We start from the raw sequence: 57,671 nt of genomic DNA, 5'->3' as shown, positions 1-57,671 counted from the left end.
GGCGCCTATCGGCCAGCGCACCGCGTGTCGGCCGCGCGCCGCCACGTGCGCGCCGAGCTGGCGGTGCGCGAGGCGCTGGTCCGCACGCGCACGCGGTGCATCGCGCTCGCCAAGGCGCTCGTGCGCCGCGACGGCCTGCGCGTGCCGAGCAGCACGGCCGCGAACTTCGTCGAGCGACTCACGGCGCTCCCCCTCGGGTCGACGCTGGCGGCCGAGCTCGCGCCGTTGATCGCGGTCCTCGGCCCGCTGAACGTCCAGATCGAGGCCGCGGACGCGCGCATCGCGGCACTGGGGCGCACGGACCCGATCGTGGCGCTGCTGCAGACGGCCCCCTCCATCGGGCCGGTGACCTCGAGCGGCCTCGTCGCGATTGCGGATGACGTCGGCCGGTTCCCGTCGGCGCACCAGTTCGAGGCCTTCCTCGGGCTGGTGCCCGGGGAGCGGAGCTCAGGCGAGAAGCGCCGGGTCGGGCACATCACGAAGGCGGGCAACCGCCGCGCGCGCTATCTCCTGGTCGAGGCGGCGTGGCGCATCCTCCGCTCGAAGGCGGCCGACACCGCGGTGCTGCGCGCGTGGGCGCAGCGCATCCTGCATCGGCGGGGCAAGAAGATCGCGGCGGTCGCGCTGGCGCGGCGGCTCGCGGGCATCCTGTATGCGATGTGGCGGGATCAGCGGGCGTATGACGCGGGCCAGCTGCGGATGCCGCCGAGCGAGCCGGTGCACGCCGCGTAAGCACCGCGGGCATGCAGGACCTGCGTAGGATCGAGATGACTGAATCGGGCGTGGTGAGCGCGACGCATTTTATGGCCGCTGGTGAGAGCCGACCCATAGTTGGCGCCACCACTCCTTCGCAGACCCCAATGCGCCGAGGCCGCGGGCCTCACGAGTGAGCGCGAACAGAAGGATGAGCAGCACCTCGAGCCGCGCGGGCACAATCGAGAGTTGCAACAGCGTCAGCACATCTGGGGCTTGACGCGGGCCGCCGCTTCACAGAAAAATGCGGTTGTGGGGCCCCAGCAGACCTTCCAAAAGATGAGGCTGGGGCCCAACAACCGCTACACTAGCTGCGCTCGTCGGCAGCAAGCGTCGTTATACCGCGTCTATAGATTGGCGCGCCGCTTTCGAGATACTCGACGAGTTCGCGATGCTCCGCTGGCATCCCGACGACCGCGAGAACGATCGCATCGGTGCCTTCCTCGAAGACGCCCGCAGGGTACGCGGCGTTAAGGGCGAACCAGGCGGCTTCGCGGAGCGAGTCGCGCTCGTGCGCCGTAGTCACGACCACACTCACGCCATCGTTGCGCGTGACCTCCGTCTCGCGGTCGATGGCCGCGAGGTCAAACGCGGTTTCGAGGCGACCACAACCCGGTCCCCAGCAGCAAGCATAGGCGACGCCACGATCGAGCGCGCGCCCAGCCCAGGCCGCAAGCGCCGCATCAGACTGCGCCGACACATCCGCCGCGACGAAGAGGACGAAGCGAGGGGAGGGCGGACGCAGTTCCTCGACCAGCGCGTCGAGGCTGGTCGCGATCGTGCTATAGGCCGGGAATGTGCTTCGAGCTGCGGGATGATGCGTCAGCATTCTATGGCCAAGGGCAACGTCGGTATAACGTGTGCTTCTGCTGCAGCCACTCCATAAGATGCGCCCGCGCAGCGGGCGCTTCAATAGCGTGGCTGACAGCAGCAAGCCTCGTTATGCTGCGCGCTACCGGGCCCGCCGGTCGATGAGGATTGATGCGTCCGCCGACGCTCGGGCGATCGCGACGACGGATCCCGAGTCCGCAATGACACAATGCAGGGTCGCGCGCGACCTCGGGTCGAACGCACAGTTTGCGTTGGCGCTCCGCCAGACGATGGCGGGAACGGAACCGCCGCGCGTGCTCTCTATCCGCGCCACATACCGGCCCGGGCCGAGCGCCCATTGCCGGTACTCTCCTTCTGCCAGCTGCACGTTCTCGCGCACGACCGGAGCCACAACCTCGATCGAAGTCCACGTATCGATGCCGCCGAAATCGAGCCGCACCCGCGCGGAACCGACGCCTCGCGGGACTGCCAGACCTGCGCGGACAGCGACGACCGACGTGTCCTCGCTCGTCGCGCTGAATCGGAGCTCAGTGACCCGTTGGCCACTCGAGTCATACGCAACTGGGTTGAGGGGGATTGGCGCTCCGCCGAGCACCATGTAGTCGGTCTGCAGCGGCGGGCCAAAGCTCAGAATCGGGCGACACTGTACGGAGAAGGCTGCGCGGAGAGCGCCGGCCCGGACGTCAACGCGCGCGTCCCCAGCGCGCAGGCATTGCAGGCGCTGATCTGCGACCTCGACAACCGCCGGACGGTCGCTGGTCGCCTGAAGCGCGATTGCGACCGGCGAGCCCTCGCTCGTCAGCGCCAGGACCGGAAGCCCGATCGCCGCAGTCCCGTTGTAGACGAACGGATCCGACAGTGGCACGAGGCGTGCCGGCGAGGAGTCGGCGCACGCGAGCGCGCCAGTTATCGCGAACGCAAAGACTGTTCGGATGCGCGATGGCGTCGGAGTCAGCATAACGTGTGCTTCTGCTGCGGACACTCCAATAGAACGCGCGGGCGCAGCCCGCGCCATCCACATCGTGGCCGTCAGCAGCAAGCTGCGTTATGGCGCCGCGCGCTCAAGCCACGTGTCGGGATGGCGATGCCCGTGAATGACACCGACCACACTGATCGAGCGCGGATAGAGCTTGTAGTACACGGCATACGGGAAGCCGACCAGCAGTAGGCGACGCAGGCGCCCGCGGACGACCGGAAAACGCTCCGGTGCTTCGGCGATGAGCGTCAGTGCTTGGTCGACGGCGTCGAGGAAGTCGCTGGCCGCCCCGGGAGAGCGGGCGCGGTACCACTCGAACGCCTCATCGATTTCGGTCCGTGCCCGGACCCGGACGATGAGAGCCGGCACCTAGCGGAGCCGGGCGCGGAGCTCGTCGCGGAGCGCGGTCCAGGGGATGCCGGCGTCCGGGTCCGCGTCGGCCTCGGCTTCACGGCGATCCAGCTCGGCAGCGAGGGCGGGGGACAGCGGGGCGGCAGCGGCCGGGTCGAGGCTGTCCCAGAGACGGCCGATGAGCGCGATACGCTCCTGCGCCGTCAGCGATTCGAGGGTTTGGGACCGGTCAACCATAGTCAAAGAATGGCGAAACTGTTCGAATGTTGCAACGCCGGCTCTGGTCGGATGAATTCAAGCAATCAATGCAACAGCTTCGTCGAAGACTTCTGCCGGGGTGCGGAAGTCGAGCGTCTTGCGGGGCCGTCCATTGAGCTGAGCCGCGACGGCATCGAGCTGCCGCTGCGTAACGTTGGCGAGGCTCGTGCCCGTGGGGAAGTACTGCCGCAGGAGGCCGTTCGTGTTCTCGTTGGTGCCGCGCTGCCACGGACTGTACGGATCGCAGAAGTAGACCTGCACGCCGGTGGCGACGGTGAAGCGCTGGTGGTGCGCGAGTTCCTTGCCGCGGTCCCAGGTGAGCGAGCGCGCGACGTGCGCCGGCAGCCGCCGGATCTGGCGGATGAGCGCGGGCACGACGCGGCCCGGCTCCTTGCTCTCGACCTTCACGAGGATCGTGAAGCGCGACGTGCGCTCCACGAGCGTGGCGATGTGCGTGTTGCCGCCGCCGGCGAGGAGGTCGCCCTCCCAGTGGCCGGGCACGGCGCGGTCCTCGACCTCGGCCGGGCGCGCGCTGATGGGAATGGCATCGACGATCTGCCCGCGCCCCTGGCCCTTGCGCGTCGAGGCGCGGGCGCGCCGCACCACGCGTCCCGTGCGCAGGTGCCTCAGCAGTTCCTTCTTGAGCACGCCGCGCGCCTGGACGTACAGCGAGCGGTAGATCGTCTCGTGCGACACGTGCAACTCCGGCTCGTGCGGGTAGGTGCGGCGGAGCCACGCGCTGATCTGCTCCGGTGACCAGCGCAGCTTCAGCTTCGCTGCAATGAGATAGCGCAGGCGCGGCCGGGACGCGAGGCGGCAGGCCTTCGGCCGACGCGCGGACTTCCACGCGACCGCGTCGGCGCGGACGGCCCGATACTTCGTCGGGCCCCCATGACGTGCGACCTCACGACTGATGGTCGATGCGGCACGGCCCAGGGCGCGGCCGATCGCTCGGTAGGATTCGCCGGCGGCGAGCCCGCGCGAGATGCGCTCCCGTTCGTCGAGCGACAGCGCCAACGCCGATCGTGCACGCAGGCGCGGCGAGATGCCCCCTTGCTTGCGAATCACGCCGTGAAGTGCGCCGGGATCCTTGGCGAGGTCGCGGGCGATCTCGCGGACCGAGTCACCGGCGCGATAGCGCGCCCAGAGTTCAGCGCGCTGCTGCCACGTGTAGCCGTGCGGGCTGGGGATGAACATCGCGACAACCTCCATATAGAAGGAACTATGGAAGGTGTTGCATCGACCCTCTGAATCCAGTCGCCATAACGTGTGCTTCTGCTGTGAACGCTTCAATAGAATGCGGGGGTGGGGCGGTCGCTAGACCGTGCCGTCCCCGCTCGCACAAGAGCGACCGCCCCAGCCCCGCTACCGCACCGCGTTCATCGGCAGCAAGCGTCGTTATAGCGCGACGCGTCGGAGGCACGCGGTCGGTGTGAGCACCCGGCCCGTGGGCTAACGCGGCGATCGCTTGTCGAGCGTCCCGTCGAGTGTCCGTCGCCGCTGGCGCCAGATTCCAAACCACGCACCCATGACGAGGAGGCTGACGCCCAACCCGCGCCAAGCGCCGGCGGTAGGCTCGAGCGCCACGTTCGCGAGCGCGAGCAGGCAAAGCACCACCATCGCAATCCACATCACGAGCGCCGTGCGCTCGGAGAGTCGCGTGACCATCGGGACCTCCTGTCGAACGGGTGGTCGCTATAACGTGTGCTTCTGCTGTGAACGCTTCAATAAGAAGGGTTTGGCGGGGCCGCCGCAACCAGCCTCGGACATCACGGCGGCCCCGCCAAACCCACTCCACATCGCGTTCATCGGCAGCAAGCGTCGTTAGCCCGCCGCGCGATGAAGCGTGGGCTCGTACCCGCTCAGCGCACGACGAGATGCATTCACCGCTTACGCCGCGCTCGACGGTCAACTGCCCAGTCTCCTCGGCGTGTGCGCGTGCTGCAACCGCTCTCACACGGACACTTGCCCGCGGGAAGCGTCGGGGGACGCATGCAAGCCTTTGACGCGGAAATCTGCGACTATCAGATTGCTACGGTGTCGCGGGCCACGGGATGATGGTGGGTTCGCTTCGCGGAGGGTCCTCGACGTCGATGGATCCTTGACCCCAGCAGGCCAGTCGGTCATCCGTCGTCAGGCCGCAACGCCATGACTCGCCGAGGCCGATCACAATCTCTTGAAACCGCAGGTCCGTGCGAACGGGCCTCGGTCCCCTCACGCAGCCGCTTCCCGGCGCGCGTACTCGGCACAAGGTGTCGGCAGGGATTCCGAGTAACCCGGAGCTTCCGGTAAAGCCCCAGCAGTACGCCTGTCCCGCGGTACTGACGGCGCAAGAAGAAATTGGACCCACGGAAACGCTCGCGATGGGTTCGGGAAATGAGAGGATGAACGGAACCTCTTGCCGCGCGTCCAGTCTCACGGCCCCACCGGCACCGATGACTCCGTATCGGTTCTCGCCTTGGCAGTAGACGGTCTGGCTCACCGTGAGGGCGCAGAGATGCGAATCCGAGATGGCGAGTTGTCGCAGCGGTTCCAGCGCCGGCAACGGCGTCGGCGTCTCGGAGCGCAGCGCTGGGGTGGCCCCCCAACAGTGATACGCGCCGCCCGCCGTGACTCCACAGGCTCCCGATGGGCTTGCCACGAGGTCGACGAAGGCGCTATCGACGAGTGCGATGGTCGGTGCGGAACGGGGAAGCGTGTCGCCAGTCGCCAACTGACGGTAGTGATTACGACCCCAGCACCACACGCGCCCCTCGGTATCAAGCGCGCAGCTGTGGCTGCGCCCCGCGACGAGCCGCTGGACCGCTCCGAGCCCGATGATCTGCTTCGGCGCTGGACTTGAATCGACGAGTACTCGACTGCCGAGTTGCCCTTCCCATGCCCTGCCCCAGCACCACACGTCGTCTGACGTGCTCACGGCGCAACCGTGATGCTCACCAGTGGCGACCGCGCGAAAACGCAAGCCCGCCGGAGCATCGAGTACGAGCGGCTCCTGCGACGAGTACGATGGACCGACTCGCGACGGAGCCCTCCCAGGCACCGCTCCCCAACACAGGATGCTGCCCGTCTGCGGAACGATGGAGCATCCGAAGCCGTCGCTCACGCTGAGTCGGCCTGACGCGACCACCCGGGCCAACCCGGCCGCCACTTCGGGGTCTCGCACCCTCACCGACTCTGGCGCTGACTCGGACTGGCGCTCGCTGCAGGCGAGTGCGAAGAGAAATAGCAGCGCCGAGTGCCTCACGGAACGATAAACACCAGATTGTCCGCGTCGGAGAGCACGCGACTGTTTCCGATTCCGTCCGCGCGCAGCTTCAACACGTTGCGCCCCGGGCCGAGGGGAATCTCCACCATCTCAGATGATCCGGCGACCGGAGTGAACAGGGCAGTGACGTCGCTGCCGTTCAACTCGGCAAGAAAGCTTCCCGGTACGGTACCGGGCGCGTAGAAGATGAGCAAGCGGTATTGCGCGCTGCCTGGCACCAGCGTCGTTTGACGCTGGCCAGGACGGGCATACGTCAGGATGGCATCGGCCTGCGCACTTTGCCCGCCGCCCGAGAATCCACCTGACCCCGCGCCCGTTGATCCCGGCATCCCGACGGCATCAGGATTGTATGCGAAGGCGTACCGGTGTCTCTCACCAGCCGCGATGGGAATATCCCTGTAGCTGATGCTCGCGCTCCGGTTGCCGTTCCCGAGAAGTGAAGTCGCGAGTTCGTACGTTCCATTCCCGGTTCCCTCGACGACCACGGTGTAGACACCCGTGACGGCCTCGGTCAGTTCGATCTGCTTCGGCTGTTCCGCATCGTCTGGACCGAAGGTGTCGTCATCGAGCACGTTTGAGAGGCCGGCTGTGGAGTCGTAGCTGCTGCCAGGAACCTCGGCGAAGAGGCGTCCAGCCGAAGGATCAAAGCCTACCCGTCGCCCAAGTGGATCGGTTAGCAATAGGTGAGCGGGCGAGAAGACCGTCACGACAAGCCCAGTCCCAAGCGTGTCGAATGCACCTGTGGTGCGACGTAGTTGTCTCACCGACTCGAACCCGCCATACCTCGCACGCAGCAGCGGCACATCGGACCTGCTGCCCGGATCATCAATTCGGACATCATTTCCATTGGGCGCTATGCCAGTGGCCAAGACGAAGTGCGTCGAGCCGTCCTGTCGTGTGTTGACTTTCACGACTTGCGGACCATAGCGGCAAATGAGATCACGCAGCCCTCCAATCGTGTTCACCGGGACGGGCCCCGCCGTAAACTGAACGCCTGACTCCGCGGCGCGATTGGCTATCCTCCAATATCTGAGCACTCCCGGACCCTCATAGCCCGCGTTTCGATTCAGCCATGCGTTGAGCGAATCAGGGCGCGTCTCCACTTGGAAGTAACTCAACGCCATCGCGGCCGCCGTGAGCAAGCAGCCCTTCTGTGCGATCGTCTTCCTCACTTCACCTTCCACACCCCTGCACCGAATGCTCCCGTCAGCGCCTGCACATGCGCTGTCATACGGAGTGATGAAGTCAGCTTGGTTGTAAGTGGTGTAGGTCCCCGGAGGAATCATCGGAATCAGCTGAAACTCGCCGATCCCAGCTGGTTCAGGCGCTCCATTCACGAAGGGTTCCAGTCGATACAGCCCGTCAGGCGCACACTGGACGTTGACATCTAGGAACAGGAAAATTTGCGTGCCTCCACAGAGCGACCCTAAGCCGAACACGAAGCAGTCACTCTGCCCGTTAAACGTCGATCGGAATGTCAGCGTCCCGCCCTGATCACGCGAGCCGTCTGGATACACAAGGTCCAGACGAAAGGTCTGGCCGTCGGCTGTGGCGGTAATTGTGTGCGTCGTCGAGACTGCGACATCCCGGAAGTACGCCGTATCGCCGCTCGCGAGCGGTACTGGCGAGTTGGTCTCCGCAGGCAATCGAACGATTGACTCGAGGGAAAAAGCCGTGCTCAAGAGTGCATTGCCGGCCTGTTCGCTCAGCATACTCGAACGTGGTGTCCAGCGCGACAGCCTGTACGCACTAAGGCGCGACTGCCTCCCGGCAGCATCGTCAGCGACTGCCGCGACCGGAACAGACTCTGAGCATCCGGTGAGACCTACAAGCAGAAGAAAGCGCCGCACGCTCCTCAAACGATTCATAGCCACACCCCTCAGAATACAGACGCGGAACACCTGAATCAGTGAACTGCAAACGCTCGAGGCGGGACCACGCGGATACCGTGATGTACATCACAATCGCTAAATCGGGATTGCGGGGCGCGCGGCAGGCCACTGCCGGTAGTTGCGGAGCGAGAAAAGGCCACGATACCAGAGCAGGACGACCGGAGTTTCGCACGGGCCCGTCCGAGTCGGGCTAACGTCTGCTTCTGCTGTGAACGCTTCAATAGAACGCGGGGGTGGGGCGGTCGCCAGACCGCGCCGTCCCCGCTTGCCCTAGGGCGACCGCCCCAGCCCCGCGACCGCAGCGCGTTCATCGGCAGCAAGCGGCGTTAGCTCGCGGCGAGACCGAATTCATCGAGCAAGTCGCGGGCGACACGAGGCGGAGGGGACGGGAGGTGCGGGACCTGCCGCGCGAGCTCGACGGCGACGAGATGCCGCAGCCGGCGGGTCTGCGCGTGCGCGAGCATGCGATCGAGCCATCCCAGCACTTCACGCCAGTCCTCGCCCCAGGCGAGTGGCCCTTCGACGATCTCGGCACCGACGAGCTGGCGTTGCATGGACCAGCAGCGTTCGCAGAGCGGCGCGGCATGAGGCGCGTCATCAACGAAATGCGTCAGGACGCGGGTAGCGGGCGCATGGCATCGTTCGCATGAGCGGGAGTCGTTGGGCAACCCGTGTGTCACGCAAGGCTCCGGCGCGTCGAGCTAACGTTTGCTTCTGCTGCGAGGGCTTCCATGAGATGCGGTTGCGGGGCCTCGGCAGACCTTCTCAACAAGAAGAGGCCGAGGCCCCGCAACCGCTACACTAGCTGCCCTCGTCGGCAGCAAGCGTCGTTAGCCGACCGCGCGCCGGGGTACAAACCGGGGACATAGGTAACACTCGAAACCGGGGACATAGGTAACACTGCTAACGTGGCACGCAACCGGGGAGGTTGCGATGCCGTGGCGGGAGACGAGACCTATGGACCAGCGGAAAGAGTTCGTGCGCGAGTATCGGCGCGGCCTGTACACGATGACGGAGATGGCCGAGCGCTACGAGATCAGCCGGAAGACCGGCTACGCGCTGGTGCGGCGCGTCGACGAGCTCGGCATGGCGGGCCTGCAGCCGCAGAGCCGGCGGCCGCACACGAGCCCGAACCGGACGCCGGCCCACATCGCGGCGCTGCTCATCGACGCGAAGCGGAAGCATCCGCACTGGGGCCCGGCGATGCTGCTCGACTGGCTCGCGCCGCGGCACGGGGAGATCCGCGACTGGCCGGCCGTGAGCACCGCGGGCGCGATCTTGAAGCGCGAGGGCTTGGTGCAGCCGCGCCGCAAGCGATCCCCCCGCACGCATCCTGGCGTGGTCGATCCGGTGACCGCGGTACCGAACGATCTGTGGACGGCCGACTTCAAGGGGCAGTTCCGCACGCAGGACCACGTGTACTGCTATCCGCTCACGATCGCCGACCAGCACACGCGCTTCCTGCTGACATGCCACGGCCTCAAGTCCGTGAAGGGGAAGGACGCCCGGCCGATCTTCGAGCGCACGTTCCGGGAGTATGGGCTGCCGCGCGCCATCCGCACCGACAACGGCGCGCCGTTCGTGACGCGCTCGATCTGCGGGCTCTCGCACCTGAACGTCTGGTGGATGCGGCTCGGCATCCAGCACCAGCGCATCCGGCCCGCGTCGCCGCAGGAGAACGGGGCGCACGAGCGGATGCATCGCACCCTGAAGCGCGAGGCCATCCGGCCGCCCCGGGCCACGATGCGGTCCCAGCAGCGCGCATTCGATGCCTTCCGCACGGAATACAATGAAGAGCGGCCGCACACGCATCACGGCGGGAAGCCGCCAGGCTCGCAGTACGATGCCTCGCCGCGCGAGTATCCGTCACGGCTCCCGGCCCTCGAGTACCCCGGGCACTACATCGTAAAGCGCGTCACGACGGTGGGGACCTTCCGATTCAACACCAAGGTGATCTTCATCGCGAACGCGCTCCGCGGCTATCATCTCGGCTTCACCGAAGAGGCGGACGGGATCTGGTCGATCTACTTCGGCGAGATCCTGCTGGCGAAGATGGACGAACGGAACTACATCATCCGGGAATGACCGGGCACCCTCACCAAGTGTTACCCATGTCCCCGGTTTGAAGTGTTACCTATCTCCCCGGCTGTTCACGGCTCCTTCACCATTCGCGCCGGCTCAGGATGGAGAACCCGTCATCGTCGGTGCGCACGAGATACACGTGGCGGACGCCGAATGCCATCACTCGCTCCCCCTGCGAGAGCCGCACCTGCGCGATGCGTCGTCCGTTCGCGTCGAGGATATCAATGCGCTTCTGTGGCGCAGCGGCCGATGGCTGCCGCAGCACCGCCAGCCGATTGCCGGGGACGCGGAAGAGCGCATCCGCCGGGAAGGATGGCACGAGGTCTGGCCAACCACCGAATTCTGCTTCCGTCGGGAGCGGCGGCGGCACGAACGACCACTCGCGTGCGATCGCGGCCTGTCGTTCACGGGAGGAGGCGAGGATGCGCACCGAGTCGATCACCGGGCCGAGGCGCCGACGGCCGTCTCGAGCGATAAACTCGATGCGGAACGGGTGCTGACGGGCGACTGCCACGGTGCCGTCCTCCAGCATAATTGCCTGTTCCGGCGCCGCCAGCGGATTCCTTGCCGAATACGTCATCTGCTCACGGCCGCGTCCCCGGGTGAAGGTGGCGACCCCTCCCCACGGCCGGCCGCGAAGCCCGGTCAGGGTATCAATCCTCCGGCTGTCTCGCTTGAGCCGAAGCACCAGAAGCGAGTCCGCGTACGCGGGGTTGCGGCTGTAGATCGCGCGCTCGCCGGAGCCGGTCCACGGGATGGCTGCCGTGACAATCGCGTGCCCGTCGGCGTCGCCGCCGAACACGGGCGAGAAGAACTGCGTGAGAAACAGCGACTGCTCTTGCGGAAGCGTCGCAAGGATGCTGTCGCGATGGAGGAGAAGCCAACGACGAGTGAAGCCGTCCACAAGGACCGTCGAGTCGCCAGGCAACGGGACCAACTGAGTCGCGTTCTGGTACTCGCCGGGTCCGTCTCCTCGGCGCCCGATGTCTCGCACACGTCCCGTCGTCCAGTCCAGCACCAGCAGGCGTTTCTCGAGACCGTCAAATGCGAGTGTGCGGCCGTCGCTGAGTTCACGTACGGCGTCAATGCGACTGAAGCCTTCCGGGAACGTCTGGGCCGGCGCCGCCCACGGCAGCAGGAAGGTCGCGAGGAAAAGCGACGGCCACACCGTGCGAAATGTCCTGAGGCGCATTGAGTGCCTGCCAGTTCGGCTAACGTGTGCTTCTGCTGCGAGCGCTTCCATGAGATGCGGTTGTGGGGCCTCGCCAGACCCTAGAGAAGATGAAGGCGAGGCCCCACAACCGCTACCGTACCTGCGCTCGTCGGCAGCAAGCGTCGTTATACCGCACGCGCTCCGTCGGGCATCCGTGCCCGGCAACGTCCCGCGGCCCAGCTAAATGTGGCCGCCGTGAGCTCGTACTATTCGCAGCGACTCCCCACTAACGAACCTCCTGTCGCTGTACTGCTCGCCCCACCCCAGTGCCGTGACGTCGTGGTACTCGCGAAGTGGTCCGCCTCCATGCCCATCTTCGCGGCGGGCCTTCAAGGACGCCCGCACGTTCGGGTCGGCACCGCGACTGAGGAGGAGTTTGGTGAATCGTGCTTCGTCCGGCTGACCCTTGCCATGGTTGACCCAGAAGTTTCGTTGAGAGACGAGTGTAGAGAACAACGCTGTGTATCCTCCGAATCCGTCGGGGTCGACAGCCGAACGCGCATCGGGATCCATCCCGCGATCGAGCAACCACTCAGCGACGGCGAGTTCGTCGAAATACGCGGCAATGTGCAGGAGCGTCGTCCCGTGTAGCGGTGTCCCTTGTGCGGTATACGGTTCCCGGCCGCATGCCGGGGCGAGTGGAAATATGTCGGACTTGTCGAACGTTCTTGTAACGAGTGCCGGATCGCGTGAGAGATGCGCCTCGAGGAGGTCGACGCGCCCGCGATGAAGCGCCATGATGGGCGAATCTGGTGGATCGAAGCCGTGCTGGATCCACAGTTCGAGAATGCGGTGCTTCGCCAGGGGATCGCGGCTGTCGGTGCCGAGGAGGTGCTCGACGGCATTGGTATCCAAGCCATTGGGGCCATACAGACGGGCGCCAAGAGCCAGGAGGGTTGCCGTTCCCTCCACGCTGAGGGTGTACGCGGGACCGGCGAGCGACAACGATTCGAACGACGGACTTCCCGCGAGGCCATAGAGCAAACGCACCGTCTCGGACTTTCCCTGGAGCGCAGCACGCCCTGCGGCGGATTCGAGATCCCGGGCGCCGAGCGCGAAGAGCAGGCGAACAATGGCGTCGCGTCCGAGGTTGGCGGCGTAGGTCATCGGAGGCCCCCAATTGCTGTCGGGTCGGAAGAGGACGTCCTCGCGAATAAGCGCCGGATTGCCCGTGACGATTGTACGAACGGCCGGAAGATCATCTCGCCAGATGGCATCGGCGAGTTGCACCGCCTGGACGAGTCGCATCCAACTGGGTGCGCCGTAACTGCGCGCGATCACGAGTTGCGCATGCGCGAGTTGAGCATCCGCCGGAGCCGGAGGCGAGGGATGGTGCTGGCGCAGTTCCAGGACGGCGTCGGCTGCACCGCCGCGGATAGCGCGCAACAGCTCCTTTGCCTGGCGCCTCAGCTGCACCAGATCTGGACGCACGGGAAGTCGACGGTGTGCCACGGTTAGCGACCCGCGGGAGGGACATGTCCCAAGAGTCTGAGATACGTGACGAGGTTGCCGTAGTGCAAACTCGCGTGGCCATAGTTCGCGACGAGCATTTCCAGGGTGCCCGATCCTGCGGCGGCGTTGCACTGCGCGGCAACGTCATTCAGCTTCGCGATCAGCACCTGCTTGTCCAAAGAGACTTGTGCATTCGCATCCGTCCACTGCACCGAGTGCCCCGTGGCGCGTCCGCAGAAGTAGAGGGAGGCGTCGACGATGTGACCCAGTAGCTCAGCCACCGACCGCACGGTGCCGACTGGTCGCCAACGGAATCGCTGTGCCGGCACGATCGCGGCGGCTCTGGTGATGTTGCTCATGAGTTCTTCGACTGCAGACCGAAGCACATCTCGGCTGATGGTCGCGAGGTTCGCTTGCGGCGCGCTCAGTGACGTTCCATCGAGTGTGAGCACGAACGTCCCGGTGCCCTGCGCGCTCAAGACGCGACCGGTCGCAAGGCCGTGCACGACAACACCGTCGAAGACGAGCGACGCAGACGACTCGCCGACGCGCCGAACTTCGAGATGTAGCGTGCTCGACGCGGTGTCGTAGGCGCCGATGCTAACCTCTCCGTTCCCGTCAGCGGTTGATACGGTCCCGCTAACGGACGTCCCATCGAGTTTCAGGCTGAGACTGACGGGATAACTTGGAACGGCGGAGCGGCCAAGGCGACCGGACCAAGCCCCGGTGATCGGGTCGCTCGCTGTTTGCGCGAAGCTGAGCACTGGCGCGGTGAGGACGATGCACGCAGTGGCGCATGTCAACGAGACGCAGTGCGGCGCGCGCCAGAGGGCGCGAAGGTTGCCTGCACGCGACGGTGCGACGAACATGACGAGCCTCCGAAGCGCCCGTGGTCCGCTGTCGTCGGGCAGGAGGTTCGTTCAGATGCGAACCCCAATGACTCCAGGTGGACTCAGTCCTTCCCGCGGACGGGGGGCGCCCTGCACACCCGCGGCAATGATAGCCTCGTTCGGGAGGAAACGTCAACACCGCGCCACGCTTGGGGGCGTCGGTGTGCGGTATAACGTATGCTTCTGCTGCGAGCGCTTCCATAAAATGCGGTTGTGGGGCCCCAGCAGACCTTCCAAAAGATGAGGCTGGGGCCCAACAACCGCTACACTAGCTGCGCTCGTCGGCAGCAAGCGTCGTTATACCGCGTCTATAGATTGGCGCGCCGCTTTCGAGATACTCGACGAGTTCGCGATGCTCCGCTGGCATCCCGACGACCGCGAGAACGATCGCATCGGTGCCTTCCTCGAAGACGCCCGCAGGGTACGCGGCGTTAAGGGCGAACCAGGCGGCTTCGCGGAGCGAGTCGCGCTCGTGCGCCGTAGTCACGACCACACTCACGCCATCGTTGCGCGTGACCTCCGTCTCGCGGTCGATGGCCGCGAGGTCAAACGCGGTTTCGAGGCGACCACAACCCGGTCCCCAGCAGCAAGCATAGGCGACGCCACGATCGAGCGCGCGCCCAGCCCAGGCCGCAAGCGCCGCATCAGACTGCGCCGACACATCCGCCGCGACGAAGAGGACGAAGCGAGGGGAGGGCGGACGCAGTTCCTCGACCAGCGCGTCGAGGCTGGTCGCGATCGTGCTATAGGCCGGGAATGTGCTTCGAGCTGCGGGATGATGCGTCAGCATTCTATGGCCAAGGGCAACGTCGGTATAACGTGTGCTTCTGCTGCAGCTGCCTCAATAAGACGCAGTTGTGGGGCGGCCGCTAGGTGTTGTTAGTGAGGACGTTGTTCACAGGGCCGCAGCGAGATGCAGCATGGGGGGGAGGTAGTTGAGGGCTGAGTGTCCGCGCGCCTCATTGTACGTCCGCAGGTAGCGCGCGAGCCACTCCGTGCGCACCCGCGAGGAGGGGTAGGGGCGCGCGTACGCCCATTCCCGCAGGAGCGTCTGGATCAGCCGCTCGACCTTGCCGTTCGTGCGCGGCGTGTAGGGCATGGTGCGCTTGTGCGTGATGCCGTCGCAGCGGAGGAGCGTGCGCACCGCGTGGCTGCGATAGCAGCTCCCGTTGTCGGTGAGCACGGCGCGCACCCGCACGCCGAGCGCCGCGTACCACGCGATCGCCCGTGCGAGGAAGGCCGCCGTGGTCGCCGCGCGCTCATCGGGCAGGACCTCGGCGTAGGCCACGCGCGAGTAGGCGTCCACCGCGACGTGCACCGCCTCCCAGCCGATCCCGCGCACGCGGGTCCGGCGGTCGCCGTGGATGCGGTGCCCCACGCGGCCGATGCGCCCGAGCTTCTTCGTGTCGACGTGCAGCAGCTCGCCCGGTGCCCGCATCTCGTAGCGGCGCACCGCGCGCGGCGGCTCGAGCCGAGGGAGCCGCTGCAGGCCGTGGCGGCGCAGGAAGTGGATCACCGTTGAGAGCGGGATGCCCGTCTCCTGGGCGATGCGCGTCGAGCTCCAGCGCCGCCGGGTGCGGCCCCGAAGGATCGCGCGGCGCTGCGGCCGCGGGAGCTGGGTGAGGCGATGCGGGCGCGACGAGCGGTCCGCGAGCGCCGCCGCGCCGCCGGTGCGGAAGCGGGCGACCCACTTCCAGACGGTGCGGACGGAACAGGCCGCGCCCCGGGCGACGGCGGCGGGATCCTGCCCGCCCAGAACGGCGGTCGCGACGGCGAGTCGCCCCGCGACGGTCAGACGTGCATTCTTGTGGATGTTCACAGGAGCCTCTGGCGGGGTGCCGGTTGAGCGTCTCAGCAACCCCAGCTTGCATCCGCTACGCTCCTGTGAACAACCTCCTCACCAACAACAGCTAGGCCGTCCCACGCCCCACAGGGCGGCCGCCCCACAACTGCTTCCGCAGCCGCAGCTGTCGGCAGCAAGCGTCGTTATCGCGCGCGGCGTCGGCGCGCGCGGCGGAGCGCGCAAACAGCGCGGGAGGCGTAGGCGATGCCCGTCGAGCGGCCTGGGTCGTCCGCCGGGATCCGTCCGCAGGTCGCGGAGTCTCGCGGGACACTCACACGCAGAACCGTTCGGCGCGGACCCCCAACGCACTGGCGACGAACTTGCGAATCACGACGCACTTCCCGCGACGCGAATGCGGCGGATCGCCTGTCCCCCGGCACAAGTCGCGATAACGTGAGCTTCTGCTGCAGCTGCTCCAATAAGATGCAGTTGTGGGGCGGCCGCTAGGCCGTCCCACGCCCCACAGGGCGGCCGCCCCACAACTGCTACCCTAGCCGCAGCTGTCGGCAGCAAGCGTCGTTATCGCGCGCGGCGTCGGCGCGCGCGGCGGAGCGCGCAAACAGCGCGGGCTGCATAGGCGATGCCCGTCGAGCGGCCTGGGTCGTCCGCCAGGCTCCGTCCGCAGGTCGCGGCAGCTGGCGGGACACTCACACGCAGAACCATTCGGCGCGGACCCCCAAAGCACTGGCGACGAACTTGCGGATCACGACGCACTTCCCGCGACGCGAATGCGGCGGATCGCCTGTCCCCCGGCACAAGTCGCGATAACGTCTGCTTCTGCTGTGAACGCTTCAATAGAACGCGGGGGTGGGGCGGTCGCCAGACCGCGCCGTCCCCGCTTGCCCTAGGGCGACCGCCCCAGCCCCGCGACCGCAGCGCGTTCATCGGCAGCAAGCGGCGTTAGCTCGCGGCGAGACCGAATTCATCGAGCAAGTCGCGGGCGACACGAGGCGGAGGGGACGGGAGGTGCGGGACCTGCCGCGCGAGCTCGACGGCGACGAGATGCCGCAGCCGGCGGGTCTGCGCGTGCGCGAGCATGCGATCGAGCCATCCCAGCACTTCACGCCAGTCCTCGCCCCAGGCGAGTGGCCCTTCGACGATCTCGGCACCGACGAGCTGGCGTTGCATGGACCAGCAGCGTTCGCAGAGCGGCGCGGCATGAGGCGCGTCATCAACGAAATGCGTCAGGACGCGGGTAGCGGGCGCATGGCATCGTTCGCATGAGCGGGAGTCGTTGGGCAACCCGTGTGTCACGCAAGGCTCCGGCGCGTCGAGCTAACGTGAGCTTCTGCTGCGGACACTCCAATAGAACGCGCGGGCGCAGCCCGCGCTACCGAAAAGTGGCCGTCGGCAGCAAGCGTCGTTATACCGGCCCCGTCGGTGCCGAGAGCCGTTTGTGCCAGTAGTCGGGCTCGCGCCGGCCGTGCGCGACGGCCACGATGAACAAGGTGTCGTCCACTACGAGATAGGCGAGGGCGTACGGGAACGTGCGGGGGAAGAGCCGACGAACCCCTGGCACGGAGTAGGGCGATCCCATCTGGGGGAACGCGCGCGCGAGCTCGACCAGCTCGCGCACCTCTCGGGCCATCGCGCGCCCCAGCCCGTCGCGCTCTGCCTCGTACTCAGCGACCGCGGCGCGGAACTCGATTCGGGCTTCGGGATGGAAAACGACCGACCGCAGCACGGCCGGGCTTATCGGTCGAGTACTTCCGCGAATACTTGCTCCGCGGGGATGCCGGCCACGGTCCCGCTGCGCAACTCGTCCACGCGGCGCGCGATCTCTGCTTCCCAAGCGGCCTCGACCTCGGCAGGCGAGGCCGCGGCCTCTTCCGCGTGGAGGCTCGCGAGCAGCACCTGTGCCAGCCGCGCACGGTCGGCCTTCGGCAGGTGCAGGAGTTCGCGTTCTAGGGTATCGGGGGAGCGCACCATAGGTCTCGTCCGGTGTCGAGGCGTCGAATCAAGATAGCCCAATAGCTGTCCGCTTGCACGGCTCGGTATAACGTGAGCTTCTGCTGCAGCTGCTTCAATAAGATGCAGTTGTGGGGCGGCCGCTAGGCCGTCCCATGCTGTATAGGGCGGCCGCCCCACAACTGCTTCCGCAGCCGCAGCTGTCGGCAGCAAGCGTCGTTATGGCGCGCGCACGCGGGCCGCGACGCGCTTACCGGAGGACGACGGCGCGGGGGCGCCAATTGTTCGGATCGTTCCAGAGCCCCGGCCCCATGAACTCCAACCAGTCGGGCGTGATCTCGAGCATGACGAAGTCCCGCGGATAGTCGGGCCAGAAGAAGCGAATGGTCGCCGAGTCGAGGAACTCCTGGAGGCGCGGCAGCTGCGGATCCCGATGGATGATGGCGTGGCCCATCACGGTCGCATAGCTCGTCCGCTCGTCTTCGTCGAAGTACAGCGTGACGGCGGGGTTACGCGCCAACTGTTCGACCTTGCGCGTATTGGTGCGGGTCAGGACGAACACCGTGAAGCGGTCGCGCGCGGTGGCGGGGCGCGCGAGACGGAAGGCCCCGACCGTCCGCACGCGCGGGCGACCATCCTCGTCAACGGTGGCGAGGCCGACGGATTGCTGTCGTGCGATGAGCGCATCGGCGCTGTCCAAGAACACGGCAGTGTCGAGGGCGAGACTCAGCTCCGCCTCGGGCACCGCCGCACTGCTATCGCTGCGAGCATCAGGTGCACTCGAGCACGCCACGGCGATTGCAGCAGCAAGCACGACGGGCATTGCAAGAGATCTCATCGCATCCTCGAGGCCGGCTGAGTCGCCATAACGTATGCTTCTGCTGCAGCCGCTCCAATAAGAAGGGTTGGGCGGGGCGTCCGCAACCAACCTAGGCCATCACGGACGCCCCGCCCAACCCAATCCGCACCTGCGGCTGTCGGCAGCAAGCGTCGTTATCCGGAGGCTGTCGGTTACTAGCGTCTTGCTCGCTCAACGCCTGCCTTCAGCCCCTCGCGATATGGCGTGCTTCCGAGCGGAGTGATTGGTGCGATGGGGCAAATCGGAACGATGCTTAGATCGCCCTTGATTGTCTTCCAGCCCACCGCAAAACCGTCACAAAACTCCTGTTGTTCATTGCCGCCTGAACTTCCGCCGATGGATGTCCTTGAGCGCCCCGAGCGGTCAGCCGCAGCCATGCCAGAACGGATTCCTTCGCGGTAGGGCGTGCTGCCAACTGGAGTAATGGGCGCGATGGGACAGATAGGAACGAGGCTTCCGTCGCCAAGCCGGGCCTTCCAACCCTCCTCAAATCCCTCGCAGAACTCATCGGATTGGGATCGACCGCGCGGTGCCGGCGCCGAGTATCCGTCTGACGCGCGCCCTCGGCGAACGCCTGCCAGGTATCCCTCTCTGTAGGGTGTGCTACCAAGTGGGGTAATCGGTTCGAGAGGGCAGAGCGGAACCAAGGCGTAGGCGCCCTTCTCTGACTTGAAGCCGTCCTCGAAACCGGCGCAGTAGCGTGAACTCTGCGCGTGCAGCGCTCCCAGCGGGCAGGCGAGGATGATGCCCAGAAACGCGAGAAACATTGCAGTTCTCTTACGCATGCGCACCTTCCGGATAACGTGAGCTTCTGCTGCAGCTGCTCCAATAAGATGCAGTTGTGGGGCGGCCGCTAGGCCGTCCCACGCCCCACAGGGCGGCCGCCCCACAACTGCTACCCTAGCCGCAGCTGTCGGCAGCAAGCGTCGTTATCGCGCGCGGCGTCGGCGCGCGCGGCGGAGCGCGCAAACAGCGCGGGCTGCATAGGCGATGCCCGTCGAGCGGCCTGGGTCGTCCGCCAGGCTCCGTCCGCAGGTCGCGGCAGCTGGCGGGACACTCACACGCAGAACCATTCGGCGCGGACCCCCAAAGCACTGGCGACGAACTTGCGGATCACGACGCACTTCCCGCGACGCGAATGCGGCGGATCGCCTGTCCCCCGGCACAAGTCGCGATAACGTGTGCTTCTGCTGTGAACGCTCCAATAAGACGCAGTTGCGGGGCGGCCGCTAGGCCGGTCCGTGCTCTACAGCGCGGCCGCCCCGCAACTGCATCCGCACCGCGTTCATCGGCAGCAAGCGTCGTTATGCCGCGGCCTCAGCGGACAACGACCCGACGTTCCAAGGGCACCCCGCCGCGCCGCTCAATGCGAATAGTCGCCACGCCCGTGCGGAGAAAGGTGATTGCGGTCTCGTGCTGAACATCGGTCACGGCCAAGCCGCAGGGCATCGCGGTGCCGATGAAGTCGTGGGGACGGACCGTGGCGACGAGGTCGCTCACACGGAGTTCCGTGCCAGCGGTGCGCACGCATGCGTCCGAGTGCGTCGTCGTTACGCGCACCGTCATGGGTACGCCGACGCGCGCGGAGTCGGGAATCTCGACGTCACGATCTTGCCAGATGGAGAGCACGGAATCCCAACGCGGAGTTGGAAGCGAATCGTCGAGCGTTTGATCCCGTTCGCGCTTCGACGCGCCGCGAACCGCGAAGACCGCGCTTGCGGCACTAGCAAGAATCAGGAGAACCACTCGACCGTTGCGTAGTTGCATGGGGCACGCGCTCCGTCGGCATAACGTGTGCTTCTGCTGCAGCTGCTTCAATAAGATGCAGTTGTGGGGCGGCCGCTAGGCCGTCCCACGCCCCACAGGGCGGCCGCCCCACAACTGCTACCCTAGCCGCAGCTGTCGGCAGCAAGCGTCGTTATCGCGCGCGTCGTCGGCGCGCGCGGCGGAGCGCACTAACCGCGCGGGACGCGTAGGCGATGCCCGTCGAGCGGCCTGGGCCGTCCGCCAGGATCAGACCGTAGGTCGCGGAGTCTCGCGGGACACTCACACGCAGAACCGTTCGGCGCGGACCCCCAAAGCACTGGCGACGAACTTGCGGATCACGACGCACTTCCCGCGACGCGAATGCGGCGGATCGCCTGTCCCCCGGCACAAGTCGCGATAACGTATGCTTCTGCTGCAAGCGCTCCCATAAGATGCGGTTGTGGGGCCTCAGCAGACCTTGTTCAAGATGAGGCTGAGGCCCCACAACCGCTACCGCACCTGCGCTTGTCGGCAGCAAGCGTCGTTATACGCTCGCGCGCCGACGTTGGCGAGCCGGCTTCCGTTCCTGCGCGATGCGCTCGGCGAGATAAACCTTGAGGAGGCTCTGGTACGGCACATCCTTCTCGTTCGCGAGCACGCGCAGCTCCTCGAGCATCGCCTGCGGGAGCCGCAGCGAGATCGTCGCGGTCGACGGGCGCAGCTTGGCGAAGCGCACGGGCTGCGCCTTGCTCAGGTCGAGGTACTCGGCCGCGTCGTGAGACATCCAGAACGCGCCTGCCTCCACGTCGGAGCGGAACTTGGGGACGGCCTTGAGCTTCTTAGCGGGCTTCGACATAGCGGCGACGCTCCAGGCGACTCATGTCGCGGACGGAGATGATGCGGATGAGCTTGCGGCGGACGGTGAAGGCGGCGGTGAGGAGGCGCCCCGATCCCGTTGGACCGAAGATGAGGAACCGCCGCTCACTGGCGGAGTGTTTCTCGTCCTCGAGCAGGACCAGCGGGGCGACGAAGAACATCTCTTCGGCCTCGCCCTGCGAGACACCGTGGCCGAGGACGTTCTTCTCGGTGTTCCCGGCGTCCCACTCGAAGCCTTCGACGTTGGCAAGGAGCGCGGCGAGGTCCAGCATAGTCTAAGTATATGCCGAACATATACAGACCGCAAGCACACGCGCGACCGTCCCGGATGCGTATAACGTGTGCTTCTGCTGCAGCTGCTTCAATAAGATGCAGTTGTGGGGCGGCCGCTAGGCCGTCCCATGCCCTACAGGGTGGCCGCCCCACAACTGCTTCCCTAGCCGCAGCTGTCGGCAGCAAGCGTCGTTATCGCGCGCGTCGTCGGCGCGCGCGGCGGAGCGCACAAACCGCGCGGGATGCGTAAGCCATGCCCGTCGAGCGGCCTGGGTCGTCCGCCAGGCTCCGTCCGCAGGTTGCGGCATCTGGCGGGACACACGCGCGCAGAACCGTTCGGCGTGGACCCCCAAAGCACTGGCGACGAACTTGCGGATCACGACGCACGTCCCGCGACGCGAATGCGGCGGATCGCCTGTCCCCCGGCACAAGTCGCGATAACGTGTGCTTCTGCTGTGGACGCTTCAATAGAATGCGGGGGTGGGGCGGTCGCCAGACCGCACCGTCCCCGCTCGCCCCGGGGCGACCGCCCCAGCCCCGCTACCGCACCCGCGACCATCAGCAGCAAGCGACGTTACTGCGCAGACGCCGGCTGAAACGCACGGTCGGTATTGGCATCGCGGCTCCCCGCTCGATCCTAAGGGAACGTCGAGCGTCCCCTATTGTCCGCGGCGTCCCGACTTCGCGCTCGTGGCCTGCGGCTTCACCGCTTGCCGATCGAGCGGGCGGGAGCGCGCCAGCGGTCCGGTGCCAGCGGGCGGGGTAGGGCCACCGCGCGCGGCGCTTCCGAACTTCGGAACAACGGTCCGTCGTTTCTTTGCCATTAGGTAGTCGCAGTAACGTGAGCTTCTGCTGTGAACGCTCCAATAAGAAGGGTTTGGCGGGGCCGCCGCAACCAGCCTAGGGCATCTCGGCGGCCCCGCCAAACCCACTCCGCACCGCGTTCATCGGCAGCAAGCGTCGTTATGTGGCCCCGCGCCGTCCGTCCGCGCACGACGGATTGGCGGACGCGGTGCCCGGCTGCGGCACGAGCCGGACCGTGGCGTAGGAGCGGCCCCGCTTGCCGGGATAGAAGATGAGCGACGTCTCCTCAAAGCCCGGCGCGACGACGCGCACGTGGGTGTTGGTTTGGCGCAGGTTGTGCATGCGGATCGCGCCGGTCTCGTCGGTGACGGCCGTGAGCGGCTGCGGCGAGTCGATGCACACGAGCGCGCGCACGGGGGCCGAAGTTGTCACATGCACGACGCGCAGCTGCACGGTGGACGAATCGAGGGCGACAGGCGGCGCCTCGAAGCGGACGCGCTGGTTGTACGGCACGTCCTGGGCGGTGGCACTCGAGCCAGCGGCGCTCAGCAGGAGCACGGTGGCGGCGCACGGGACCAGCAGCTGGAGCATCGGAGCCTCGTAGAAGGAGATGTCCAGACTATGCGAGGCGGGCATTAAGCTGTCGTGGCGCCGAGATTAAAACTTTCTGAAATCGCGAACCCGGTTCCGGTCCACATAACGTGTGCTTCTGCTGCGAGCGCTCCCATAAAATGCGGTTGTGGGGCCTCGGCGAACCTTAGAGAAAATGGAGCCGAGGCCCCACAACCGCTACCGCACCTGCGCTCGTCGGCAGCAAGCGGCGTTAGAGCGCCTCGCGCTGAACTAGAGAATGGCCTGATCGCGCGACGGAACTTCGCGGCATGAACCAGACCGTACCCGCGATAGCACTGCGGTCTCGAATGCGTCCGACCACGCGAACGTGGTGTCGCTGAGGCGAGGTGCCGAGCGAAGGATGCGCACGAGGTGCTGACGCGCGGAGTCTGGCTGGAGCGTCTCCTCGAACCAAACCGCAGTGCGCGACGTGTCCGCAGTACATACCCCGAGGAAGAGGCGGCTCCGGAAGTAGGGGGTTTCGTCGATGCCCGCCTCGGTGTGCGCTCCCGGAAAGGCAAAGCCGACTCCTCGACTCGAGAGGGACCCTGGCACACCTCGAAACACCCACACCACCTCAGGTGCGTCACATTCCGAACATTCGGTGCCGGCGACGAGCAGCCAATCCGCACCTTGGGCAGCGGGCAACGTCGCAAGGAGCGTCGCGTGACGCACCGGCACTTCGAGACTGGCGGAGTCCGCGAAAACGATGCGCGAGCGCGCGTGTCCTGGAGAACCATCGTGCGGGATGGAGTCGGCACGGACGGCGACTCGATGCACGAGGGTGTCAGCCCCAGGCGGAATCGGGACACGCGTGCCGAGAGCGGTGACTTGGGGAATCGCGTCGCCGACCGGCGCGGTATCGGGAAGCGGCGCCGGAGTGCGATCGCAGCCCAACACCGTGACAAGCACGGAAAGCAAAAAGCGTTTCGAACGCGTCATATCTGTCCCGGTCGCTCTAACGTGTGCTTCTGCTGTGGACGCTCATATAAAAGGGTTTGGCGGGGCGTCCGCTACTAGCCTAGGTCATCACGGACGCCCCGCCAAACCCATCCTTACCCGCGGCCATCGGCAGCAAGCGACGTTACGCGATTGCCCGTCCGCGGCGGACACTGACGGACACGTGGGCGCCGGCCGCCGCGAGCATGCTGATGAGCGTGTCGACGCTGAACTTGTCGATCTTTCCGCACACGAGGTCGCTGATGCGCGGCTGCGAGACGCCGAGCAGCTTGGCCGCCTCGGCCTGCGAGAGGCCGCGCGCGTCGAGGAGCTTGGTGAGCGCGACCATGAGGTCGGCGCGCACCTTGAGGTGCTCCGCGTCCTCGGCGGCGAACCCGAGGTCCGCGAATACGTTGCCGGTGGTCCGGCGGATCTTGGTCTTCATGCGTCCTCCTCGCTGGCGCTGCGACGAATCGTGGCGAGGCGCTTGCGGGCGCGCTCGATGTCTGCGGCTGGGGTCTTCTGCGACTTCTTCTCGAACGCGTGCAGCACGTAGATCGCCTCGGCGAAGCGCGTCACGTACAGCACGCGGAACTGCCGCCCGACTTGCACGCGGATCTCGCGTACGCCGGGCCCGACGCTCGGCATGGGCTTCCAGTCCGGGGGCTCAAGCCCGCGTTGGATGCGGTCGAGCGCATAGCCGAGGCGTTCGCGGGCGACCTTGGGGAAGGCGCGGACGTCGACGAGGGAGGAGCCAAGCCAGGCGACGGGTTTCTCGGTCACGCACGAATATATACATACTTATATGCGCGCGCAACTCGCGTAACGTATGCTTCTGCTGCGGACACTCCAATAGACTGCGCGGGCGCAGCCCGCGCTACCATAGCGTGGCCGTCGGCAGCAAGCGTCGTTATCTGGCCGCGGGAAGGTCCCAAGCAGTTGGCGCGAGACCGGGCAGGAGCACGTCCACCGCGACGTGGCTGATATCGCCGAGGCCTAGGTCGATCTTGGCCTGCGTCAACGCGCTTTTCCACGTCGCTGCGTCCGTCGGATTCTTCGTGGGGTCGTCCACGAAGCAGAGGTTCACGAGCCAAGCCTCCACACCACGCTCGCGAAGGAAGCGGACGTGCGCCAAGCGATTGGCGTACTGGTAGAGTTCGCCCTTCCAGTCGGCTTCCCTCGGAACGCCGAGCCATGCCTTCGTCCCGTCCAAGGCCGCGTCGATCAGCTCGATGGAACGAGGGTCCTTCGCCTGGCATCCACTCCCGCGCATCTCCGCAGGGTAGCTCTTTCCCTCGACGAGTAGGACCGCGCCACTTTGCCGCAAGCGCGCGAGACCATCCCAGCGCGGACCGCTCCCCGGCCAGAAGCTTCGGAGCGCAGCGGCATGTGCGCCAAGGCCTAGGGCGTTGATGAACGCCTCATCCAGCAGCTCCTCGAACTTCTTGTTCTCGGCCGGGGCAATCCAATCGAGTTGCTCGCCGGCCCGATTGATCGCGCCAGCGAGTGCGGCCTCGAGCGTCGGAAGCAGGCGGGACGAGTAGAGCTGAACCTGCAGCTGGCTTCCAGCGAATGCACGGCCGCGGTCATCAACACGCGGCTTCGATCTCTTCGATTCTGAGGAAGTCATGACTGGTCCAGATAACGTCAGCTTCTGCTGTGAACGCTTCAATAAGACGCAGTTGTGGGGCGGCCGCTAGGCCGTCCCATGCTCCATCAGGCGGCCGCCCCACAACTGCAATCCGCACCCGCGTTCATCGGCAGAAAGCGTCGTTATGCCGCGCGCTACGAGAATCGTACGCGCAAGAACTCTTCCCAGCTCGCCGCATTCACGATCGCCACAGAGCGCGTGGATACTAGCGACAGCCAATGAGCCATTGATCCCGGGTCCGCGCGGGACGGGATGTCAGGGCGGAGCGATCGCGAGCGATTGTGATTGTACCACAGCCAACTCACGGGTCCGGCGGTCACGCCGGCGGAGTCTATGCGACCAGAGTCGAGGGGGGCAGATCCGAGATCATTCTCGCTGGTTACGAGGGTCGCCGTGGTTACCACGACCGGAACGACACGCAACGAGCGTTGGCGCGACATGGGTTCATTGCGCGAGGCAAGAAACTGTGCGAGTCCCGCTGCACCGCGAAGCGCCTGAGCCACGGACTTTGCAATCGCATCGTTTGCGCCGCCGACACCATCTCCCTTCGACTGCGTCCTTCCCTCCACGGCGATGTTGAAGGGAGGCGTACTCCAACCAAGCTGGAGCGGGTTCGAGATGGTGCCAAGCTCGGGATCGGCATGTAACTCCTCGAGTACGACTTTCGGAGTCGACATGTTCTGATCCTCGAAGCGCGAGCGCGCGAAATGCCAGTACCCAACTGCAGGATCTACGCGCTTGCACTCTACTGCCAAGAAGGCCCTCTCGAAGCGGTCCTCCAGAACTAAGTCGACATGGGACTCGGACGTCCCGAGCGATACCGGAAACTCTGTCGCAGCCAGGAACCAATCAATCTTTCTATTGCTTCCCAAAACAACAACGGCGCGAGACGCCGCCTCCTGAAACGCAAAGCCGTGCCTGTTCATGGCGCCGCTGAGGGCTGTGCCAAACTCTTCAGGTGACTTGGTCACTCAACTCCTCTGGTCGGCATAACGTGTGCTTCTGCTGCAAACGCCCCAATAAAATGCGGTTGTGGGGCCGCCGCAGTCCTTCGGTAAAGTGGAGCGGCGGCCCCACAACCGCTACCGCACCTGCGTTTGTCGGCAGCAAGCGGCGTTATGTCGCACCTACTGCGAATCGACGTGGGGAATCCTGTACGACTCGCCGTACTCGTGATTCACGGTCAGTTTCATATCAGTCACGCGAGAGACCTGTGCGGCCTCTACGCGCGCAGACTCTAAGTCGAAGAGCGCAACGTTATGGCCCTCGCCGTATGAGCTCGCGTACGCGACTCCATCGTAGCCGAGTTGACGGAACAGCTCGGCAAGCACCTGCGTGGGAGCGTAGTCGGCAGCGTCGTCGGCGCGAGTCACCGGGCGCATGAACGCATAATCAATCTGACCCCACACCATGCGTTCGAGGACTTCACCTTCGGGCTCCTCGTTGCCAAGCCAAAGATTGTGATCGGTTTCAAGGGTGGCGTTGACGATGCTTAGGTCTCGTGTTGCAAGTAGGCTTGCGACGGTGACGATGCTATGCTTGCGCGCGCCAATCTCTGCAATAGCCGTGTCTCGATGAGATGCTACGTACAGGGCCGGAATGCCATGGGGATTGGCTCGATTCTCTCGCGCACGCGTGGGCAGGGGCATCATGCGCTCTGGCTTCAATGGAAAATCAACCGTAGCGGTGTCTCCAGACGCGTCGATCACGACCTCGCCGGGGATAGAGCCGATCTGCGCTCTCCAGAACCTTGTGTTGCGAACTAGTATCTCGACGCGCGGGGTGACCGATGCGGCCACAGCATCAAGGAACGAACGCACATGCTTCGCGTGTACAAACCTGCGCTCGCTGCGAAGCGAATGTGCAAACCGCCGATAGTCATCAAGCGAAGTGAATACGGTCACGGGCGGATAGGCTGCGTGTCGACATAACGTGGATTAGCTCAGAATTCCGCCCACCCTTCCAAGCCATAATCCAAACCTGCATTACGACCGTAATTCCTCGCAACCGCAGCAGCGCCAACGACCTAGCACAATCGGGGTGAAAAAAGCCGCCCGTGTATTCCTGCGAACTCGCAGCAATAAACCGCACGCCCCGCTACCCCGACCTCACGTCCCAACGCAGTCCGTGACGGTCGCGCAGCCAATCAACGTGAGGCTCACCAACGCGAACGGCACAGCGAGAATGACACCGGCAGCGGTCAGCACGCGATTGAGTACCGGACGCTCCGCACGCAGCTGCGGATACTCCGCCAGCGCGACGAACCCCGCCCCGCGGTGAGCGCAGGGTGATACGCCCGGTGGCTGCTGTAGCGCGGTAATACTCCGGAAGAACAGCGTGTCACTGCGGATGATGCTCACTTCCATGTCGGCGCGCAGCGCGCCGCAGCTCGACGTGGGTGTGTCGGCGCTCGCAGGAAACTGGAGCTGGAAACGCTCCTCCGACACGAGCCTGACGGGGATCTGTACCGCGGGAAACCGGTGCGTGGTGTAACAGCCTGTGAAGAACGCGCAGGCGAGCACCAGCGAGATGAGCTGACGGGGCATGGGGATGCGCTATCCAAAGAAGTACAGCAACAGCGCCGATGCTGCCACCATCGGTATCACGAGCACCGCTGCGCCCGCGGTCAGTACGCGGTTGCGTCGCATCTCCAATGCCACGATCTCCGGATTGTCGGCGACTACCACACGCCCTGGCCCGCGATGTTCACAACGCGGAGCGCCAGCTGGCTGCGTGATGATCTGCATGTCCGAGAAGTGCAACGTGTCTCCGGAGACGTGCGTCACGTCGAGTCGCGCCCGCAGCACCATGCACGCGTTCGCGGGCGGCGGCGCGCCTTCCGGTGGCAGTATCTGATAGTCGCTCGGGGCATCAAGCGTGACCGGGATGGGCAGCACTGCCTGCTGCCTTACGCTGTAGCATCCGGACAGCAACATGCAGCCGAGCAGTGCGCCAGCTCGGAGATGCAATGCGACCTCCCGCTTCGGGTGAACGTCCCCCGCGCGCTCAGCGCGCCGGCGGTCCGTGCGTGGCGAAGACGCTGGTCGCGCCCGCAGCCGTAAACGCCATCACCTGATACCGCTCATACTGGCTCGGAGGTCCCTGCTCCATGCCCGGACTGCCAATCGGCATCCCCGGTACCGCCAATCCCCGGACACCGTTCGGACGCTCGCGCAGCAATCGCTTCACATCATCCGCGGGCACATGTCCCTCGACGACATAACTGCCGACCACCACAGTGTGGCAGCTGGCTAAACGCGGCGGAATGCCCATCTCGCGCTTCACGCTACTGAGATCGTCGGTGTTGACCTCGCGCACACTGAAGCCGGCGCCCTTCGCATGATCCACCCACAGCTTGCAGCAGCCGCAGCTGGCACTCTTATAGATGGTCATCGCAGGCAGGCCCTGCTGCGCGCCGAGCGCGCGTACGCCGGCAACGCCAAACATACCCAGTGCAACGACAGCACTCGCCTGCAGGAACTCCCGACGATCAACGCTCATCGCTCTCTCCTTAGCGGCTCACGCCCGCGAGCGCGGTAACGATTAACAGCGCGAACTGCGCGCCCTTATAGCTGTCCGGCGTCTCCTGGTAGTACTCGGCGGTGCCATGCGCACCGCCGCCACGCCCGCCTCCATTGATGGTAATCGCGGGAACGCCAAGCGAAATGGGCAGGTTGGCATCGGTGCTCGACGCCTCGGTGCGCGGCGTCCACATGAGGCCGTCGTCCAAGAGCTTGGCGGCGGCGATTGCGGTGCGCACGATGTACGCGTCGTCACCCTGACCGCCCGTGGGGCGGATGCCGATGGTGTCGTACTTCACGGTGATCGGCGCGCGCGAGTTGGGCCAGCGCGCCAGCTCTTCCTTCACCGCGGTGTCCACCGCCGCGCGAATGCGACGGTCCATCTCCTCGAGATTCGCTTGGGATTCGCTGCGCATGTCCACATCCATCTGCGCCAACGGCGTGATGGTGTTCACGCTGGTGCCGCCGCGCACGATGCCCACATTGAACGTGGTCCTGGCACCGGCGGGCACCTGGAGATCGGCAATACGCGCGATCGCACGGCCCATCGCGTGCATGGGATTCGTCATGCCGAACGCACCATAGCTGTGGCCGCCCGGCCCCTCGAACGAAATCGTGTAGCGATGTGACCCCACCGCCCGCGAGACGATGCCGGCGCCACCGCTGCCGTCCACGGAGATGAAGAAATCGATCTGCCCGCGCATCGACTCGGTGAAGATGTGCCGCACGCCACGCAGGTTGCCGGGGCCTTCCTCGCCGACGTTGCCCACGAGGTACAGCGTGCCCTCGGGCACGACGTTCGATTCCTTCAGGATCTTCGCCACCGTGAGCACGACCGCGAGCCCGCGGCAATCGTCGCCGATGCCAGGGCCAGCGATGCGATCACCCGTGCGCGTGGTCTTCACGTCCGTGCCCTCGGGGAACACGGTATCCAAGTGCCCTGCAATCATCACGCGCGGGCCACGACCGCGGCCGACGCTCGCGATCACGTTGCCGATTGCGTCGATGCGCGCCTCAGGATAACCCAACGCCACCAGTCGCCGACGGAACTCCTCCGCCCGCGCCTGCTCCTTGAACGGCGGCGCGGGAATCTCGCAGATGCTCACCTGCTGCTCGAGCGTCCAGCCCTGCAGCTGCTGCGCCTGCGCCAAGGCGCGCTGCACGGCAGGCTCGGTGTTGCGGAGGCGGACGTCCTGGGCGCCAAGCGCCAGCGGGACCAAGAACAGGATGCCGAACAGAGGGCTGTGGCGAATGCGGGTCTTGTGCATATTGGGGAATCTACCCCGCCCAGCCCATGCAAGACTATCCGTGGTTCCGGCACTACGACGACGGCGTCCCCAGGACGATCAGGAACTATCCCCCGGGTACGCTGCTCGATGCCATTGACGAAGCCCTGCGCGAACGCCCCCACGCACCCGCCTTCCTATATAAAGGAAGGGCCGTGAGCTGGCAGGAGCTCAGCGACGCCTCCAATGCCTTCGCCCTCGGCCTCGCCAAGCTGGGCGTGATGCGCGGCGACCGCGTGGCCTGCCTGCTCCCCAACTGCCCGCAGTCCTTCATCGGCGAACTCGCCACCTGGAAACTCGGCGCCACCTACGTGCCGCTGAACCCGATCTACACCGAAGACGAGCTCGTCGGCCCGCTCGAAGGTACCGGCGCGACCGTCGTCCTCACGCTCAGCGCCTTCTATGAACGCGTGAAGGCCGTGCAGCGCCGCGTCCCCGGCGTGAAGCACGTGGTGGCGACGAACATCAAGGAATGGTTCCCGCCGCTGCTCAAGTTCATCTTCACGCTGCTACTGGAGAAGAAGACGGGCCATCGCGCCACGTTGCGCGAGAACGATCAGTGGCTGCCGGCGCTGCTCGAGCGGTACAAGGGCGAGATTCCCGCCGACCCGCGCCCCGGCGTGGATGACGATGCCCTGCTCCTCATGAGCGGAGGTACCACGGGCACGCCGAAGGCCGTGCGCATCCACCATGGCGCGCTCGTCCAAACAGGAACGCAAGTGAACGCCTGGCTCGGCAGCGTGCTGCCCAAGTGGGAAGGCGTCTACTGCCTGCCGCTGCCGATGTTCCACTCCTACGGTGCCTGCGGCGTGCAATCCGTCTGCTTCCTCGGCCACAACCCGATCGCACTGGTGCCGAACCCGCGCGACATCAACGATCTCGTCAAGACGATCGAGACCACGCGTCCCGCGGTGTTCTGCGGTGTGCCCTCGCTTTACAACGCGCTGCTCAACCACAAGCGCGTGCAGGCGGGCAAGGTGGACTTCCGCTCGATGAAGGCCTGCGTCTCCGGCGCAGCGCCGATGATGCTCGAGACGATGAAGCGCTTCCAGGACGTGACCGGCGCACGCATCCTCGAGGGCTACGCCATGACGGAGAGCGCACTCGCCGCCACGGTCTCCCCGCTCAAGGGCCCGCAGAAGCCCGGATCGGTCGGCACGCCGCTGCCCGACGTGGTGATGATGATCGTCGACGCCGACGATCCGACGAAGGTCATGCCGACCAAGGAAGTCGGTGAGATCCTCATCAAGGGCCCGCAGATCATGCGCGGCTACTGGAACAACGCGTCGGAGTCGAAGGAGATGCTCAAGAAGGGCCCGGACGGCGAGACCTGGCTCTTCACCGCTGACTTGGGCTACTTCGACGAAGACGGCTACCTGTTCATCGTCGATCGCAAGAAGGACCTCATCAAGATGCGCGGCATGCAGGTGTGGCCGCGCGAGATCGAAGAAGTGATCGCCGCGCATCCGGCCGTGCAGGAAGTCGGCGTCCGCGGCTTCCCCGACCCCGCGCAGGGCGAGGTCGCGGTCGCATTCGTCGTGCGGCGCGCCGGCCAGGCCGTGACCGCGCAGGAGATTCGCCAGTGGTGCAAGGAGCGCATGGCGCCGTTCAAGGTGCCGGCCCGCGTGGTGTTCAAGACCGAGCTGCCGAAGAGCATGATCGGCAAGATCCTGCGACGCTTCCTCAGCGAGGACGAGCCCGAGCCCGCCAAGGCGTGAGGGCGATTGCGCATCGCGCTGCGCTGTGGCTCGCGGCGCTGGGCATCGCGGCCTGTGCGCCGCAAGCGCCCGCGCCGCCGGCCGCGCGCGTGGCGTACGCGCCGACGCGGCACCTCATCCTCATCTCCTTCGACGGCTTCCGCTACGACTACATCCATCGCCCGGCGGCGACACGCTTGCGTGAACTCGCCGCCCGCGGCGTACGCGCCGAGCGGATGGTCCCGAGCTTTCCGTCGAAGACCTTCCCGAACCACTACACGATCGTCACGGGCCTCACGCCGGAGCACCACGGCATCGTCGCGAACGCCATGCGCGACTCCGCGCTCGGCATCTTCACGCTGCGTGACACACTCGCGCAGTCAGAATCACGCTGGTGGGGCGGCGAGCCGATCTGGGTGACGGCCGAGCAGCAGGGCAAGCGCGCGGCCATCGTGGGCTGGCCGGGCTCGGAAGCGGCCATCAAGGGCACGCGCGCCTCGTGGTGGAGCCGCTACAACCACGAGCAACCGCGCGCCGAGAAGGTGCAGATGCTGCTCGACTGGCTGTCGCTTCCGCCTGCCCAAGCGCCGTCGCTGTTGGTGGCCTACTTCCACGAAGTGGATGGGGCAGGGCACAGCTTCGGACCGTCGTCGCCGCAGGTCGATACGGCAATCGCCCAAGTCGACTCCGCGCTCGGCGCCATCATGGACGGCATCGCCGCGCGCGGGATGACGGATCGCGTGGATATCGTCGTCGTCAGTGACCATGGGATGACGCCGGTCGCTCCGGAACGGGCCATCGTGCTCGACGATCTGATCGACATGGCCGACGTGGACGTGATCGACTGGAATCCGGTCGGGGCGATCGAGCCGAAGCCCGGCGCGATGGAGCGCGTGTACACGCGGCTGCGCGGCGCGCACCCAGCGCTGCAAGTCTATAGAAAGGGCGAAGTGCCGGCGCACTTCCACTTCAACGCGCATCCGCGCATCACGAGTCTCGTCCTGGTCGCGGCGGACGGCTGGACAATCACGACGCGCGCGCAGGTGGCCCGCTGGCGCGAGAACGACTGGCGCGGGGGCGGGAATCACGGCTTCGACCCCGACCTGATCAGCATGGGTGCGACCTTCGTGGGGGCTGGGCCGAGTTTCTCGGTCGGGCGCGAGCTCGCGCCGTTTCGCAACGTGCATGTCTATCCGCTGATGGCCCATATACTTGGCCTTCGGGCGGCGCCGAGCGACGGGTCGCTGGATTCGCTGCGCGCCGCGCTACGCTGAGGCAGGGCTTGGGGCAGAGTCGGGAATTGTGACGTAGGTCTCTTGTGCCGGATTGCACCGTATCGCATTTTATCGGTGTTCAGTATTTGTCCAGCAAATCTCACATCTCCTCAGGCATGCGCGCTCGTCTGCACTCTCTGTTGGCGGCTCTCGCCGTCGCGTTCACCGTGGCCGCGTGTGGCGAAGTCACGGCACCCGGCACGTCGCTGCGCACGTCACGGGCCATCGAGCCCAAGCTGTGCGCGGATCCCAGCGATCCGATCTGCAGCGTGTTCAGCAGCACGGTGTACGCGTACAATCCGGCGCTCGGCGCGCTCCCTCCGGGCGTGTCCGATTGGCGATTGATTATCACGCAGTTCGGCGGCCAGCTCGACTTCTTCGGCCAGGTGACGCACGGCGGCGGGCCGATCGCCGACGTCAGGCGCATGTACGTGCGCTTCTTCATCGATAACGGCGACGCCGTCCTCGGCGCCGGCGACATGCAGGTGCTCATCGTCAACTCGCCGTCGGGTGCGACCATGCACTGCGGCATCATTGCCGGATACCCGGTGAGCGCTGCGCTTCCGACGTCGACGCCGCCAATTTGTATTGCTGGCGGAACGACCCTGAACCAGACGGGCCGCTTCATCTTCGACGACTTCCGCACGGCAGATCTCTCCGATCCGCGCTGGGAATCGCAGGGCTTCAACCGTCTGCGCGCGAACGAGCGCCGCGCGCTGTTCCTCGTGGAAGTCGGCAACGTGACGACGGGCGGTGGCACGGGCAGCGAACCGACGCTCGGCCCGCCGACCGCGCCGCCCACGCGCATCGATACGCTCAGCGTTGTGCCGCCAGCTGGCGGTGACGGCGATGACGACGGTGATGGTGACGGCGACGAGACCGACACGACGGCGCCGAGCATCTCGTTCACCGGCAACGCGGGGACGTATGGCATCCTCGACGCCATCAACATCGGTTGCAGCGCCACGGATGCCGGCACGGGCATCGCCAGCAGCGTCTGCCCGACAGTGAACGCGGCCGCCTACACGCTGCCGCTCGGGAGCACCACGCTCACCGCGACCGCCACGGACAGCGCAGGCAACAGCGCCACCGCCACGACGACCTTCACGGTGACCGTCAACGCCGCGGATCTCTGCACGCTGGTGCGCACGTTGGTGCCGGGCCACGCGACGCCGCTCTGCGCCCAGCTGCGCAACGGCACGCGGGCGTTCACGAATCACCTGCGCGCACAGCGGGGCAAGAAGGTGCCCGCCGAGGTCGCCGACCTGCTCACGCGCCTGGCGGCTGGCCTATGAACTGGGAATGAGCGACCCTCTGCCGCGGACGCTACGTCCGCGTGAGCCCGATGGCGCGAAGCGCCGCGAGTCTAGAACTCGCGGCGCTTCATTTCTTTGAACATCCGGTCTCGTTCCTGGTCCTTCTCGTCCGTCACGCGCTGCGGCGCGGTGGCATCGTAGGTCTTGGCCTCGACGTTCCGCGGCTTGGCCTGCTTCTGCATCTTCTTGACGAGGTTCGCGATCGACTTGTCGTCGAGTCCGGACATTCCACCCACTCCGTAAGGGTTGCGTATATGCTACTGCACAATCGCGATTCGCGCACGTCCACCTCCGTCACGATTCCCATGTCGCTCCGCATTGCTCGCTCTCTCGTGCTCGCCTGGGCCCTCGTCGCGATCGCGCCGATCGCCCTCGCCGCCCAGGCGCCCGCCGTCGCGCCGCAGCCCGCGCTCACCTTCGAGGGCGCTCGCCGCATCGCCGCCGCGGCCGCCGAGGAAGCCCAGCGCAACAACTGGGGGGTGTCCATCGCCGTCGTCGACGATCACGGGGAGCTGCTCTTCTTCGCCCGGCTCGACGGCGCGCACCAGCAGAGCGTGGACATCGCGCGCGCCAAGGCCCGCACCGCCGCGCGCTGGCGCCGCGAGACCAAGGCGCTCGAAGACGCCGTTGCCGGCGGACGCACGGTCCTGATGGCGGTCGAGGGCATGCTGCCGCTCGAAGGGGGCGTGCCCATAATCGTCGAGGGCCGCGTCATCGGCGCCGTCGGCGTCAGCGGCGTGACCTCGCAGCAGGATGCGCAGATCGCGCGGGCGGGAATCCGAGCGGTCTTCCCGCAGTAGCCGTCAGCGCCGCCGCGCCAACTGCGGCTGCAGCGTCTCCACGACCCAGCGATGACCGGGCGCGAGCTCCAGTGCCCGGGTCAGCTCCGCGCGCGCCTCGGCGAGCTTGTCCTGCTTCTCCAGCGCGATCGCCAACCAGATATGCGCGTCCGCACGCCCCCATATGGGCTGCGGACTCACGCTGCGATCGGTGGCGAACAGCGCGACGGCACGGCGCAGCTCTGCCTCGCCGCGCGCCGCCCCGCCGCCCGCAAAGGCCGGCGCATTCACCCGCGTGATGCCGTTCAACAAGGCCACGCGGGGATCGTTCGGCGCCGCCGCCACCGCCTCATCGAGCAGGCGTAGCGACTGCCGCCCGAACCGCATCAACGCGAGCCCACCCGCCGCACCCGCGAGCTGCCCGGTCACGCCGCCCTCGAGCCCCTGCGCCGCCGCTCCAGCGCCCAGCGTGCGCGCGCGCCCCGCCGCCGCCACGGCCTCCTCGAGCATCGCCTTCGCCGCACTCGCGCGGTCTTCGACAATCAACCCGCTGGCCCGCCGATGCAGCGCATACGCCAAGTCGTAATGCAGCCACGCATCACTGCGCCCCGCCACCGACTGCGTCGCCGCGCGCAGCGCCACCACCGCCCGGTCAATCGCCCCCCAATCAGAGCCGATCACCCCACGCTCGATCGCCCCACGCACCGAATCCCGATTGACCGTCTGCGCCGCGAGGGGAGACAGCCCACCCACGAGGAGTAACACCGCGCCCACGCATTGCCCCACTCGCAGTGCAGCGAGAAGGCCATAACGCAGTTCACGAGCTGTCCGCCCAGCAGTCGCCGGTCCCATCTCCCACATCCCCTCTCACCAGAAGTCTCACAGCTTACATCTCACATCTTACATCTGCCGTTCCATTACATCCTCGGCGCCCGCCGAAACTCCGCCGTCGGTGCCCACGTCGGCCAAACCCCCGAGTTCGCCAACTCTCTCGTGAGCTCCAGCACGATCGTCGTCAACTGCACCGCCCCTCGCAAATCCCAATCCGCGCGGTACTCATCCCCAGGCTGGTGATACCGATGCGTCGTGTAATCCTCCGCCTGCTGCTGCCCCCACTCCCGCGGCCGCCCCACGAAGTCATCGCCTTCGCCGATGCTCACCGACGGCACTCCCACCTTGGCGAACGCGAAGTGGTCCGAGCGATAGAAATACCCGCGCTCCGGATGCGCGTCCGGCGAGATGCGCATGCCCTTCGGCTGGATCAACGCCGCGATCTGCGGCCCGAGTGAGCTCTTGGTGTCGCCGAGCACCGTGAGGTCCCGCGTCTCGCCGAGCACGTTGCCGCCGTCCACGTTGAGGTTGGCGACGATCTGCTCAGTGGGCGCCACGGGATTGAGCGCCAGGAAGTCCGAGCCCAGCAGTCCGCTCTCCTCCGCCGTGACGAACGCCACGAGTACCGACCGCTTGGTCTTGGGCCCGTGCGCCAACGCATGCGCCAGAGCGAGCAGGTTCGCCGTGCCTGAGGCGTTGTCCAGCGCGCCATTGTAGATGCTGTCGCCGTTCACCGCGGGCCCGATGCCGAGGTGATCCCAATGCGCCGAAAGCAGGATGTGCTCCTTCGCGGCATTTGCATCCGAACCGGCAATGCGGCCGATCACGTTGTGGCTCTCGAGATGCTGCACCGTGTTGCGGAAGCCCACGTCCAGCGTGATGCCCGTGGCCACGGGACGGAAGTTCCGCGACTCCGCGTCGCGACGGAGGCGTGTGAGGTCGAGCCCGGCCTGCCGCAGCAGCGCCGTCGTCGCGTCTTCGGTGATCCAGCCGCGGAAGCCCAGCGGCGCGGGGAGCTGCGGATTGCGCGGCAGCATGCGCTGCTCCTTGGCCCAGCTGCCGACCACCGTCGCCCAGCCGTAACCGGCGCGCTCGGTGTTGTGCACGATGAGCATGCCCGCCGCGCCGCGGCGCTCGGCTTCCTCGAACTTGTAGGTCCAGCGGCCATAGTACGTCATCGCATTGCCGCCGAAGAGCTGCGGCTCGGCTGCCGGCGCCGGCGGGTCGTTCACGAGCACGAGCAGGATCTTGCCGCGCACATCGACGTTCTTGAAGTCGTCCCAGCGGAACTCCGGCGCCGTCACGCCATAACCGACAAAGACGACTTCGGCCTTCGCCGCACTAGTCTCGGTCGACGAGCCCGCCCAGAGCACCACATCCTCGGGCGCGCGGAACGTCGCCGTGGCCTTGCCGCTCGCGACGGCGCGCATCGAGCTGCGGTCGGCCGCGACCACGTCAATCGGGACGCGCTGCAGGTACGAGCCATTCACGGCCGGCTCGAGACCGAGGTAGCGCATCTGCGCCGCGAGGTAGGCCTCGGTGAGCGCACCGCCGCGCGTGGCGGGGGCACGGCCTTCGAGCAGGTCGCTGGAGAGGAACTCGAGATGCGCGCGGATCTCGCGCTCCTTGATCTCCTGCGCATCGAGCATGGGCGCAGCAAGGGCGAGGCCGCCGAGGACGGCGGCCAGTCGAATGCGGATCATCGGGGACTCCTCAGCGCGGGGGATTGTGCTGGTGCGTCGCGGCGCCGGCGGCCGGTGCGGCGGTGGCCGGCGCGGGCGCGCCCAGGCTCCACACGTACTTCGCCACGTCGCGCAGCTGTGCTTCGGGCAGCGGGAACGCGGGCATGAGGCCGAAGCGCTCAATCGCATGCGCGGGCATCTTCGAGCGGGCGACCTCGGGCTTCGTCACCCACTGCACGATGGCCTCTACGCCCTCGGCTTCCGTCGCGAAGGCCTGGCGGTAGTGCCGCGCGATGTGCGTCATCGGCGGTGCCTTCTCATACGGCGGGTTGAGCGTGTGGCAGGCCGCGCAGACGACGCGATAGGTGAGCTCACCGTTCGGGGTGGCGTCTTGGGCCTGCATCGGCGAGGCAAGGAAGGCAGCGCCGGCAGCGGCGAGAAGGCGGATGGTGCGCATGACGATGCTCTGAGAGAGGGCGAGTGGACTGGGAATACCCGCGGGTCTGCCCTGAATTCTACCCGTCGGGGTCTCCATACGCCGTCGGGAATCCTCCCAAGTGCCCAGCACTCCCTTCCCGCCCCGCGTAGTTTGCGCACGATGATTCGCCCGCTCGCCGCCCTGGCGCTCTCGCTCTTGCTCCCCCTCGCGTCAGGCGCCCAGGCTTCGGCCGCCGCCGAGCGCGTGCCCCGTGTCTTCACGACGCCCGACAACATCACGCTCGATGGTTTCCTCGACGAGCCCGCCTACGCGCAGGCGGACTCGATCTGGGAGTTCCGCCAGAAAGAGCCGGTCGAGGGCGGAACGCCAAGCGAACGCACGGTCGTGCGGCTCCTCGCCACGCCGAAGGGACTCGTCGTCGGCTGGTGGATCTACGACCGCGACATCGGCAATGTGCGGCGCACCCAGCTGCGTCGTGACGCCGAGCTGCGGGCGGACGATTACGTCTCGATGGTCATCGATGGGCTGTCCGACCGGCGCAGCGGGTTCTATTTCCGCACCAACTCCAACGGGGCGATGTGGGACGGCGAACACGTCACCTTCGAGGACGGCAACGAGGAATGGGATGGCGTCTGGGACGTGCGCACGCAGATCAACGCGGACGGCTGGACCGCCGAGATGTTCATTCCCTGGGCGACGCTGCGCTACCCCGACGACGTGACGCAGATGGGCATGAACTTCCGTCGCTTCATGCCGCGCACCAACGAGGAACTCCTCTGGCGTGCGTGGCGCCGCACGGAAGGCCTGCGCTTCCTCGAACGCGAGGGCACCATCGCCGGCTTCTCGGGCCTGCCGCCGCGCGCACGCGCCGAGTTCCGGCCCTATGTGCTCGGCCAAGCCGCGCCCGTCGAGCGCCTGTTCTCGCCGGATGGCTCATCGACCGTCGCGAAGCAGGAGACGGCGTTCGGCCGCGCCGGCCTCGACGTAAAGCTGCCGCTCACGCGCACGCTCACCGTGGACCTCACGGCGAACCCGGACTTCGCGCAGGCCGACGTCGACCGCCAGATCGTGAACCTCACGCGCTTCCCGCTGTTCTTCCCCGAGCGGCGACCGTTCTTCACGGAAGGCGCGGGCATCTTCGCGTTCGGCCGCGAGCAGCAGACGCAGATGTTCTACTCGCGGCGCATCGGGCTGGGCGCCGGCGGCCTGCCGCAGACGATTCCCTACGGCGCGCGCATGCAGGGCCGCTTCGGGCGCTATCAAGTGGGCGCGATCGCGGCGCGCACGGAGGGCGCGGAATCCGTGAGCGACGGCGTGCTGCGCGTGCGCCGCGACGTGCTCGGCCGCGGCTTCATCGGCGCGATGGGCACGTACAGCGATCGGGCGTCGCGCCCCGGCTCGGTGGCGGGCGGCGTGGACTTCCAGCTCCCGTACATCATTGGCAAGGGCGACAACCTGGTCTTCCTCGGCAATGCCGCGTGGAGCCGCGACAGCGTCGGCGGCGACGTCGGGGCGCACTACCGCTTCATGGTCGACTATCCGAACGACCACGCGGACATCGTGATGCGCTACGATCGCGTGGAGCAGGCCTACGATCCGTCGCTGGGTTTCGTCATCCAGCGCGGAATCCACCGACTGGCCGGCAACACGGCGATCACGCCGCGCCCGAAGGACGCGCGGGTCATCCGGCGCTGGGAGTTCAACCTGCTCGGCTACAACGCGGTGTGGGCCGACAGCGGCCAGCTCGATAACGCGAACCTCAACATCCGGCCGATCGGCGCGCAGTTCCAGAGCGGCGACCGCGTCGAGCTGAACCTGTATCGCATCTTCGACGCGCCGGGGACGACGTTCACGCTCGTGCCGGGCACGACGGTGCCGGCCGGCGAGTATTGGTGGAGCCGCGCCGAGCTGGTGCTGCAGGGCGCGAACCTCCGACAGGTGGTGCCGCGGATCGAAACGTCGGTCGGCGAGTTCTATGACGGCCGGCGCTTCGACTTCGAGACCTCGCTACGCGTGCGCGTGCAGCCGCACTACGAGTTCTTCGTGGAGTTCGAGCGCAACGACGTCACGCTGCCGACGGGGGACTTCGTCGCGCACACGGGGCGACTCCGCGGGGACTACGCGGTGAACCCGCGGCTCACGCTCACGGGCTTCGTGCAGTACGACGACCAGTCGGATCGCGCGGCGCTGAACGCCCGCCTGCGCTGGACGCCGTCGCCGGGCTCGGACCTGTTCGTCGTGTGGAACTCCGTGTGGCCGACCGTCCCCGAGCGGGCCTTCCAGCTGATGCAGCCGCAGCGCGGGGCGCTGGTGGTGAAGTACACGCACTACTTCCGGTACTGAACGGAAACGGCGTTCACCACGGAGACACAGAGGCACGGAGACTGCTCGAGTACGGCAAGACTCTTGGGGGCCCGCACCGAAACATCGGTGCGGGCCCCCAAGCGTTCCTGCAGTTGCCGTCTCCGTGCCTCTGTGTCTCCGTGGTGACTGCCGTTAGTTGCCGCGGATCTGTATGCCGACCGACCGCCGGAACACGTCACCGAGCGGCTTCGATGTAGTGACCGAGTTGAGATTCACCTCGGTCGCCGTGCACTCTCGGTCCGGCTTGCAGTTGCCGAGCGGGCAGGGGCCCGTGTTGAAGTTCAGCGTCGCGCCGTCGGGATTCGAAATCACGACCAACCGCATGGCCACCGCGTTCGCGCTCGACGAGGCGTTGCCCGTGCGGCCGACGATCGGATTCCGCAGGCGGAAGGTCGCCCGCTTGTTCTCGCTGGCGTTGCCGCGCAGTTCTACCGGCACAATGGTCGTGTCGACCACCGATCCGAGGAAGCCGCCGCCGCGCCGCGTGATCAACGCGATCTGGTAGGTCGTCGGCGCATTGGCCTTGCCCGACGCGCCGAAGTAGAGATCCACTTCGCGCATCGTGATGCCGTTGGCCGGACCCGGCACCCAGAAGCCGTATGGACGCGACGGGTCGTTGATCGGATCGCGGCCGCCGCCGATCGGGCAGGAGTTGATGGACGTGGTACCGCTCGAACCGGAGGCCGTGAAGTAGACGGCCACCGTGTCCGGCGCATTGCGTACCATCGCACGCAACTCGTTGTAGCCGGCGCCGATCGTCCAGTTAGTCCAGGCCTCGCCGCTGCTGTTCGTGCGGGTCGGCGTCGCCGAGACACTGGCGTCGCTATTGCCGAACGCCGCCCAGTCGATGAGCACGTTCGCCGCCGGCTGGCCGTTGGCATCGAGCACCCGCACCGTCGGCGCGATCGGCAGCAACGAGCCGGCCGGTGCCGTCTGGTTGTTGCCTGCGACGATGCTGATGGTCACCGGTGTGACGGTCACGGTGAAGATCACCGAGTCCGCGCCCGTAGCGCCGTTCACGAAGCGCACACCCTCTGGCGCGTCGCCGCCCACGCGGGCCTTGGCGACCACCGTGTACGTGCCCAGCGTCGAGACGTTCCAGCACACGCCGGCGTTGCCCTTGTCCGTCGTGACCGTGCTGGCCGTGCGCCCGAACGTGCCGCAGCTGATCTGGCTGTCGATGCCGCTGCGTGCGGCGATCGTGCCGCCGCTCGTCGCCGGGACGTACCAATCCACCGGCACGCCCTCGAGCTTGGTGCCCACGGTGCGCGTCTGAATCGTCACGACCGGCAAGCATTCGGTCGGGACGTCCGCGCCCACCGAGGTCGTGCTGCACGGATCGAGGCTGCTCATGACTTCCGTCGTGCCTTCTTCAAGCAGCAGCGACGGGGTACGGATGAACTCGTTCGCGGTGCCGCTGACGCCGCCGCCGAAGCTGAGCGCGCCATCGACCGGGGCAAAGGGGCTGAACTCATTCGCCGTGCCGCTGACGCCACCGCCGAAGCGGCGGATCATCGTGGCCGAGGCCTGCGCGCTGCGCGGCGAGAGCAACGACGCCACTCGATTGACCATGCGCGCCGCCAGCGACAACGAGGGCGCGCTGGTGTCGCAATCGAGGGTCGGCTCCACCGGGTCGGCGGCCGTCGGCAGCGGCGTGATCTCGAACCCGGCGTTGTCGTTGATGCCGTGCCCGAGGCGCAGGTCGCTGAGGTTCACGCTCTCCGGCACGCCGGTCGCGCAGACGCTGATCGTCACGCGGCCCGTGAGCCCCGTGTTGCCAGCATTCTGCAGGCGGATGTAGATGAAGCCCGGGAACTGGTCGAGCACCGTGTTCAACGTGCCGTTGAACGGTTCGACCGTCAGCATCGACGGCTCACCGACGGGCGTGCCCGGGAACGAGATGCCCGTCGTGGAATCGAGGCCGTAGACGATCTGGGCCGAGTCCGACGGATAGATGAGCCAGCTGTTGGCCGGATCGCTGATCGTGATGTCGAGGCCGGCGTAGCAATAGATCGCATTCACGAAACGCGCGATCTCCTCCGCCGTACCAGCGAGATCGTTCTCGCGCTCCTTCTGGAGCACGAACGCGACGATCTCGAAGGCGCGGTTCTTCGCCTCGGCGGGGTTGTTGTTGTTCAGGTGGTGATCGAGGTTGTTGAGCTTCCCGACCACCGAGTTGACGTTCGGTGCACCTGCGCCGAACACGGTATCGGCCTGCGCGAGCAGCGAGCTCAGCGTCGCCGTGCATGTGCCGGAGTTGGCGATGATGCCCGACGTCTGACGCGAGTCGGTGGGGAGGTCCGCGCACGCGCTCGCGACGATGGCGAGCAGGAAGGCTGCGGCGATCCGGGTCCTGCGCATTCTGCAAATCCTTGTAGGGGAGGCGGGCAATCAGCCCGCGCTAAAGTGTCACTGTGTGACAGCCCTCGCAAGTGACGTAAATTACAACACTTAGGCCTAGGCCGACCCGTCCAGCGCTACTGCGCGCTGCCCATGATCTGCCGGTACTCCGGCGTGTCGGCGATCGCCCGGAACCACCAGCCGGGATCGTCCCGCAGGATGCGCGCCTTGTTCGGGTTCGCGGCGATGTACTCCCGCAGGAGCCGGAAGGCGTCTTCCCGGTCGCCGAGGATGACCGAGACGAAGGCCGCGTAGTAGGCCAGCTCGCGCAATTGGTCGACGCTCGCGTCACCGACGTTGCGGCGCAGCACGCGACGGGCGCTGTCGGCCAGCGGGCCGCTCCCGCCGCTCACGCGGGCGAGCGCACCGGCAGCCAGGATGTTCCCCGTGCGGCGCCAGTGGGCCGTGTCGGCCGGCGCGGTGCGGGCGACCACCGAGTCGACCAAGGTCCAAGCCCGCGCGATCTCCGGCTGGGCGCCCGGCAGGCTCAGGTTGTTGAGCTGGCAGCGCCACGCGCGGACGTCGTTGGGAAACCGGCGATACAGCTGGTCGCAATACTGCCGCGCCGCGTCCGAGTTGCCGAGGTCGTAGGTCGCGTTGGCCAGGCGCGAGAGCGTGATGTTGGCGGTCGCGAGGAACTCGTCCACCTCGAGGGCGCGTCGCGCGGCGAGGTAGATGTCGTTCGCGGTCTTGCCGGGCGTGTTGGCGTAGACCGCCGCGAGGGTCGAGAACGCGCTCGCCTGCTGGCGGTTGATCGTCGTGGCCCGCTCGAGATCCCGCAGGGCGTTGGCGAGGGCGACGTCGCGGCGCGCCGGGTCGGTCTCGAGGTTGAAGTTCCAGCCGAAGAAGGCCGTCGTGCCGCGGACCTCGAAGGCGTCCGCATTGTTCGGATCGAGGGCGAGGGCGGCCTCGACATGCGCGTTGGATTCAGCGCTGAGCGCGCGCATCTCGTCTTGCTGGTTGCGGTTCCTCGCGCGCGCCCGCGTCAGTGCGACGCTGGCCCGCCGCACATGCGGCTCGGCCCAGCGCGTATCCAGCGCCTGCGCCTCCGCGAAGAGCGAGTCGGCCCGCAGCCACACGGGTTCGCGCTCGGCGCCGGGCAGTGCCTGCGCCCTACGCTGCTCCTGGATGCCGCGCTGCACGAGCAGCCACGCCGCTGGGCTCGACGTCGCGATGCGCTGGGCCTGCACGCGCAGCTCCTCGCCCAACTGGCCGCGGATCAGGTTCGCAGCGAGCGCGCCGATGGAATCCTGCAGCACGAGCACGCTGTCGCGCGCGACGGAAAAGCCGCCGCTTTCCAGCCGTGCGCCGCTCGCATCGTCGAGGCGTACGCTCACGCGCACGCGGTCGCCGACCGGTTCGACCTCGCCGCGCACGAGGAACCCCACGCGCAACGTGCGCGCGATGCTGTCAGGGGCGAGTCTCGCGTTGCGATACGGTTCGATACCGTCGCGCGAGATGACCGTGACGCTGCTGCTCGAACCCAGCGTACGGATGAGCCCGTCCGTGAGACCTTCCGCCACCGGGCCCAGCGACGAGTCCTTGCTGGCGTCGGTGAAGTGCAGCACGGCGATGCGCCGCTGCTCGGCGCTGAGCGCCGCCGGCGCCTTCGCGCCGTTCATCTGTGAAAGGCCGAAGGCCGTGGCCACCGAAGCGACCGTCACGCCGAATGCCGTCCAAAATGTCTCGGGCCGCTTGTACCACGGCAGCGGCGGCGGCACGGTGAACGTGCCCGTCATCGGCATCGGCGTCATCATCGAGCGCGTGCCGCGCATGACGCGCATCGTGCTCGTCGCGCCGAAGATGCCGCTCAGCAGCTCGGCGAACTGGGCCGCCGTCTGCGGGCGGTCCACCGGGGCCTTGTTGAGCGCGATGAAGATGGCCTGCTCGATCTCCTCCGGCACCGCATTGCGCACCACGCGGATGCTCGGCACCTGCTCCATGAGATGTCGCGCCATGATGGCCATGGCATTCGGGCCGTTGAACGGCGGCTCGCCGGCGAGCATCTCGTAGAGCATGCAGCCCAGCGAGTAGATGTCGGCCGTGGGGCCGACGGCATCGCCGGTGGATTGCTCGGGTGCCATGTACACCGGCGTGCCGACGGCCATGCCCGTCTGCGTCAACTTCTGCTGGCCGGCTTCCGTGGCGGCGCGCGCGATGCCGAAGTCGGCCACCAGCGCGTGCTCGCCGGAGAGCAGGATGTTCTCCGGCTTGATGTCGCGGTGGATGATGCCCTGCTCGTGCGCGTGACCCAGCGCCGACGCGACTTCGAGCGTGATGCGGATCGCGTCTTCGATCGGCAGCATCTTCTCGCGGTCGATGCGGTCGCGTAGCGATTCGCCCTTCACGAAGGGCATCACGTAGTACAGCAGGCCGTCGGCGTCGCCCGAGTCGTAGAGCCCGAGGATGTGCGGGTGCTGCAGCTTGGCGGCGAGCTTGATCTCGCGCTCGAAGCGTTCGCCACCGATGGTCGCGGCGAGGTCCGGGTGCAGGACCTTGATGGCGACCTCGCGGTCGTGCTTGAGGTCCTTGGCGAGGAAGACGGTGGCCATCCCGCCGCGGCCGAGTTCGCGCTCGATGCCGTAGCGCGTGCCGATCGCTTCGCGGAGCCGACGGAAGGTGTCGGAGACGTCCTCGACCTTCACGTTCCCGATCGGGGTTGCGCGGTACTCCTGCGTGAGATTCAGGCCGCAGCGATGGCAAAACAGCGCATCGGCGTCGAGCGTGGTGCCGCAGTTCGCGCAGGTTTTCGACGACAACGGGCAAATCTCAGCGTGAGGGGCGTCAGGACAGGCGCCCTGAAAGTGTGCCCGGCATCACGCGCTGGCAAGCGGCGCCGCGGCTTTGAGAAACACCGAACTGCACCACGAAGACACGAAGGCACGAAGGACGTGCTTCTGTGGGTGGCGCGAAAGGCCTTGGGGGTCCGCGCCGATGTTTCGGTGCGGACCCCCAAGGGATACTACCCTGGTCGATCTCCTTCGTGTCTTCGTGCCTTCGTGGTGAACGCAGTGTCACGGAGCCCAGCCAATTGACTACCGCCCGTCGTTCTCGTCCATGTTCGGCTTCGGCGTCGCGCGCGTGGTCGGGTAGCGAATACCCAGCTGCTCGAGGTACGTGCGGTAGCGCCGCGCGTCATAGTAGTACTTCTGCAGCTCCGGCTTGTAGCGCGCCATGATGTCGGCGTTCATCCAGATCGGCGGCTGGTCCGTCGGCGAGATGAACGGCGTGTACTTGGTCTCCGCCGTCTGCACCTCGCGGAAGTACTTCCACGCATCGGCCACGACCTGCGGCCGCAGCAGGATGTCGAGCATCGTCAGCGCCTGCACCTTGGCGCCCTGCAGGGCGCCCTTGTGGGCGATCGGCGTGGCCGAGGCGATCGAGCTCGACCAGTTGTGGCCCGGCAGGCCCGGGATGTTGCTCGGGTAGCGCAGCGTCACCGTCGGCACGTTCCAGCTCACGTCGCCGATGTCGTCCGAGCCGCCGCCCATGCGCTGGCTCTCCGGCGTCGGGCCCTGCAGCGTGAACTCCACGGCCGTCGACAGACCGCGCGGCTGCCCGCCCAGCTCCTGCTGCAGCCCGCGGGCCAGTGCCTGGTCTTCGTCGCTCCAGGTCGGCATGCCGACGCGCTTGATGTTCTCGTACGTGACTTCGGCGATCGTCTTGTTGAAGTGGCCGCTCCAGCCAGAGCCGACGACCATCACGGTGTCGAGTTCCACATTCGCCATCATGGCCGCGCCGCGCGCGATGCGCTTGCCGGCCTCGAACAGCGCCATCGTCCGCGGGTAATCTCTTTCGCGGAAATAGAACCAGATGCTCGCGGTGGGCGGCACGACGTTCGGCTGGTCGCCGCCGTCGAGAATCACGTAGTGCGAGCGCGTGGGCAGCTCGTTGTGCTCGCGCTGGTATTCCCAGCCCGTGCCCATGAGCATCGCGGCGTCGAGCGCCGAGCGGCCGCGCCACGGCGCGCCGGCGGCGTGTGCGCTGGTGCCCTTGAAGCGGAAGATGGCCGAGACGAGCGCGGTCTGGCCGCTCTGGCCCCAGCTGACGCCGAGTGAGTTGCCCACGTGCGTGAACAGCGCGACGTCGGCGTCGCGGAACAGGCCTTCGCGCACGAGGAAGGCCTTACCGGCCATCTGCTCCTCCGCGATGCCCGGCCAGATCACGATCGTGCCCGGGATGCGGTCGCGGATCATGAGTTCCTTCACCGAGAGCGCCGCGGCGATGTTCACCGCCTGGCCGGTGTTGTGGCCTTCGCCGTGGCCCGGCGCGCCCTGGACCTGCGGATCGAGGTACGCGACACCCGGCTTGTTGTTCGACTGCGGAATGCCGTCCACGTCCGAGCCCATCGTGATGACGGGCCGCGCGCCGGCCGGGCTCACCCAGCGGGCCACCCAGGCGCTGGGCATCCCCGCGTAGCCGCGCGTGATCTGGAAGCCGTTCTGCTCGAGCAATCCGGTGAGGTAGCGCTGCGTCTCGAACTCCTGGAAGCCGAGCTCGGAGAACGAGAACAGATGGTCGATGATCTCCTGCACGAGCTTGGCGCGGCCTTCGACGCGCGTCAGCGCCTCGGCCTTGAGGCGCTCGAGGCGCGCGGAGTCGGCGGTGGCTTGCGCGGCCAGCGGCGCGGCCACGGCTGGGGCCAAGGCGAGCAAGGCGGCGGCGAGCGTCGCGCGGCGGAACAGTGACATCTACGGGCTCCTGGGTGGGGTGGGACTCCCCGTGCTACGCAGCAGCGCGACGCGGGGTTGAGCGCGAAGGGGTGGGAGGCGAATGTCAGGGCAACGCGGCATCCGCTCCCCACGTACCTATAAGATGAAACTGTCCATCCTGTCTCGCCGCCTCCACCGTTGGGGCGCGATCGCCGTCGGCCTTCCGTTTCTCGTGGTGATCGCCTCCGGCCTCCTGCTCCAGGTGAAGAAGCAGGTCCCCTGGGTGCAGCCGGCGGAGCAGCGCACCGATGTGCCCGTGCCGGGGCTCGCGTGGGAGACGATCCTCGCGGCGGCGCAGGCCGTCCCGCAGGCCGCGGTCAGCGGATGGGAGGACATCGATCGCCTCGACGTCCGGCCGTCGAAGGGCATCGTGAAGGTGATCACGAAGTCGCGCTGGGAGCTGCAGCTCGCGCTCGCCGACGGCGCCGTGCTGCAGACGGCGTACCGGCGGTCGGATCTGATTGAGCAGTTGCACGATGGCTCGTTCTTCGGCGATGCGACCAAGCTGTGGATCTTCCTGCCGTCGGGCCTCGTGGTGTTCGCGCTCTGGCTCACCGGTCTCTACCTCTTCTTCCTGCCCATGCTGACCAAGCGAAAGCGCGCACGTCTCAAGGCGGCCGCGAGCCTCTTGGCCCTCGTGCTCCCGGTGGCGCTCGACGCGCAGAACGCGCCGCGCACGCCGCGCGGCACGGCCGCCACGCCGTACGTGCCCGCTGCCACCTGGGAGCGTCGCGCGCCCTCGGCGATGAACGTCGATAGCGCGAAGCTCGCCGCGGCGATCGCCTTCGCCGTGCAGAACGAGGCGCGCGCGCCGCGCGACATGGAGGAAAGCCACTACCGCAGCTTCGGGCGCGAGCCCTTCGGCCAGGGGATCGGGCCGTTCAAGCCGCGCGGTGAACCCACGGGTGTCATCCTGCGCGGGGGCTACGTGGTCGCGAGCTGGGGTGAGCCCGATCGCGTGGACATGACGCACAGCGTGACGAAGAGCTTCCTCTCCGTCGTCACGGGGCTCGCGTTCGATCGCGGCTTGGTCCGCAGCGTCGACGAGCCCGTCCATCTGTCGCAGGCGCCGACGTACGCGCTGCGCCTGCAAGCGCCCTCCGAGCCCGGCTCGACCTACGGGCGCGCGATGTTCATCGATCCCTGGAACACGCCGCACAACCGCTCCATCACCTGGGATCACATGCTGCGGCAGGTGAGCGACTGGGAAGGCACGCTCTGGGGCAAGCCGGAGTGGGCCGACCGTCCGGCGCAGGATGCCAGCACCTGGACGACGCGCGCGCGCAACGCGCCGGGCAGCGTCTACGAGTACAACGACGTGCGCGTGAACGTGCTCGCGCTCGCCGCGACGAATGTGTGGCGACGTCCGTTGCCGGACGTGCTGGACGAACTCGTGATGTCGCCGATCGGCGCGTCGCGCACCTGGCGCTGGAACGGCTACGACAACGCCTGGATCACGCTCGATGGCCGCGCCGTGCAGGTGGTGAGCGGCGGCGGGCACTGGGGCGGCGGCATGTTCATCAACGCCTGGGACATGGCGCGCTTCGGCCTGCTCACGCAGCGGCGGGGCATGTGGGGTACGCAGCGCATCCTCTCCGAGGAGTGGGTGACGCGCTCGCTCACGCCGACGCCCGCGCAGCCGACGTACGGCTACATGAACTGGTTCCTGAATACAGACAGGAAGTGGATGCCGAGCGCGCCGGCGTCGGCGTTCGGACACGTGGGCAACGGGACGAACCTGGTGTTCGTGGCACCGGAGCAGGACCTCGTCATCGTGGTGCGGTGGATCGAGAATCGGGCGATCGACGAGTTCCTGGGGATGGTGCTGGGGGCGCTACGCTGATGCGCCACGCCATCCCGCTGCTGCTCGCGATGCTCAGCATCGCATCTCCCGCGGCGGCGCAGGCGCGGCCGGAGTGGTCGTTGCTCATCGCCGGCGGAACGATCGTGGACGGCAGCGGCGGGGCGCGGTACACGGGCGACGTCGCCATCGCGGGGGACCGCGTGGTGCTGCTCTCGCGAACGCCGCTCGACCGCACGCGGGCCGCGCGGGTGATCGATGCCCGAGGCCTGATCGTCGCGCCGGGATTCATCGACCTCCATGCGCACCTCGAGCCCTTGCTCGACCAGCCCGACGCCAAGAGTGCGGTGACGCAGGGCGTCACGCTCGCGCTCGGTGGACCTGACGGTTCCGGCCCATTTCCGCTCGCTGCGTATCTCGACTCGGCGCAGCGCGCTGGGCTCGGCATGAACGTCGCGTACCTCGTCGGGCACAACACGGTTCGGCGTGAGGAGATGGGCACCGAGAACCGTGCGCCAACGGCCGACGAACTCGCGCGCATGGTGACGCTGATTCGCCGCGGCATGGGCGACGGCGCCTTCGGCATCAGCACCGGACTGCGCTACGTGCCGGGCTACTATTCCAAGACCGACGAAGTCGTGGCGCTGAGCCGCGCGGCGGCGGATTCCGGCGGCATCTATACCTCGCACCTGCGCGAAGAAGGGCTTGGGCTCCTCGAGGGCGTCGCCGAGGCGATCACGATTGCGCGGGATGCGCGGATTCCCGTGGTGCTCACGCACCACAAGGCCGTCGGTGCGCTGATGTGGGGCAAGACGAGCGTCACGCTGGCCATGGTGGATTCGGCGCGCGCGGCGGGGCTCGATGTGATGGTCGATCAGTATCCGTACACGGCGAGCCAGACGTCGCTGAGCGTGCTGTTGCCGCCGTGGGCGTTGGCCGGCGGGCGCAATGGCCTGCGCGCGCGCACGGAGCAACCCGCGCTGCGCGACAGCATCCTGCGCGGCATCGTCGAGCTGCTCCGCACGGACCGTGGCGGCGGCGACACGCGCCGGGTGCAGTTCGGGTCTGTGAGCTGGGACCGCAGCCTCGAGGGCAAGACGCTCTACGACTGGCAGATGCGCCGCGGCGTGGGGCCGAGTCTCGAGGCGGCGGCGGCGCTCGTGCTGGAGGGCGAACTCAATGGCGGCGCGTCGATGGTGTATCACATCATCGATGAGGGCGACGTGCGCCGCGTGATGCAGCACCCGCAGTCGATGATCGCCAGCGATGGGCGACTGACGCGACCGGGGCAGGGCGTGCCGCATCCGAGAGCGTATGGCACGTTCCCGCGCGTGCTCGGGCACTACGTGCGCGAACAGCGCGTGATCTCGCTCGAGACCGCGGTGCACAAGATGACGGGCATGCCGGCGAAGCGTCTGGGACTCGACGGCCAGCGTGGCTGCCTCGCGGCGGGCTGCTTTGCCGACATCGCGATCTTCGACGCTGCGACCGTGGGCAGTCCGGCGACGTTCGAGCAGCCGCATCAGTACGCGACGGGCATTCCGTTCGTGATCGTGAACGGCGTGCCCGTGGTGGATGCAGGTGTGTTCACGGACGCGCGGCCGGGCCGCGCGCTGCGGCGGCCGCGGCGCTGACGGCAATAGGAGAGCCCCCGACGTCAGATTGGCATCGGGGGCCCTCAACTCGCTGGTGAAGTGTGGGGTCCGGTTCGTCGCTGCCGAAACAGCCGGATCCACCGCTTCTTCCCGTGTCGTGACGGCCCGCCACGGGTGCTGCCCTGTCGGACATCTACGGTCGTCTCCAGCGACCTCACGACCGGCAACCGGGTTCGAACGGCCCTGTTGCGTTTCCTCCGACGGCGTCCCGCGAGAGGAATCCATTCACGCACCAGCCGTCGCGTGAATGCAACTCGAATACTCACCCGCCTCGCGTCGCCCGCAATGGAACAACCCCCGACCGAGCCGTCGGGGGTTTTCTGTAGGACATACACAAAGCTTCACCACGAAGGCACGAAGGCACGAAGGATCCATGTCCTTCGTGTCTTCGTGCCTTCGTGGTGCATGCAGTTACATCCGCGGCCGCTGCGGCTTCACGTACTGATCGAGCCAGTTGAGCATTTCGAACAACGTGTGCCCCACGCTCTCGCGCGCCGCATACCCGTGCGACTCCGCCGGCAACTGGATGTACCGCGCCGTTCCGCCGTTGCCCTTGAGCGCGGCGAACATGCGCTCCGACTGGATCGGATACGTGCCCGTGTTGTTGTCGGCCATGCCGTGGATCAAGAGGATCGGCGTCTTGATCTTGTCGGCATACGTGAACGGCGACATGCGCTCGTAGAGGTCCGGTGCCTGCCAGTAGCTGCGCTCCTCGCCCTGGAAGCCGAAAGGCGTGAGCGTGCGGTTGTACGCGCCGCTGCGCGCGATGCCCGCCCGGAACAGCGACGTGTGCGCGAGCAGGTTCGCCGTCATGAACGCGCCGTACGAATGGCCGCCCACCGCGATGCGATTGCGGTCCGCGACGCCCATCTCGACGATCTTGTCCACCGCCGCCTGCGCGCTCGCCGTCAACTGCTCCACATACGTGTCGTTCGATTCCTTGCCGTCCATCGCGACGATCGGCATGGTCGGATCGTCCATCACGCCGTAGCCCTGCAGCAGCGCAAACAGGTGCGACGAACCCCCCGGCCGCGTGAAGCGATACGGCGAACCCGTCACCTGCGAAGCCGCCTCGGCGCTGCCGAACTCCAGCGGATACGCCCAGAGCAGGAAGGGAATCGCGCCGTCGCGCGCCTTGTCGTAATTGGGCGGCAGGTACACGGTGGCCTGCAGCTGCACACCGTCTCGGCGCGTGTAGCGCACAACTTCGCGGCGCACGTTAGCGAACGCGGGCGCCGGATCCTCGAACTTCGTCACCTGGATCGGCGCGATGCGCCGCACGAGGTTGCGGATCCAGAAGTTGGCCGGCTCCGTCTGCGACTCGCGGCTCGTCAACAGCTCCGTGCCGCGCGGGTCGAGCACGTCCACGACACTCTCATAGTACGGCGCCGTCGAGCGGAACAGTCGCTCCGAGCGGCCCGTCGCCAGTTCGTAGCGATCGATGAACGGACGATCGCCTTCATCCGACGCACCGGCGCCGACGAGGAACACCGATCGTCCGTCCGGGGTGAAGCGCAGCACGTTCTGGCCCAGCGCGTTGCGCGTCGTCAGGAAGTTGCCGGGGTCGCCGTAGCGGTCCTCGCTCGAGCGCTCCCACAGCATGCGCGGCGCGGTCCGGCCGCTGGGATCGAACACCCACACGCGTGCCTTGCGCTGCCGCGACTGGCCTTCGCGCGCGATCGCCAGGTCCGCACGCGCCCAGGTCACGCCCCGCGCGCGCCACTCCGTCTCGAGCAACGTGCGCGCCTCGCCGGCGAACGGCGCATCGAGGGCGAGCAGGCGATCCCGCTTCGCCGCTTCGCGCGTCGGGTCGCCGCCATCCAGCGCCTCCAGCCACGTGAGCGTCGCCGGCACGTCCGCACGCCACGACGGATTGCGCGGGCCCACCTGCGCGGCATCTCCGCCCCACGGCACGCGCTCGATCAACGGCCGCGACGCCAGCGTGCGGGCCACGCTGCCATCCGGGCGCCACACCGCAATCGTCGTCGGGAAATAGTTGAGCGGCACCGAGTAGCTGAACGGCCGCGCCAGCGACGTCACGAGGATCCACTGGCCGTCGGGGCTTGGGCTAACGTCGCTCAGCATTGCGGCCGCGCCGATGTTCGTCGCTTGGCCGTCGAGCGAGAAGCGCACGAGCTGGCTCGTGGCGTAGTGCTCGAACAGCGCCTCGTCGTGCGGGCTCTTGAGCAGGTCCTGATACGTCGCCACCCGGTCCGCGCGTCCCGACAACGCTTCCTGCACGATCGGTCCGCTCGGCACCGAGGGGGCCGTTGGCTCCGCGCCGCGGTTCGCAGGAATCGTCGTGCACACTAACGCCGCGTCGGTCATCCAACTGCACGGGGCGCCGAGCACGGCATTGAGCTTGCGGGCGCTGAGCTGCCGCGCCGTGCGGGCCGTCGGGTCGGCCACCCACAGCGTGAGCGCATCATCCGTGCTCACCACGAACGCCACGAGCTTGCCGTTTGGCGACCAGCTCGGATAGCTGATGCCGCCACCCGCCGGCAGCTGCATCGCGATCGGCTGCGCCTCGCCGCCGCGCATCGGCATCACGCGCATGCCGCGCGACGGGTTCTGCCGCGAGGGCCCGCTGGTGCGCGGGTTCAACCGGATGCCGGCGAGCCGATACTCCGGTTCGGAGATCGTCGCGATGCTCGGCAGGCCGGGCCGATCGAGCAGCACGAGCAGCGACTTGTCGGGACTCGTGAGGATCTGCGGACGAGCTGGCGCGTCGAGAATCTGCGCGACATTGGCCGGCGGCTGCTGGTAGCCCTGCTGCGCGACCAGCGGCGAAGCGATCGCGACGAGAATGCCGGTCAGGGACAGACGCTGCGTGAGGACGGACACGAACGCGTACTCCGTGGTGAGGGGTCCGCTCCAAGATACGCGGCGGACCCTCGCCCCGTTCGGTCAGAAGTCGATGCTGAACCCGATGCTCGGCAGCAGGCCGATCGAGGTGTTCCGTAGCACCGTGCGCTCGCGCTGGTCCCACTGCAGGCCCGAGACGTTCTCGCGGCTGTACACGTTCTGGATGTCGAGGTAGCCCACCAGCTGCACGCTGCGCAGGCTCCAGCGCCGGTCCACGCGGACATCGAGTGCATGGAACACCGGCAGCCGCTCGCCTTCATTCCACTGCGAGAAGTCTTGGCGGCCCGCGTCCGCACCCGTCGTGATGAACGGCGTCGTCGGCAAGCCGCTCGCGATACGGAACTTGCCCGAGAGCTCCCACTTCGCGTTGGGACGCCAGCCGAGGACGGCGTTGCCGATCGCACGCGTATCGAAGCTGCCCGGCCGCGCGACGCCGTCGGCCCCGTCGAAAGTCGTCCGGGCCACGCTCACGCTCGCGAGCCCGAACAGCGGGATCTCGCTCAACTGCTTCTGCACGAAGAGCTCCGCACCGATCGAACGGCCCTTCGCCGTCGCGGCCAACGGTTCGAGGCCGAATGGGATGTCGCTCGTCACGTCATCGAAGCCGCTCGGTGAGAGCACCGCCTGGGGACGGAACAGCCGCCGCGGATACTGCGCATAGCCCTTGGCATACACCTCGAACTGCAGCTTCACGTCGTCGCGCAGCAAGTGCTCGATGCCCGCCACCGCTTGGTCCGCGCGGAACGGATCGAGCTGCGCGTTCGACGGATCGCCCACGAGCCAGATGAAGCTCGGCGTCTGCCAGTAGCGTCCGGCGCTCGCCGTAAGCGCGGTGCGATCGTTGAGCGCGTAACGCAGGCCGAGGCGCGGGCTGGCGCGCAGCGTGCCCTCGAGGAAGCCGTAGCGATCGCCGCGCAGGCCGAGCGTGGCGCGCAGCTTCGGCGTGGCCTGGTAGGCGATCGACCCGTACAGCGCCTGTCGATCCGCGGTGAATGAAGTGTCGACGCTGAGCGGCTGCGGCGCGCCCGTCGCGTCGGTGCGCAGCGGGCCTGGCAGCAGCAGGTCGTACGAGAGGTCGCTGGCGTAGCGCGCGACGGCGCCCACGTTGAGTTCCGTCCGCGTCGACGTCTGCAGCGTGAGATCGGCGCGCAGCGACTGTTCGCCTTCCGTGCTGAAGGCGCGGAAGATCGTGTTCGGCGGGTTCAACGAATCATTCTGGATCGTCTGGAACGACGTCCATGTGCGGCCGAGCGTGAGGTCGAGGATCCCGCGCGGCACGAGGCGCCGCCACGTGAGCCCAGAGAAGTACTGCTGCTGCGTCGGGGCCGCGACGCGTGAGTTGTCGTAGCGCTGGTCCTCGTCGTCGTTGAAGAACGTGACCGTGCCGTCCGCGCCGATGAACAGGAACGACAGCTTGTCGCGCGTGCCGAGATCCTGCACCGCCTTGACCTGCAGGTCGCTGTACGCCGGGACGAAGCCGAAGCCCGCCGCCTTGAAGAGCAGGTCGAGGTAGCTGCGCCGCGCACTGACATAGAAGGATCCGCGCTCGCCCAGTGGGCCTTCGGCGATCGCGAATCCACCGGTGGCGGAGATGTTGAACTCGCCGCCGAACTGCCGCCGATTGCCCTCGCGCAGCGTGATGCTCGTGACGGACGCCGTGCGGTCACCGTACTTGGCTGCGAAGCCGCCCGCGGAGAACGACGCCTGCTCGACGGCATCGACGTTGATGAGCGAGAGCGGACCGCCCGTCGAGCCCTGCGTGCCGAAGTGATTGATGTTCGGCACTTCGATGCCGTCCACAAGGAACAGGTTCTCGAACGGCGCGCCGCCGCGCACGACGAGATCGTTGCGGCCCGGTTGCGTGACGCCCACGCCCGGCAGCAATGCCACGGCGCGCACGACGTCTTCCTGCACACCCGGTGCGCGGCGGATCGCCTCGGCGGTCAGCGTCTGCGTGGAGGTCGTGCCTTCGACGGCCGGGGTGAAGTACGCGGCGCGCACCTCCACGGCGGCGACGTCGATGGGCGCGGGCAGCAACCGAATGGCCAATGTGGTCGGCTTGCCGCTGCCGACGACGACGTCCGGGATGATCACCGGACGATAGCCGATGGCGCGCACCTGCAGGCGCCACACGCCCGGCGCGACGCCGAGGATGACGAAGCGGCCTTGGTCGTCGGCGACGGCGCGGCGATCGGCGCCCTCGACGACGAGCTGCGCGCCCGCGATGGGCTGCTCAGTGCCCGTGGCCACGACGGTGCCGGTGATCGTGCCGCTGGGCTGGGCGAGGGCCGTGGCGAGGGGAAGTGCGAGGAGCGCGAGCAGAAGACGCATCCTTCACGAACACCGGGCGGGCAGCCTCGGTTTCTTCCGGGCCCTAGAACGCGGCGCCGAAGCTGAGGCCAATCGAGGGCAGAAGTCCCTTGTCCGGGTACGCGATCTCAGGACTCCCGAGGCCATAGAGCGGAATCAGCCCCGCGCGGAACACAAAACCCCGACCCGGCTTCTGGTACCGGTACCCGAAGATTCCCGTCAGGGTCACGAAGCGTGAGCTCTCCTCGGAGGCGAAGATGCCAGACGATGAAGAACCCCCGGACCGTCCCCCGAGCGTGACCCCGCCGCCGATCTCTAGCCGATGATTGCCGTCGCCGAGCACGCGGCTCAGGGTGACGGGCACCGTGGTGTAGCTCGTCGACACGTCGCTCCAGAAGTCGCTCGTGCTCCAGCTCGCGAATCCTCCGCGCATGCGCCACGAGCCGATAGCGCGCTCGAGGTTCATGGACCAGGGGCCGCCGCTGCCGAGCAACTCGAGGTAGGCGACCGTGCGACCCGGCTCTTGCGCTGCGAGCGGGGCGCGGGCTGCCGTGAGGGCAAGCAGGACAGCGATGACCGGGACGGCGATGCGCACGGAGGCTCCGGGTGGAGAGGGGGCTGCGCTACGCTAGGACTCGTTCGACTTCGAGTGCAATACGGCTAGTCACCTGCCCTAGCACGTATGCCCCGCCGCTGCTGCGGATTGCCGTCCCCGACGCTACCATAGTGGGCGTCCTACGGTCTTGAATCCTTGGATCATCACCTGTGAGGAATTCTGTGCAGCATGCATCTCTGAACTACCGTCTTGCCGTCGGCTTGTTCGCGACGGCGCTCGCGCTTGCCAGTGTCCCGTGCATCGCGCTCGCGCAGCAGCCGGCCGCCGCCGCGCGCCCCGCCGCCCTGCCCGCCGGCATCACCCGTGGCGCCAGCGTCGAAGGCATCACCGAGTACGCGCTCGCCAACGGACTCAAGGTCCTGCTCTTCCCCGACCAGTCGAAGCCGACGGTCACGGTGAACATCACGTACCTCGTGGGGTCCCGGCACGAAGGCTACGGTGAGACGGGCATGGCGCACCTGCTCGAGCACCTCGTGTTCAAGGGCACGCCGAAGCATCCGAACATCCCGCAGGAACTCACCGAGCGTGGCGCGTTTCCCAACGGCACCACCTGGTACGATCGCACCAACTACTTCGAGACGATGCCTGCGTCGGACGCCAACCTCGAGTGGGCGCTCGACCTCGAGGCCGACCGCATGGTGAACTCGTA

General features: G+C 67.1%; 52 protein-coding genes (2 of these 52 only partly in view). 10 read left to right on the top strand and 42 right to left on the bottom strand.

From position 1 onward, the window contains the following. Positions 1–732: the 3' portion of an IS110 family RNA-guided transposase gene (locus Strain318_RS14425; RefSeq protein ID WP_367885697.1), read on the top strand. It extends 306 nt beyond the left edge of the window; the window shows 732 of its 1,038 coding nt (coding positions 307–1,038); its start codon lies beyond the left edge, outside the window; the stop codon is at positions 730–732. A 328-nt stretch (positions 733–1,060) separates the two neighbouring features. Here the strand turns inward: Strain318_RS14425 and Strain318_RS14420 are convergent, their stop codons facing one another. The 9 genes from Strain318_RS14420 to Strain318_RS14380 form a co-directional block, all read right to left on the bottom strand. Further along, on the bottom strand, positions 1,061–1,582 hold the full coding sequence (locus Strain318_RS14420; RefSeq protein WP_367886379.1) for a DUF7684 family protein: 522 nt from the start codon (positions 1,580–1,582) through the stop codon (positions 1,061–1,063). 123 nt (positions 1,583–1,705) lie between these two features. Next, positions 1,706–2,542 (bottom strand): hypothetical protein, encoded by an 837-nt coding sequence (locus Strain318_RS14415; protein ID WP_367886388.1) that lies wholly within the window; start codon positions 2,540–2,542, stop codon positions 1,706–1,708. A gap of 87 nt (positions 2,543–2,629) precedes the next feature. Next, positions 2,630–2,929 (bottom strand): type II toxin-antitoxin system RelE/ParE family toxin, encoded by a 300-nt coding sequence (locus Strain318_RS14410; protein WP_367886387.1) that lies wholly within the window; start codon positions 2,927–2,929, stop codon positions 2,630–2,632. Next, the gene (locus tag Strain318_RS14405; protein ID WP_367886386.1) at positions 2,930–3,148 is read right to left on the bottom strand and encodes an addiction module protein; all 219 of its coding nucleotides are present in this window, start codon (positions 3,146–3,148) and stop codon (positions 2,930–2,932) included. A 57-nt stretch (positions 3,149–3,205) separates the two neighbouring features. Then, entirely contained in the window at positions 3,206–4,366 is a 1,161-nt protein-coding gene (locus tag Strain318_RS14400; RefSeq protein ID WP_437436301.1) for an IS30 family transposase, read from the bottom strand. Positions 4,367–4,621: 255 nt separating this feature from the next. Further along, positions 4,622–4,837 (bottom strand): hypothetical protein, encoded by a 216-nt coding sequence (locus Strain318_RS14395; protein WP_367886385.1) that lies wholly within the window; start codon positions 4,835–4,837, stop codon positions 4,622–4,624. A 364-nt stretch (positions 4,838–5,201) separates the two neighbouring features. Beyond that, positions 5,202–6,209 carry an RCC1 domain-containing protein gene (locus tag Strain318_RS14390; protein WP_367887933.1) on the bottom strand — a complete coding sequence of 336 codons (1,008 nt, stop codon included), beginning with the start codon at positions 6,207–6,209 and terminating at the stop codon, positions 5,202–5,204. 200 nt (positions 6,210–6,409) lie between these two features. After that, on the bottom strand, positions 6,410–8,146 hold the full coding sequence (locus Strain318_RS14385; RefSeq protein WP_367886384.1) for a papain-like cysteine protease family protein: 1,737 nt from the start codon (positions 8,144–8,146) through the stop codon (positions 6,410–6,412). Between the two features lie 506 nt (positions 8,147–8,652). Then, entirely contained in the window at positions 8,653–8,880 is a 228-nt protein-coding gene (locus Strain318_RS14380; protein ID WP_367886377.1) for a hypothetical protein, read from the bottom strand. A 403-nt stretch (positions 8,881–9,283) separates the two neighbouring features. Between Strain318_RS14380 and Strain318_RS14375 the strand changes: the two genes are divergently transcribed. Continuing rightward, positions 9,284–10,411, top strand: coding sequence for an integrase core domain-containing protein (locus tag Strain318_RS14375; protein ID WP_367886383.1), 1,128 nt, complete (start codon positions 9,284–9,286; stop codon positions 10,409–10,411). Positions 10,412–10,487: 76 nt separating this feature from the next. On the opposite strand, the gene Strain318_RS14370 is transcribed toward Strain318_RS14375, so the two are convergent. The 23 genes from Strain318_RS14370 to Strain318_RS14260 form a co-directional block, all read right to left on the bottom strand. After that, a complete protein-coding gene (locus Strain318_RS14370) occupies positions 10,488–11,651 on the bottom strand; it encodes a hypothetical protein (protein WP_367886382.1) in 1,164 nt (387 codons plus the stop codon). Positions 11,652–11,801: 150 nt separating this feature from the next. Beyond that, positions 11,802–13,052: an ankyrin repeat domain-containing protein gene (locus Strain318_RS14365; RefSeq protein ID WP_367886381.1), complete on the bottom strand. Its 1,251-nt coding sequence runs from the start codon at positions 13,050–13,052 to the stop codon at positions 11,802–11,804. Positions 13,053–13,075: 23 nt separating this feature from the next. Continuing rightward, the gene (locus tag Strain318_RS14360; protein WP_367886380.1) at positions 13,076–13,942 is read right to left on the bottom strand and encodes a DinB family protein; all 867 of its coding nucleotides are present in this window, start codon (positions 13,940–13,942) and stop codon (positions 13,076–13,078) included. 289 nt (positions 13,943–14,231) lie between these two features. Continuing rightward, complete coding sequence (locus Strain318_RS14355) at positions 14,232–14,753, bottom strand: DUF7684 family protein (protein WP_367886379.1); 522 nt, start codon at positions 14,751–14,753, stop codon at positions 14,232–14,234. A 105-nt stretch (positions 14,754–14,858) separates the two neighbouring features. Further along, a complete protein-coding gene (locus tag Strain318_RS14350; RefSeq protein ID WP_367886378.1) occupies positions 14,859–15,782 on the bottom strand; it encodes an IS481 family transposase in 924 nt (307 codons plus the stop codon). A 924-nt stretch (positions 15,783–16,706) separates the two neighbouring features. Next, the gene (locus tag Strain318_RS14345; RefSeq protein WP_367886377.1) at positions 16,707–16,934 is read right to left on the bottom strand and encodes a hypothetical protein; all 228 of its coding nucleotides are present in this window, start codon (positions 16,932–16,934) and stop codon (positions 16,707–16,709) included. A 235-nt stretch (positions 16,935–17,169) separates the two neighbouring features. Continuing rightward, positions 17,170–17,490, bottom strand: a complete 321-nt coding sequence (locus Strain318_RS14340) for a type II toxin-antitoxin system RelE/ParE family toxin (RefSeq protein WP_367885719.1) — start codon at positions 17,488–17,490, stop codon at positions 17,170–17,172. Between the two features lie 8 nt (positions 17,491–17,498). Then, on the bottom strand, positions 17,499–17,735 hold the full coding sequence (locus Strain318_RS14335; protein ID WP_367885718.1) for an addiction module protein: 237 nt from the start codon (positions 17,733–17,735) through the stop codon (positions 17,499–17,501). A 229-nt stretch (positions 17,736–17,964) separates the two neighbouring features. Then, a complete protein-coding gene (locus tag Strain318_RS14330; RefSeq protein ID WP_367886376.1) occupies positions 17,965–18,552 on the bottom strand; it encodes a pyridoxamine 5'-phosphate oxidase family protein in 588 nt (195 codons plus the stop codon). Between the two features lie 1,338 nt (positions 18,553–19,890). Further along, positions 19,891–20,202 carry a hypothetical protein gene (locus tag Strain318_RS14325; protein ID WP_367887966.1) on the bottom strand — a complete coding sequence of 104 codons (312 nt, stop codon included), beginning with the start codon at positions 20,200–20,202 and terminating at the stop codon, positions 19,891–19,893. 661 nt (positions 20,203–20,863) lie between these two features. Beyond that, positions 20,864–21,175, bottom strand: a complete 312-nt coding sequence (locus Strain318_RS14320; RefSeq protein WP_367886374.1) for a BrnA antitoxin family protein — start codon at positions 21,173–21,175, stop codon at positions 20,864–20,866. Then, complete coding sequence (locus tag Strain318_RS14315; protein ID WP_367886373.1) at positions 21,159–21,467, bottom strand: BrnT family toxin; 309 nt, start codon at positions 21,465–21,467, stop codon at positions 21,159–21,161. Before Strain318_RS14315 ends, Strain318_RS14320 begins: the two co-directional genes overlap by 17 nt. 964 nt (positions 21,468–22,431) lie before the next feature. Further along, a complete protein-coding gene (locus Strain318_RS14310; protein WP_367886372.1) occupies positions 22,432–22,863 on the bottom strand; it encodes a hypothetical protein in 432 nt (143 codons plus the stop codon). A 252-nt stretch (positions 22,864–23,115) separates the two neighbouring features. After that, positions 23,116–23,826, bottom strand: a complete 711-nt coding sequence (locus Strain318_RS14305) for a hypothetical protein (protein ID WP_367886371.1) — start codon at positions 23,824–23,826, stop codon at positions 23,116–23,118. Between the two features lie 142 nt (positions 23,827–23,968). After that, a complete protein-coding gene (locus tag Strain318_RS14300; RefSeq protein ID WP_367886370.1) occupies positions 23,969–24,268 on the bottom strand; it encodes a helix-turn-helix domain-containing protein in 300 nt (99 codons plus the stop codon). Then, positions 24,265–24,606: a type II toxin-antitoxin system RelE/ParE family toxin gene (locus tag Strain318_RS14295; RefSeq protein WP_367886369.1), complete on the bottom strand. Its 342-nt coding sequence runs from the start codon at positions 24,604–24,606 to the stop codon at positions 24,265–24,267. The genes Strain318_RS14300 and Strain318_RS14295 overlap by 4 nt, the downstream gene beginning before the upstream one ends. Positions 24,607–24,733: 127 nt before the next feature. Next, complete coding sequence (locus Strain318_RS14290) at positions 24,734–25,453, bottom strand: hypothetical protein (RefSeq protein WP_367885715.1); 720 nt, start codon at positions 25,451–25,453, stop codon at positions 24,734–24,736. Positions 25,454–25,608: 155 nt separating this feature from the next. Beyond that, complete coding sequence (locus Strain318_RS14285) at positions 25,609–26,445, bottom strand: hypothetical protein (RefSeq protein ID WP_367886368.1); 837 nt, start codon at positions 26,443–26,445, stop codon at positions 25,609–25,611. Between the two features lie 156 nt (positions 26,446–26,601). Beyond that, the gene (locus Strain318_RS14280; RefSeq protein WP_367886367.1) at positions 26,602–27,378 is read right to left on the bottom strand and encodes an RES family NAD+ phosphorylase; all 777 of its coding nucleotides are present in this window, start codon (positions 27,376–27,378) and stop codon (positions 26,602–26,604) included. Positions 27,379–27,582: 204 nt separating this feature from the next. Then, positions 27,583–28,020, bottom strand: coding sequence for a hypothetical protein (locus Strain318_RS14275; protein WP_367886366.1), 438 nt, complete (start codon positions 28,018–28,020; stop codon positions 27,583–27,585). Positions 28,021–28,029: 9 nt separating this feature from the next. Further along, positions 28,030–28,371, bottom strand: coding sequence for a hypothetical protein (locus Strain318_RS14270; protein WP_367886365.1), 342 nt, complete (start codon positions 28,369–28,371; stop codon positions 28,030–28,032). Between the two features lie 109 nt (positions 28,372–28,480). Next, entirely contained in the window at positions 28,481–28,975 is a 495-nt protein-coding gene (locus tag Strain318_RS14265) for a DUF411 domain-containing protein (protein ID WP_367886364.1), read from the bottom strand. A gap of 10 nt (positions 28,976–28,985) precedes the next feature. After that, positions 28,986–30,263, bottom strand: a complete 1,278-nt coding sequence (locus tag Strain318_RS14260) for a M20/M25/M40 family metallo-hydrolase (protein ID WP_367886363.1) — start codon at positions 30,261–30,263, stop codon at positions 28,986–28,988. A 26-nt stretch (positions 30,264–30,289) separates the two neighbouring features. On the opposite strand from Strain318_RS14260, the gene Strain318_RS14255 reads away from it, so the two are divergent. The 3 genes from Strain318_RS14255 (at position 30,290) to Strain318_RS14245 (ending at position 34,547) form a co-directional block, all read left to right on the top strand. Next, positions 30,290–31,999 carry an AMP-binding protein gene (locus tag Strain318_RS14255; protein ID WP_367886362.1) on the top strand — a complete coding sequence of 570 codons (1,710 nt, stop codon included), beginning with the start codon at positions 30,290–30,292 and terminating at the stop codon, positions 31,997–31,999. Continuing rightward, positions 31,996–33,252 carry an alkaline phosphatase family protein gene (locus tag Strain318_RS14250; RefSeq protein WP_367886361.1) on the top strand — a complete coding sequence of 419 codons (1,257 nt, stop codon included), beginning with the start codon at positions 31,996–31,998 and terminating at the stop codon, positions 33,250–33,252. Before Strain318_RS14255 ends, Strain318_RS14250 begins: the two co-directional genes overlap by 4 nt. Positions 33,253–33,368: 116 nt before the next feature. Then, positions 33,369–34,547 (top strand): hypothetical protein, encoded by a 1,179-nt coding sequence (locus Strain318_RS14245; protein ID WP_367886360.1) that lies wholly within the window; start codon positions 33,369–33,371, stop codon positions 34,545–34,547. Positions 34,548–34,618: 71 nt separating this feature from the next. On the opposite strand, the gene Strain318_RS14240 is transcribed toward Strain318_RS14245, so the two are convergent. Then, complete coding sequence (locus tag Strain318_RS14240; protein ID WP_367886359.1) at positions 34,619–34,795, bottom strand: hypothetical protein; 177 nt, start codon at positions 34,793–34,795, stop codon at positions 34,619–34,621. 138 nt (positions 34,796–34,933) lie between these two features. Between Strain318_RS14240 and Strain318_RS14235 the strand changes: the two genes are divergently transcribed. After that, positions 34,934–35,368, top strand: coding sequence for a GlcG/HbpS family heme-binding protein (locus tag Strain318_RS14235; protein WP_367887932.1), 435 nt, complete (start codon positions 34,934–34,936; stop codon positions 35,366–35,368). 3 nt (positions 35,369–35,371) lie between these two features. Here Strain318_RS14235 and Strain318_RS14230 read toward each other — a convergent pair whose 3' ends face one another. The 3 genes from Strain318_RS14230 to Strain318_RS14220 form a co-directional block, all read right to left on the bottom strand. Then, positions 35,372–36,112 (bottom strand): tetratricopeptide repeat protein, encoded by a 741-nt coding sequence (locus Strain318_RS14230; RefSeq protein ID WP_367886358.1) that lies wholly within the window; start codon positions 36,110–36,112, stop codon positions 35,372–35,374. Positions 36,113–36,264: 152 nt separating this feature from the next. Continuing rightward, on the bottom strand, positions 36,265–37,881 hold the full coding sequence (locus Strain318_RS14225) for a M28 family peptidase (protein WP_367886357.1): 1,617 nt from the start codon (positions 37,879–37,881) through the stop codon (positions 36,265–36,267). A gap of 10 nt (positions 37,882–37,891) precedes the next feature. After that, positions 37,892–38,317, bottom strand: a complete 426-nt coding sequence (locus Strain318_RS14220; protein ID WP_367886356.1) for a c-type cytochrome — start codon at positions 38,315–38,317, stop codon at positions 37,892–37,894. Between the two features lie 141 nt (positions 38,318–38,458). Between Strain318_RS14220 and Strain318_RS14215 the strand changes: the two genes are divergently transcribed. Then, complete coding sequence (locus Strain318_RS14215) at positions 38,459–40,642, top strand: carbohydrate binding family 9 domain-containing protein (protein WP_367886355.1); 2,184 nt, start codon at positions 38,459–38,461, stop codon at positions 40,640–40,642. Between the two features lie 153 nt (positions 40,643–40,795). Here Strain318_RS14215 and Strain318_RS14210 read toward each other — a convergent pair whose 3' ends face one another. The 3 genes from Strain318_RS14210 to Strain318_RS14200 all read right to left on the bottom strand — a co-directional run bounded on the left by Strain318_RS14210 (position 40,796) and on the right by Strain318_RS14200 (position 47,754). Continuing rightward, positions 40,796–43,024, bottom strand: coding sequence for a hypothetical protein (locus Strain318_RS14210; protein ID WP_367886354.1), 2,229 nt, complete (start codon positions 43,022–43,024; stop codon positions 40,796–40,798). A gap of 116 nt (positions 43,025–43,140) precedes the next feature. Further along, positions 43,141–45,822: a serine/threonine-protein kinase gene (locus Strain318_RS14205; RefSeq protein WP_367886353.1), complete on the bottom strand. Its 2,682-nt coding sequence runs from the start codon at positions 45,820–45,822 to the stop codon at positions 43,141–43,143. A gap of 276 nt (positions 45,823–46,098) precedes the next feature. Then, the gene (locus Strain318_RS14200; RefSeq protein ID WP_367886352.1) at positions 46,099–47,754 is read right to left on the bottom strand and encodes a peptidase dimerization domain-containing protein; all 1,656 of its coding nucleotides are present in this window, start codon (positions 47,752–47,754) and stop codon (positions 46,099–46,101) included. Positions 47,755–47,878: 124 nt separating this feature from the next. Between Strain318_RS14200 and Strain318_RS14195 the strand changes: the two genes are divergently transcribed. Next, positions 47,879–49,618 (top strand): serine hydrolase, encoded by a 1,740-nt coding sequence (locus Strain318_RS14195; protein ID WP_367886351.1) that lies wholly within the window; start codon positions 47,879–47,881, stop codon positions 49,616–49,618. After that, the gene (locus Strain318_RS14190) at positions 49,618–51,210 is read left to right on the top strand and encodes an N-acyl-D-amino-acid deacylase family protein (protein ID WP_367886350.1); all 1,593 of its coding nucleotides are present in this window, start codon (positions 49,618–49,620) and stop codon (positions 51,208–51,210) included. Before Strain318_RS14195 ends, Strain318_RS14190 begins: the two co-directional genes overlap by 1 nt. 432 nt (positions 51,211–51,642) lie before the next feature. Here the strand turns inward: Strain318_RS14190 and Strain318_RS14185 are convergent, their stop codons facing one another. From Strain318_RS14185 to Strain318_RS14175, 3 genes are all read right to left on the bottom strand, one after another. Then, complete coding sequence (locus tag Strain318_RS14185; protein ID WP_367886349.1) at positions 51,643–54,075, bottom strand: S9 family peptidase; 2,433 nt, start codon at positions 54,073–54,075, stop codon at positions 51,643–51,645. 63 nt (positions 54,076–54,138) lie between these two features. Further along, positions 54,139–56,427, bottom strand: coding sequence for a TonB-dependent receptor (locus Strain318_RS14180; RefSeq protein ID WP_367886348.1), 2,289 nt, complete (start codon positions 56,425–56,427; stop codon positions 54,139–54,141). Positions 56,428–56,470: 43 nt separating this feature from the next. Next, positions 56,471–57,001 (bottom strand): hypothetical protein, encoded by a 531-nt coding sequence (locus tag Strain318_RS14175; RefSeq protein WP_367886347.1) that lies wholly within the window; start codon positions 56,999–57,001, stop codon positions 56,471–56,473. A 182-nt stretch (positions 57,002–57,183) separates the two neighbouring features. Between Strain318_RS14175 and Strain318_RS14170 the strand changes: the two genes are divergently transcribed. Further along, positions 57,184–57,671 carry the 5' portion of a M16 family metallopeptidase gene (locus Strain318_RS14170; RefSeq protein ID WP_367886346.1) on the top strand. The gene runs 2,341 nt beyond the window's last position, so 488 of the gene's 2,829 nt are visible here — the first part of the coding sequence; its start codon is at positions 57,184–57,186; the stop codon falls past the right edge of the window.

The organism is Pseudogemmatithrix spongiicola (assembly GCF_030623445.1).
Lineage (GTDB): Bacteria > Gemmatimonadota > Gemmatimonadetes > Gemmatimonadales > Gemmatimonadaceae > Pseudogemmatithrix > Pseudogemmatithrix spongiicola.
This window is presented reverse-complemented; position numbering and strand designations above follow the sequence as displayed.

Coding starts and splice junctions, on each gene's coding strand:
- Strain318_RS14300 (WP_367886370.1), bottom strand. CDS start 24,268: ATGAAGACCAAGATCCGCCGGACCACCGGCAACGTATTCGCGGACCTC.
- Strain318_RS14215 (WP_367886355.1), top strand. CDS start 38,459: ATGATTCGCCCGCTCGCCGCCCTGGCGCTCTCGCTCTTGCTCCCCCTC.
- Strain318_RS14200 (WP_367886352.1), bottom strand. CDS start 47,754: ATGTCACTGTTCCGCCGCGCGACGCTCGCCGCCGCCTTGCTCGCCTTG.
- Strain318_RS14320 (WP_367886374.1), bottom strand. CDS start 21,175: ATGTCGAAGCCCGCTAAGAAGCTCAAGGCCGTCCCCAAGTTCCGCTCC.
- Strain318_RS14345 (WP_367886377.1), bottom strand. CDS start 16,934: ATGCAACGCCAGCTCGTCGGTGCCGAGATCGTCGAAGGGCCACTCGCC.
- Strain318_RS14195 (WP_367886351.1), top strand. CDS start 47,879: ATGAAACTGTCCATCCTGTCTCGCCGCCTCCACCGTTGGGGCGCGATC.
- Strain318_RS14220 (WP_367886356.1), bottom strand. CDS start 38,317: ATGCGCACCATCCGCCTTCTCGCCGCTGCCGGCGCTGCCTTCCTTGCC.
- Strain318_RS14385 (WP_367886384.1), bottom strand. CDS start 8,146: ATGCTGAGCGAACAGGCCGGCAATGCACTCTTGAGCACGGCTTTTTCC.
- Strain318_RS14405 (WP_367886386.1), bottom strand. CDS start 3,148: ATGGTTGACCGGTCCCAAACCCTCGAATCGCTGACGGCGCAGGAGCGT.
- Strain318_RS14245 (WP_367886360.1), top strand. CDS start 33,369: ATGCGCGCTCGTCTGCACTCTCTGTTGGCGGCTCTCGCCGTCGCGTTC.
- Strain318_RS14360 (WP_367886380.1), bottom strand. CDS start 13,942: ATGTTCGTCGCACCGTCGCGTGCAGGCAACCTTCGCGCCCTCTGGCGC.
- Strain318_RS14260 (WP_367886363.1), bottom strand. CDS start 30,263: ATGCACAAGACCCGCATTCGCCACAGCCCTCTGTTCGGCATCCTGTTC.
- Strain318_RS14310 (WP_367886372.1), bottom strand. CDS start 22,863: ATGCTCCAGCTGCTGGTCCCGTGCGCCGCCACCGTGCTCCTGCTGAGC.
- Strain318_RS14180 (WP_367886348.1), bottom strand. CDS start 56,427: ATGCGTCTTCTGCTCGCGCTCCTCGCACTTCCCCTCGCCACGGCCCTC.
- Strain318_RS14240 (WP_367886359.1), bottom strand. CDS start 34,795: ATGTCCGGACTCGACGACAAGTCGATCGCGAACCTCGTCAAGAAGATG.
- Strain318_RS14210 (WP_367886354.1), bottom strand. CDS start 43,024: ATGCGCAGGACCCGGATCGCCGCAGCCTTCCTGCTCGCCATCGTCGCG.
- Strain318_RS14400 (WP_437436301.1), bottom strand. CDS start 4,366: ATGTTCATCCCCAGCCCGCACGGCTACACGTGGCAGCAGCGCGCTGAA.
- Strain318_RS14265 (WP_367886364.1), bottom strand. CDS start 28,975: ATGAGCGTTGATCGTCGGGAGTTCCTGCAGGCGAGTGCTGTCGTTGCA.
- Strain318_RS14355 (WP_367886379.1), bottom strand. CDS start 14,753: ATGCTGACGCATCATCCCGCAGCTCGAAGCACATTCCCGGCCTATAGC.
- Strain318_RS14370 (WP_367886382.1), bottom strand. CDS start 11,651: ATGGAAGCGCTCGCAGCAGAAGCACACGTTAGCCGAACTGGCAGGCAC.
- Strain318_RS14315 (WP_367886373.1), bottom strand. CDS start 21,467: ATGCTGGACCTCGCCGCGCTCCTTGCCAACGTCGAAGGCTTCGAGTGG.
- Strain318_RS14380 (WP_367886377.1), bottom strand. CDS start 8,880: ATGCAACGCCAGCTCGTCGGTGCCGAGATCGTCGAAGGGCCACTCGCC.
- Strain318_RS14420 (WP_367886379.1), bottom strand. CDS start 1,582: ATGCTGACGCATCATCCCGCAGCTCGAAGCACATTCCCGGCCTATAGC.
- Strain318_RS14395 (WP_367886385.1), bottom strand. CDS start 4,837: ATGGTCACGCGACTCTCCGAGCGCACGGCGCTCGTGATGTGGATTGCG.
- Strain318_RS14190 (WP_367886350.1), top strand. CDS start 49,618: ATGCGCCACGCCATCCCGCTGCTGCTCGCGATGCTCAGCATCGCATCT.
- Strain318_RS14415 (WP_367886388.1), bottom strand. CDS start 2,542: ATGCTGACTCCGACGCCATCGCGCATCCGAACAGTCTTTGCGTTCGCG.
- Strain318_RS14305 (WP_367886371.1), bottom strand. CDS start 23,826: ATGACGCGTTCGAAACGCTTTTTGCTTTCCGTGCTTGTCACGGTGTTG.
- Strain318_RS14225 (WP_367886357.1), bottom strand. CDS start 37,881: ATGATCCGCATTCGACTGGCCGCCGTCCTCGGCGGCCTCGCCCTTGCT.
- Strain318_RS14375 (WP_367886383.1), top strand. CDS start 9,284: ATGGACCAGCGGAAAGAGTTCGTGCGCGAGTATCGGCGCGGCCTGTAC.
- Strain318_RS14290 (WP_367885715.1), bottom strand. CDS start 25,453: ATGACTTCCTCAGAATCGAAGAGATCGAAGCCGCGTGTTGATGACCGC.
- Strain318_RS14275 (WP_367886366.1), bottom strand. CDS start 28,020: ATGCCCCGTCAGCTCATCTCGCTGGTGCTCGCCTGCGCGTTCTTCACA.
- Strain318_RS14330 (WP_367886376.1), bottom strand. CDS start 18,552: ATGAGATCTCTTGCAATGCCCGTCGTGCTTGCTGCTGCAATCGCCGTG.
- Strain318_RS14335 (WP_367885718.1), bottom strand. CDS start 17,735: ATGGTGCGCTCCCCCGATACCCTAGAACGCGAACTCCTGCACCTGCCG.
- Strain318_RS14255 (WP_367886362.1), top strand. CDS start 30,290: ATGCAAGACTATCCGTGGTTCCGGCACTACGACGACGGCGTCCCCAGG.